This is a genomic window from Rothia amarae, assembly GCF_042677725.1.
GTDB classification, from domain to species: Bacteria; Actinomycetota; Actinomycetes; order Actinomycetales; family Micrococcaceae; genus Rothia; species Rothia amarae.
The window spans coordinates 133,875-191,545 of the sequence record NZ_JBHUCN010000005.1 but is presented as its reverse complement, the minus strand read 5'-3'; the positions used below and the strand labels follow the sequence as shown (position 1 = coordinate 191,545).

The following is a 57,671-nucleotide window of genomic DNA, read 5'->3' as shown; positions in this document are numbered from 1 at the left end:
CAGCTACTGCTCCAACGAGTGGAATCATCTGATCCACGGTGATGCTGAGAGTTGATTCGTGCCCTAACACGTTGGATCCGGCAGAATCGCCCACCAGAAGAATCTCGATTCCCGCACTATCAAAGATTTGAGCGGTGAGATAGTCATAGCTGGTCAGCATCGCAAACTTTTCGCCCTGTTTCTTTGCCGCAGCAAGATGTACGGTACGAATTTTGCGGACACCATCAAAGACACTGGCAGACTGTTTTTCTGGGTGCTCCGCCGGAGTAACTGGGTCAGGGGAGCTTTCGGAATACGGTGCGGTTTCCTCAGAACCGGCACCCAATGAATCATCTGAAGAAGTCATACCCACGACTTTACCCGCCTTGAGCTCAGAACCTTATAAAGTGAGAGAGAACAACTTTCTTCCCACGCTGGGAAGAAAACGACCATGTATTGAAGGAGCCCCGTGGATCGCCAACAAGAGTTCGTATTGCGCACCATTGAAGAACGAGACGTTCGCTTTGTGCGCATGTGGTTTACCGATGTGGTGGGCACCCTAAAATCGGTGGCGCTCGCTCCTGCAGAAGTTGAAGGTGCCTTTGCCGAGGGGCTGGGGTTTGATGGCTCTGCCATCGAAGGGCTCTCTCGCATCTATGAATCCGATATGCTGTTACAGCCTGATCCATCCACCTTCCAAATTCTTCCCTGGCGCGGGGACGAAGTCCCTACCTCTCGCATGTTCTGCGACATTCTCACACCCGATGGTGAGCCTAGTGCCGCGGATACTCGCGGAGTTCTCAAACGAACCTTAGAAAAGGCATCGGGTATGGGATTTACCTGCTACACCTCACCGGAGATTGAGTTCTACCTTCTCAAATCACGCGAACTCGGTGCCGACGGATTTCCCACTCCGGTCGATAGCGAATCCTACTTTGATCACACTCCCGGCGGTATCGTCCAAGATTTTCGACGACGCGCGGTAACCATGCTGGAAGAAGTCGGTATTTCGGTGGAATTCTCCCACCACGAGGCAGGTCCCGGTCAAAACGAGATTGATCTGCGCCATGCCGATGCGTTGCAAACAGCAGATAACATCATGACCTTCCGCACCATCATCAAAGAAGTGGCACTGTCACAGAACCTCTATGCGACATTCATGCCCAAGCCCTTCACCGACCACCCCGGCTCGGGTATGCACACTCATTTCTCCCTCTTTGAGGGGGACACCAATGCTTTCTTTGAAGCAGGGGCAGAGTTCCAGCTCTCCCGCACAGCCCGCCACTTTATTGCCGGCGTGCTCAAACACGCACCAGAATTTAGCGCTGTGACCAATCAGTTTGTGAACTCATATAAGCGACTGTGGGGTGGGGGAGAAGCACCCTCTTACGTGTCTTGGGGGCATAATAACCGTTCAGCACTGGTTCGTGTACCGCTGTACAAGCCCAATAAAATGCAATCAGCTCGCATCGAATATCGCGGTGTTGATTCGGCAGCGAATCCATACCTTGCCTACGCCGTTATCCTCGGAGCAGGGCTCAAAGGTATTGAAAACGAATACGAACTGGCGCCAGAAGTCACCGAAGACCTTCAAGCACTCAGCTCAGCAGAGCGCCGCGCCATGGGCTACCATTCGCTCCCTAGCTCCCTACACGATGCCATCCAGCGCACAGAAGATTCTGACTTCATGGCAGAAATCCTCGGCGAACAGGTTTTCGAACAGTTCCTGCGCAACAAACGTAATGATTGGGACGCCTACCGAGCCGAAGTCACCCCTTACGAGCTTAAACATAATCTCGGCATCCTCTAACCCCTGTCTTAACCTCGTTACACCTCACCGGAAGGAAGATCAGTGGCAGGAAATGAGCCCAATACTGACGCCATGAGTCTGGCAGAAATAGCCAAGCGCAACGAAAGCCGTATGCTCGCCGAAATGGTTAGCATCGGTTTCTTCGACGCTGCCAAAAGCGCCCGCTGGCTCAAATCTCCTGAGTTAGAGAGCATCGATCGCCAGAAGCTTTTTGCCGGGCTCCGGTATGCGCCCTCTCCTGACATCGCGTTGCCTGCAATCGTGCGCATGCTGGACAAAGATCCGACTCTTGCCCGCTATGTGGAACAGGGCGATCAGCAACTGCCTTTCTTCCGGTTACTGGGGTCATCAGAGGCTCTCGGAGACTTTTTGATGCGACGACCGGAGCATACCGACGTCTTCAACATTGATCCGACTGCACCGCAGGTCGACGAATTTCCCCGCACTCTGCTGCCCGAAATAGACCACGAGCACCTCACCCCCTTTGCGCCGCTTGACACCCAGTACCGCACACAGATGCTTCAAACGGTAGGGGCAGACCCTGCAGCGGCCAACCCGATTGCCACTATGGGCGGAAAAGATGCCTACGTTACCCTTCGCTCGCAATACCGCAGGTTCCTTTGTGAAATAGCTATTCGTGATACGTGCTCACCAGCACCCCACGAATTCATGCCCACCGTGGGGCGAAAGCTCTCCGATCTCGCTGCCGCCACACTCGACGCAGCGCTGGCGATATCCCGTCAAGAAGCCGGCGAAAAATTTGATGCAGCCGAAGTCGCACAGGTTGAAGTTGCCGTCATTGGTATGGGCAAATGCGGCGCCCGTGAACTCAACTACATCTCCGACGTCGACGTTGTCTACGCGGTGGACCGTGTGCCGCTTTCCGACCTGCCCGCCGATACCCAGCAGATAGATGAATCTACCGCATCCGCCATTGGTAGCGAGCTCGTGCAAGGTCTCGCCCGCGCCATCATGGGCCCAGCCCCAGAACCGATGCTGTGGGAAGTTGACGCAAACTTGCGCCCCGAAGGCAAAGACGGCGCGTTAGTGCGTACCGTAGATTCCTTCAAAACCTACTACAAACGCTGGGCAGAGAACTGGGAGTTCCAGGCGCTCCTCAAGGCCCGCCCGGTTGCTGGCAACGCTCAACTGAGCAAACGTTGGATGAGCGCCATGCACCCTCTCATCTGGGAATCAGCGGCGCGTGATGGTTTTGTGGAATCGGTTCAAGCAATGCGCGCTCGCGTGACTGACAACATTCCAAAAGCAGAAATTGACCGGCAGATTAAGCTCGGCCCGGGCGGTTTGCGGGACGTCGAATTTACCGTTCAGCTTCTGCAACTGGTGCACGGTCGAACCGACCCTACGGTGCGAACTCAAGCTACCGTTGACTCGCTGGGAGCACTCACTAACGCCAGCTACATTGGGCGAGCCGATGCCGCCCAATTCACCGATGACTATAAATATCTCCGCTTATTAGAACACCGCATCCAGCTTCTGCGCATGCGCCGAACCCATCTGATGCCCGATAAACCGGCAGATCAGAGGGTTCTTGCTCGTTCTATTGTTCCCACAGACGAAATCGGCAAGCTCAACGTTGATGAAATGATGAAGGCATGGAACCGGCTCAAACGCCATGTAAAATCGCTGCATCAGCAACTCTTCTTTAGGCCCTTGCTGGCAGCGGTTGCCAACCTGAGCAAAGACGAGCTTGCGTTGACTAAAGAAGCTGCACAGGATCGTCTTGCGGCCCTGGGCTATAAAGACCCCCGTGGAGCGATGCGCCATATTGAGGCGCTTACCAAGGGCATCCAACGCTCAGCAGAAATCCAGCGCACCATCATGCCGGTACTTCTAGGCTGGTTTGCCAAAGGCGTAGATCCCGATGCTGGTCTTCTGGGATTCCGCAGAATCTCAGAATCACTAGGTACCACCCCCTGGTATCTTCGAATGCTACGAGATTCACCGGCAGCAGCAGAGCGCCTGTGCCAGATTCTCGCCTCATCGCGTTTTATTGCAGATATTCTTGAAGACGTTCCCGAATCCATTGCCTGGCTCGACCGGGACGCCGAGCTCAAACCGCGTAGTTTTGATGATCTCAACACTCAAATACGTAATCAGCTCACTCGCCATCCCCAAACCGACAGCGCCATCCGAAATCTGCGCCTGATTCGCCGTCGGGAAATTCTCCGACTTGCCATGGGCGAATCGGCAAACCTGCTGGATATTGAAGATATTGCGATTGGCTTGTCCAACATAGACCAGGCGGCCATAGAAGGTGCGCTGATGATTGCCCAGCGCGAGCGTTACCTGGGCGAGGACTCAGACGACGTAATTGAGCCTCTCACCGACGTCGCCATTATCGCCATGGGTCGCCAAGGTGGTCGCGAGATTGGTTACGGTTCTGACGCCGATTTGATGTACGTTCACCAGCCCCGCCCCGAGGCGGACGAACGCGAAGCTCTCGCCGAGGCAAACGAGCTGATTCAGCGCACCGTTCACCTGCTCAAGCAGCCATGCAAGCCACCTATCCGCGCTGAAAAGCTTCTAGAGATCGACGCGGATTTGCGGCCCGAGGGTAAATCAGGGCCTATGGTGCGTTCGCTTGATTCCTACCGCGAATATTATGAGCGTTGGGCAGATACCTGGGAATTCCAGGCGTTACTGCGCGCCCGCCCTATTGCGGGTTCCTATGAGCTGGCGGCGGCTTTTGTCGATTTGATTAATCGCTACCGCTATCCCTCTCGTTTTGAGCAGAAACAAATCATTGAAATTCGCCGGATGAAAGCGCGGGTGGAGAATGAGCGGATGCCGCGTGGTGCCGACCGTACCCGGCAACTCAAACTGGGCAGAGGCGGGCTGAGCGATGTGGAGTGGATCGTTCAGCTTTTGCAACTGTGTTTTGCTCACGATTATCCGCAGCTTCAGGTCACCGGCACCATCTCCGCGCTCAACGCTGCTGCAGAGTTGGGTCTAGTAGAGGTAGAGGATGCCGGGACCCTCAAAGACGCCTGGAGACTCGCCACCAAAATCCGCGGATGCAATGTGCTGCGTACCGGGCGCGCCTCTGACGTGCTGACCTCCCAGCGTACAGATTTGGAAGCAATAGCCCGCTGGTGCGGCTATGCGCCCGGGCACGCACGCGATCTTGAAGAAGACTACCTGCGGCTTACCCGCCATTCGCGGCAGGTGTTTGAACGACTCTTCTTCGATACCGATTTACTGCGGCTTGAGCCTCGGTCCTAGTGTTTCTCCGCTTTTGAAATCTGCTCAGAAAGGTTATCGGGGGATAGATTTGCCTCAGAAAATGCCTCGGTAAGCGGCAATTGCAAGCGCAAATCGGTGCCTGGGCAGATTTCGACGTGGGCTCTTTTCAGCTTGAAATCGACCACGTGCCCACCGCGGGTGAGTGATGAATCAATGAAGTGTGCGTGACAGCCGGGAACGCCAATGCCCTGCTCATAAATGGGCGTTCGGAACGCCACAATGGTGCCCTCGACGTCGTCGAACTGCACAATCTCTTCGTTATTGGTGGCATCTACCATTTTGGGGTAGGGCTTACTCTGCTTGATGACCGTGCGGGTGCGTACCCAATCGAACTCGCCCCAGATTTTCAATGCATACATATAATTCTTGGAACCGGTGAAATGATCGAGGATTTCAGCGGCAGAATTGCGCAAAAGGTTCTCAGGCAATTCCCGCTGTAGTACCGGTTGAAAATGGGTGACGACGGCAAACGGGGTGCGTTGATTTAGTCCGGCTGGGGTAACGGTGCCGTCATGGCGCATCTGATAGCAAATCCCATCGAGAACGATCATCTCGCCGTCGAGCCCGTCAAAGGTACCCACGCCAAAATCGCCGTGGGTGAGCAACTCGCCGATGGTGAGCTCGCCGTCGTAAATTCCATCCAATAGCTGGGACATCAATCCGGTTTGGAACACCTCGTTCCTGCGCTGAATAGGCTGATGGGCGCTGGTTAAATTAGGGGTTTTCATGGTTTCCTCCATCATTCGTTGGACCAAAGCAAAGGGAGATTCCACAGATGGTGGAATCTCCCTTTCACAAAGTCACATCAGAATCAAAATATTAGACACCGAAGTACATCTGGAATTCAAGCGGGTGGGGGATGAGCTTGAGGGGTTCAAGTTCAACCTGACGCTTGTAAGAAATCCATGCTTCGATGAGGTCCTCGGTGAAGACATCACCCTGCAACAAGAAGTCATGATCTTCTTCGAGTGCTGCCAAAGCTTCTTCGAGGTTCTCCGGTGCCTTCTTGATATCTGCAGCTTCCTCGGCGGGGAGCTCGTAGAGATCCTTGTCGATAGGTGCTGGGGGTTCGATACGGTTGCGGATGCCGTCCAAACCAGCCATCAGCTGTGCGGCAAAAGCAAGGTAAGGGTTACAGGAGGGATCCGGCGCGCGGAATTCAAGACGCTTTGCCTTGGGGTTGGTGCCGGTAATCGGGATGCGGATACCTGCTGAGCGGTTGCCCTGCGAGTACACCATGTTGATGGGTGCTTCGTAGCCGGGTACCAGGCGCTTGTAAGAGTTCACCGTGGGGTTGGTGAACGCGAGAACAGCGGAGGAATGCTCAATCAGACCACCAATGTACCAGCGTGCGGTATCGGAAAGGTTAGCGTAGCCGCGCTCGTCGAAGAAGAGGGGCTCGCCGTCCTGCCACAGTGACTGGTGGCAGTGCATACCAGAACCGTTGTCGCCGAACACAGGCTTGGGCATGAATGTAACGGTCTTGCCATAGGCATCGGCAGTATTCTTGATGACGTATTTGAACTTCAGCAAATCATCTGCAGCCTGAGTCAAAGTGGAGAACTTGTAGTTAATTTCAGCCTGACCTGCTGCGCCAACTTCGTGGTGGGCGCGTTCAACTTCTAGTCCAACCTCGTCCATGACGACGCTCATGGCATCGCGCAAATCCGCCTGCTTGTCTACAGGAGAAACGGGGAAGTAGCCACCCTTGATGGGAGTTTTGTTACCCAGGTTGCCGCCCTCTTCCTTGCGAGCGGTGTTCCAGTAAGCCTCATCGGAATCAATCTTGAAACCGGTGGACTGGGGAGTGACTTCATAACGAACATCTTCGAAGACAAAGAATTCTGCTTCAGAGGCGAAAAACGCGGTATCAGCAATACCAGTGGACTTCAGGTAGTCTTCAGCACGCTCAGCCACGCCGCGAGGATCACGGTGGTAGGGATCGCCGGTGCGGGGATTCACGATGGAACCGGTGATGTTGAGGGTTTTCTCAACGCGGAAAGGATCGACGTAGGCGCTCTTGGGATCAGGAATCAGTTGCATGTCCGATTCAGCGATGCCCTGAAAGCCTCGGATGGAGGAGCCATCGAACATCTGTCCGGTCACGAAGAAGTCTTCGTCAATGGACTTTGCGGGCATGTTGAAGTGCTGCTGGACGCCGGGCATATCGCAGAATCGAATGTCGACGAACTTGATGCCGTTTTCTTCATCCCGGATAAAATCCAGAACTTCCTGTGAGCTTGTAAACATGGTCGGTTTTCTCCTTAGTCGAGTTTGAGGCGACCCGATTTTCTCTGAAGCGTTTTCTTCAGAGGTTGTCTCTACAGTCTATTGTTCCCTTTTTGCGGCTCGGTATCATCTTTGTTTCGTACTTGTAACAGTAAATTGAGAGATGAATCACCCAAAACCTAGTTTTCAAGGGAGGGTTTGCAGTAGTTTCCCCTCCTCGGACTGATTCGGTAGTCTTGTTGTTGTGATTGATCGCAACGACGTGGGCGGCTGGCTCGACGGCCCTCCCACTACCCAGAATTATCCCGGCGAGTATATGGGCAGACCGCAAAAAGGTCCTGGATCCCTGGCTCGCTTCGGACGGCGTATCCTCGCTTTTATCGTCGACTGGTATCTGTGCTGGGGAATTCTGGCACTTATCGGCTGGCCTCAGGGCAATGTCGCTCAATCCATAGCCCTTCTGATTTTCGTATGGCTGTATCAGAGCGTGTGCGTAGGATTTATGGGGCACACCTTAGGGCATCTTCTGTTGGGCATGCAGGTTCAGCGTTTGGACGGCACCCCAGCGGGGTGGGCAACCGGTTTTATCCGCTCTTCCCTGATTATGTTGGTAATTCCTGTCTTCTTGATGGATGCTGATCAGCGCGGTGCTCACGATCGTATTCGCAATACTGCGCTGGTTCGTATCCGCTAACAGCTCTTTTTAGAACTGATCGATTTCAATCTTTTTCATCGTGAATGTAAAGTCGTGGACGTCGCCGCCGTCTGAAATCATCATCCAGTCTCCTGCGATGCGAGCTTCGGAGAACATCACTTGCTGGTCTGATGCTGGAACCAAAATTGGAGTTTTTGCAGTGGAACCGGGGAAAAGGCGCAGAAGCATCTGGGTAAATTCTTGAGTGTGATGACCTCGCGTATACATCAGCGCTGGCATAATAAAGGGTCGGGGCTCATTCTCTGGCTGCGCAAGCATCAACTGCCAGCTCACCCCACAGCGGTCTTCGACCCAGGCATATAAGTCGCTAAAAGGGTAGGAACCTAACTCCATCAGTACCTGGGCGCCGTCGTCCGCTTATACCCGATAGGCTTCGCGCAAACTTTCTTGACCGTTATCATCCGTAGCGGGATTAAAATTTACTCTAAAACTCATCGATGGAGTGGGGCGAAAAGTCCCGTCTGCATTGATGATATTGATGCGATAGCCCTGAAAATTCAAATCTAAGGTGAACATTTCACCCGCCAAATCTTTCTGGAATTCGAGGGGATTCTCTGGATACCGCACTTCTTGGGTAATGGTTGCCCCGAATGCCCTTTCGTAGAGCTCTGCCATGTGATCTGCATCGTGGTCTGACCAGAGAGAAGGGACTATTTTCTACATGTTTACCTGCTAACTAAGAACGGGAGGGCACTGTTCCCTTCAGACAATAGCGCACAAAAATAGCTCCCCGGCGCACCAGGGAGCTATTTGTAGAGAAAAACGGAGTAACCATCACTTAGCGGCCGCGCATACCCTTACGGTCGGGGCGCATGCGAGTGGGGTCAATTCCCTTAGGCATGGGCATCAAGTTATTACCCAGCGACGAGAGTCGACCATTAATAGCGTGAACTTCCTGCTCGGTGAGAGTCTTGGGAAGTTTGCGCATTTCTTTAGTGATGTTCTTGACCGGAGTCTGACCTTCGCCATTTCCGGACTTAATCACATGCACAGGAACGTTGGGCGCAATACGCTTGAGACGCTTCTTCTCCTGGGCGATAAGTCCGCCCACACGCTGAGAATGACCCTCAGTGACCAAGACGACGCCGGGGCGACCGAGGGCACGGAACACCAAATCCTGAGTGCGGGGGTTCATTGCTACGGGGCGCTCTTCGACAATCCAACCGCGGCGCAATGAGCTCAAAGCGGCACCAGAGGCACCGGGCTGACCATCAATCTGATTGAAAGCAGCTCGTTCTGCGCGGCGCGAAAGAACCAAAACAGCAACCAAAATGGCAAAGGGAATACCGATGAGAGTCCAGGTAATCCAGTTACCCGTCAATACACCGATGAGGATGAAGAGCAACAGAACAGCAAGAGCACATGCCAACATAACCCAAACAACGTTAGGGTCTGACTTGCGGGTCATGGCGAAGACCTGCTTCATCTGGGCAAACATGCCCGGACCTTTATCTTTTTTCTTCTGTTCTTTTTCAGCGCGTGCATCTTCGCGTCTTGAAGCCACAATCTGTCCTTCGTCCAAAGGGTCTTGAATTATGCGGCGGGTCAGACCCACCGCTCTCGGTCTCATTCTAGCTGACCGTTGCAAATAGCCTCAACGATGCGCGGCGTATTCACGGCTTAGTAGCCTGCCGCCACCAGCGCCGAAGCTTCCTGCAGCGCTGCGCCGTCGTCATCGATGTGTGCCAATTCGGGAGGAATCGGGTAACCATTGTGTTTCATAGCGCGAGCCCAGAGACGGCCTGCACGGTAGGAGGAGCGAACCATCGGTCCCGCCATCACACCGGCAAATCCAATATCCTCAGCCATCTTGGCGTAGTTGAGGAATTCCTGAGGCTTCACCCATCGATCAATGGGGTGGAACAGGGGACCTGGGCGCAGGTACTGGGTGAGTGTAATGGTGTCGCACCCGTAGTCGTGCAAATCGCACAGGGCTTCATAAATTTCTTCGTCGGTCTCACCCATACCCAAGATGAGGTTTGACTTGGTAATCATGCCGTTTTCTTTACCCTGCTGGATAACTTCCAACGAGCGCTCATAGCGGAACGCGGGGCGAATCTTGCGGAAAATACGCGGAACGGTTTCTAGGTTGTGGGCAAAAACCTCGGGCTTAGCATCAATTACCTGCTGCAAATCTGATTCTTTACCCTTGAAGTCAGGAATCAGAATTTCGACGCCGGTACCGGGGGAGACCTTGTGAATCTGGCGGATTGTCTCGGCGTACAGCCACGCTCCGCCGTCCTCCAAATCATCGCGTGCAACACCGGTGACTGTAGTGTAGCGCAGGTTCATTTTTTTCACGTTCAAGGCAACCTTGACCGGCTCAGTCTTATCGAGAGCAACCGGCTTACCCGTAGCAATCGCACAGAAGTCACAGCGACGGGTGCATTCTGAACCACCGATGAGGTAGGTCGCTTCACGGTCTTCCCAGCACTCGTAGATGTTCGGGCAACCCGCTTCCTCACACACAGTATGCAAACCGGATCCTGTAGAGAGATCAATCATCTCTTTGTAGTTGGGGCCGACTTTAGCCTTGGTCTTAATCCAGTGAGGCTTCTTCTCAATAGGTACCTCGGCGTTGCGCGCTTCAACGCGAAGCAACTTACGTCCTTCGGCCGTTACACTCATTCTCTGCTCCTTTGTGGTGCTTCCCTCACGGGATAAAAATTCAAGTGGATATACCCCAGGCGGTTGTGTTGACTCCGACTCTTGCTAGATTTCCTAGGCGGAGTGGGGCTCAAACTGGGCCGCTAACTGATCTGCGTATGCAATCAGTTCTTTCTCTAATCTTTCAACAATTTCAACCGGCTCAAAATTCCTGCCGAGCTGCTCGGAAATACTCGTGACTCCGGCGTCAGAAATTCCGCAGGGAATGAACTGCCCGAACGGGTCTAAATCGTTAGAGCAGTTGATGGAGAATCCGTGCATTGTGGTGTTCTTGGCAACTCTGATTCCGATGGCGGCAATCTTCTTATCTTGCTCACCATTTTTACCGACCATCCACACACCGCTACGACCTTCGACCCGCTCGGCGTGAATATCTAGCGAAGCTAGCACATTGATCAAAATTTCTTCAATAATGCGAACGTATTTCACCACGTCAATTGGCTCGGGCAGGCGCACGATGGGGTAGCCCACGAGTTGTCCGGGACCATGCCAGGTGAGTTTACCGCCGCGGTCAATTTTGACGACGCGCGTGGAGGAATCCTGCGGGTACTCGTGGTCTTCGGTGCGTTTACCGGCTGTAATAACTGACTCATGTTCTAGCAAGAGAACGGTGTTTTGCTGTTCCTGGGCAGCCACCTTCGCATGTACTTTTTGCTGAAGTTCTAGCGCTTCAACATAATCTACAAAATCGGGTGCAAAACCAACCCGTTCAATGTTCACGGTCATGTATCTACCCTAACGCCATTGAGGAAAGGAGAGAAACCGCGGGGACTGTGAGATTGAACGAGCAAATAATCCGCACCCCACAGAAGGAATCTGCGTTACAAACCAATGTGACGCTTTAAGACGGTTTCGCTCTCAACTTCAAAGGGAAGGTGACAAGTACCGATACTGAAGCTGTGGATAACTCTGGGCGCGGATTGGCGCGGTGCGGTATTAGTATCCCTATGAAGAACGAAGAAACCGCACCAGAGAATCAAGCCGTATCGGCGCCGTCGAACCAGCTCATTGACCTGAGATTTTCGATGTACTCCGATGCTGAACGATCCATCTGGTCAGCTAGGTATCAACCTACTTCACAACAGGACATCTTAGGTATCCCTGCTGGGACTTACTGTATGGAAGAAATTCCCCACGGACCAGCTTCCGAAGCACTTCTGCGCCCTGCGGATCGCCTCTGCGCACTCACCCAGCACCAGCACGTTGCCACGGTATTTGCTCTTGCCAGCTCCGGAGCCAGGGACCAAATCTGGTACGAGCAGGTTGACGGCGGAACCCTTGCCCAAGCTATCTCCCAGCGCGGTAAACTTCCCGGTGAAGAAGTGGCGACCATTGCAGCCGGGCTTGTGTATGCCATGACGTGGTTTCATCAGCAACAAATGGCTTTTACAGAGTTCACCGCTCACCGCATATTTTTCACCTCTAACGGTACACTCAAGGTCTTGGCGCCCGATGTAGATTTGCGGGGCAAGAACTCTACGGTTGCCGAAGAATACTATCGAAAAGATATCGCAGCTGTTGCATCTATCCTGTGGGAATGTTTGACAGGTGAGGCACCCGGGGACGTTCTCCACCGTCCGCCGCTTAAACTCTTGCTTCCCGCCACCAAACCAGAGCTCGGCGTCACTCTTGAACACGCCATTGACCAAGATAAGCCGCAGCCAAGCCTTCAAGAAATCAACGCCATCATTCAGCATCATTTCTCTGCGCAGCCCGTTGACCTTTTTGCTAGCGCCCATCCCTCGGTCAGAGGGGAGCTACCCGCGCGTCGCCAACCCTCCAAGAAAAAGGCAACATCGCAGAAAGTACTGGGGAGTAAGGTCTCTCAACCAGCGCAGGGAATACAGCAGAAACTGAGACGTGCCGGCAGCGCATGTCTGATTTTGGCTATCATCGGTGCAGGCTCTTATGCACTTTTCGAACACCTCAACTCTCCTACAGCACCGGTTACTGCTGAGAGCCAGGAAACTTCCCCCCAGGCTTCTATGGCAACTACATCGCTGGAAGCATCACCCATGGCTGAACAGAACCCTGAGGAAATCATGACTCATCTGGTGGAGCAACGAAATTCTGTACTCGCCCAAGGACAGCGCACTCTCATTTCCTCCTATGCTCAATCTGGCTCCGACCTGGAAAAACAGGACGCTCAGTTACTCTCCCGGGATACGCACAGAACGCTGAAATCTATGCCCTTGAACATCGTTTCTATCGAAGATATGCAGACGGACGGCGGGGAGCTGAGCATGAGAGTAACTCTTTCCGCAGATAAACCAGATAACTTCACCCCTGAGAACGCCCAGAGCATGGGGCTCACCATACAAGGTAATACGCTCCAACAAGAGGTGACTTTCACGGTGCAGAAGAGCGATGAAGGGTGGCGTCTTCTCTCTGCGGAACCTCGTTCACCCTCAAAGACTTCCTCTTAAACTCAAAGTGCCTCCGCTCAACAGCGGAGGCACTTTTAAATCAACGGTGAACGAATTAGAGAAGAATCGTTGCGATGGCGATATTAATCAGACCCAAGCCGCCTACGGTGTGAGCCAAAGGAATATTGCGAGCGGCTTCCAGATTGCCAGTTGCGCGCGCCTTCTTATATTTCTTCTGTCCGAAGAAAGCAGCGATAGCCACGATAATGCCCAGAAGCATCTTGATGCCAACGTACATGTGGAACATGGTGTTCGATTCTGAACCCAGATTGCTCATCATAATGAAATACAGGGCAAAACCAGTCACAATCTGTAGCAGAGCCGCATGGAACTGCCCGGGCACTACAATGCCTTTTTTGAAGTTAGCAATCCAGATACCAACCACCATGGTTGCACCTAAAACGTGCAAGAAAACGAGAATACTTGTTGCGATAGCCATGACCTTAGTCTACTTAAGATAACCCACCTTTATCGACAGTCTGTGACTAAATATGTAGTGGAACAGAGCACCAAAAAGGGAGCCGCAGCAAAAACTGCGACTCCCTTCTTATCAACCCTTGAGGATCTCTACGGTTTAGAGACCTAGCTCAGCTTCAAATGCTGCTTCTTCAAGGCGCTGCTTGAGGAAGTTCAAGAAACGGCCAGCGTCTGCACCATCGACTACACGGTGATCGTAAGTCAAGGAGAAGTAAGCGAGGCTACGGATAGCGATTACATCGTTGCCATCAGCATCCTGGATTACAGCAGGGCGCTTGTTGGTCGAACCGATGCCCAAGATAGCTACGTTGGGCTGGTTGATGATCGGGGTGAAGAATACACCGCCGGTCTGACCGGTGCTGGAGATAGTGAAGGTTGAACCGGAGAGTTCCTCAGGACCAATCTTGCCATCGCGCGCACGACCTGCGACGTCGCCAATCTTCTTAGCCAAACCGGAGATGTTCAAATCGCCGGCGTCCTGAACTACAGGAACGAGCAGACCCTTGGGGGTATCTACTGCAAGACCAATGTTTTCAGAACCGTGGTAAGTGATTTCCTTGAGGTCTTCAGACATCGAAGCGTTGAACTGCGGGAACTGCTGCAGAGCCTCGGTCACTACCTTGGTGAAGAAGGGCAGGAAGGTGAGCTTAGCACCCTCGCGAGCTGCAAAGCCATCCTTAGCCTTGTTGCGCAAAGCAACCAGACGGGTCAAATCAATTTCCTGAACAGTGGTCAGCTGAGCTGAAGTCTGCAGGGATTCAACCATACGCTTAGCGATGGTCTGGCGGATGCGGGGAGCCTTTTCAGTGGTACCGCGCTTAGATGACGCCGCAGCCTTGGGAGCTGCCTGCTTCTGAGGAGCTGCGGGGGTAGCGGGAGCCACCGAAGGGGCAGATGTATCTGCTGCTGCGGATGACTCGGAAGATGCCTTCTTAGCCTCTGCTGCTGCCTGAACGTCCTGCTTGCGGATACGACCGCCAACGCCGGTGCCCTTGATGGTGGAAAGGTCAATGTTTTCCTGCTTCGCAAGCTTGCGAACCAAAGGAGTTACATAGACGTCGCCGGATTCAGAGGACTCTGAAGAATCGCTGGACTTAACGTCAGCCTGCTCAGCCTGAGCAGCTTCTTTTTCGTCCTTCGCAGGAGCTTCAGCTTCTTCTTTTTCTTCAGCAGGAGCGGGCTTCTGATCTTCCTTCTTCTCTTCAGCAGGAGCTTCAGACTTTGAAGAAGCAGCGGACGCATCGCCAACGATAGCCAGAACCTGGCCAACCTCAGCTTCTTCGTCTTCTTCAACGCGGATTTCCAGAAGGGTACCTGCAACGGGTGAAGGAACCTCGGTGTCTACCTTGTCGGTGGAAACTTCGAGAAGGGGCTCGTCAACCTCTACGGTCTCGCCAACTTCCTTCAACCAGCGGGTAACGGTACCTTCGGTCACGGACTCGCCCAGTGCGGGAAGAGTTACTTCCTGACCCTCGGAGGAACCGGAAGTAGACTTGGACTCGGTTGCAGGGGTTTCCTCTGCAGCGGTCTCTTCTGCCTGCTCTTCAGCTTCCTCTTCAAGGGGAGCTTCGTCTTCAGCCTTCTGAGCTGAGGAGTCGTCGGATGAAGCGGAGCCGTCGCCGATGATGACGAGCGCGCCACCAACCTCTACGTCTTCGTCTTCTTCAACCAGAATCTTCTCAACGGTACCTGCAACGGGTGAAGGAACCTCGGTGTCTACCTTGTCGGTGGAAACTTCGAGAAGGGGGTCGTCAACGGATACGGTGTCGCCAACTTCTACGAGCCAGCGGGTAACGGTACCTTCGGTAACGGATTCGCCCAGTGCGGGCAGTTCTACTGTGTGGGACATGCTCTTTCTCGTCTCTTTCGTGTAGATGCTTAGTCGTACAGTGCGAAGGCGGCGGTTTCGCAACCGCCACCTTCTCAGTCTTTATTAGCCGTGCAGGGGAGCGCCGGCAAGTGCCATGGCAGCTTCGCCCAGGGCTTCGTTCTGGGTGGGGTGCGCGTGGATGAACTGTGCAACGTCCTCTGGGAATGCCTCCCAGACAACCCACATCTGAGCCTCGCCGATCTGCTCACCCATGCGCTTGCCTACAGCGTGAACGCCAACGATGGGGCCGTCCTTTTCACGGACAATCTTTACTAGACCGCCGGTGCCAAGGATAGAGGACTTGCCGTTGCCCGCGAGGTTGTACTCAGCAACCTCAACGTTTTCCTTGCCGAATTTCTCTTCAGCCTTGGGCTGGGAGTAGCCGATCGAAGCGATTTCAGGGTTGCAGTAAGTTACCTTGGGGATGTAGAGATCCTCAACAACCTGAGGCTTCAAACCAGCGATCTCTTCAACGACGAAGCGACCCTGCTGGTAGCCGCGGTGAGCCAACTGCACGCCGGGAACGATGTCACCGATTGCGTAGATGTTGCCTACGCCGGTGTGCAGACGCTCGTTAGGGATGACGAAACCACGATCCATGGTGATGCCCTGTTCATCGTAGCCAAAGCCTTCGGTGTTGGGGCCGCGACCCACAGCAACGAGGCAGATGTCAGCTTCAAATTCGGTTCCATCTTCAAGTGTTACCTTGACGCCGTTTGAGTCCTGCTCAACAGTTTTGAACAGTTTGCCGGTGCTGAACTTAATTTTGCGCTTCTTGAATTCACGCTCCAGTACCTTAATGATTGAAGGATCTTCGTTAGGTACCAAGTGGGGCAGACCTTCGATGATGGTGACGTCCACGCCCATGGAGTTCCACATGGAAGCAAATTCGGAGCCGATGACGCCGCCGCCGAGCACGATAGCGCTCTTGGGGAGGTAGTCCATCTGCAGAGCTTCGGTGGAGGTGAGTACGCGATCCTTGATTTCCAGACCGAAAGTCTTGGAAACGGAACCGGTAGCAAGGATGATGTGCTTACCCTTGTATTCGGTGCCATCAACGGTGATGGTGTCTTTGCCGGTGAGTTTACCTTCACCTTCAATGATGGTGACCTTCTTCATTTTGAGAAGTCCGGTCAGACCTTTGAATTTGCCAGCAACGATGCCGTCTTTGTAATCGCGAACCTTAGCCATATCAATGGACTCAAAAGTAACGTTGACGCCGACTTTCTCTGATTCCTGTGATTCCTCAGCAACTTCTGCAGCATGCAGGTACGCCTTGGTGGGGATGCAACCGGTATGGAGGCAGGTACCACCCAGGTTGCCCTTTTCGACGAGGCCAACAGTGAAGCCAAGCTGCACTGCTCGCAGAGCAGCTGAGTAGCCTGCGCTACCGCCACCGAGGATGAGGATGTCGAATTCTTTTGCTGTTTCGGGCACTGTAACGCTCCCTTGCGTAGGTCTGGGTCGATATGACCCTTACTTTTTATCGTCGTTCTTAGTTTATTAGTCGAGGGTGAATATGACCTAAAATATTCGGTCTATTTCCGTTGAATGTGATAAACAATGAACTTTCTTCTAACGGTACAGTACCGCATCTCGAAGAAATGATAAGAAAGCTGTGTTTTCTATGGGATTTAGTCAATACCTGGTGATTAAACCAGGTTTTCGAGGAACTTCACCACGGTTACAAGAGATGCACCCGTTGCCTCTTTCGGTGTAAAACCGTGGGCTGAACCTTCGTTGAAGGAGGGACCCGCAATATCCAGATGCGCCCAGGGAATCTTCTTCCCATTTTTCTCCCCGACGAATTCTTCGAGAAAGAGACCGGCAATCAGCATGCCACCCATACGGGAGTCACCCATATTCTTCACATCAGCTACGGGGGACTTCAACTCTGAGCGCATGTGCTCAGGCAGGGGCATTGCCCAGAAATCTTCACCGGCTTCTAAGGATGCTTCCACAACTTTATTGCGGGTGGTCTCTTCACCCATGACTGCAGCGTAGCGGGTGCCGAGTGCGACCATCTGTGCGCCGGTCAGGGTTGCGACATCGAGAATAAAATCAGGGTTGGATTCTGAGGCATACGCTAGCCCATCTGCCATGACCAGGCGACCTTCGGCGTCGGTATTCAAAACTTCTACGGTTGTGCCGCCGCGCATCACTAAAACGTCCTCGGGTCGAATCGCCGATCCGCTGGGCATATTCTCGGCAATGCAGAGGTAGGCGGTAACTTCTACCGGTAATTCCAGTTCAGCAGCAGCTGCAACAGCGTTAAGGACGGTCGCTGCACCTGCCATATCTGACTTCATAGGAATCATGGAATTAGCAGGCTTCAGAGAGATACCGCCGGTATCAAAAGTGATGCCTTTGCCCACGAGTGCAACCGATTTTTTGGCCTTCTTGGGGGAGTACTTAACTTCTACCAGACGGGGCGGGCGAACTGAGCCCTGTCCTACTCCCAAAATGCCGCCAAAGCCCCCTTTGGCAAGTTTTTTCTCATCAAAGATTTTGACCGAAACGTCGGTTAGATCTGCGACTCGCTCCTGAGCTTTCTGAGCAAAGGAATCAGGGTAAAGGTGGCTGGGTGGAGTGTTGACGAGACGACGGGTGGAATCCACCGCCTGTCCCAAGATGAGCGCACGGGTGAGGGCAGGGGTAGCCTTTGAGATTTCCAGATCGCTAATAATAACGACGCTTTCAACCGGTGCTTTGACCTCTTCTAGATTCTTGGTGCGTAGCTGGGTGTCAACGAAAGCACCAAATGCTGCACCTTCAGCGATAGCTGCAACAGCTTCAACTGAATCTGCGCGAAAATCAATGGCAATTTCTGCGAAACCGGCGAGTTGTCGTACTGCCGAACCTGCTGCCAGTCGGAACGTATTGAGCTGATCTTGAGGGTTCTCGGTGGGAGCGCCTAGGCCGATAATTGCGACGACGTCGGTAGCAGTTCCCTCGAAACCGGGCAGGCGGGTCAGCTGATCGGCAGAACCGGTCACTCCCATATCTTTCAAGATGGCCTGGAGACCCTCAGCAGTCTTGGAATCTAGCGAATGTTCTGCCAACTGCGGACCCTGCTCGGTAGAGTAGGCACCGAGGACAAGAACCTGAGCTTCAAGCGCTTCTAAATCTGATGAGGCAACGGAAAACATGAGATCAGCTGATTCAGTCATCTCTCTCCTTATATATCTGGTGTACATTGAGGCGGAATAGAACTCCACCGCCTAGAGTTATAGAACCATGAAGGCTCAATATGACTTACTGTTTCAGCATAGTAGGTTATGTGCCACACTTTCACGTGGCAGTACATTCAATGTATTAAAGTAGTCTGAATCGTTGTAAAGAAAGAGGGGCTAGAATGCTAGATCCAGAAAGCCTGTACCTGGTGCAATCTGGCGCATTAGATAACGAGAGACTTCATCATTTGCCCCTGGTGATTTCGCTTCACCATCCTCAAGACGCAGGTGGGACGGCAGGTTTGTTGGGAGATGTTCTCCTCAAGGAACTCCAGCATGCCTCTATCGTAGAATTCGATGCTGATCGATTGCATGACTATCGCGCCCGTCGTCCGCGTATTAAATATGTGCAGGATCACTTTGAAGATCCTGTGATGCCTCAGCTTAAGCTTTACGCGGTAGAGGACAGACTTGAGAAGCCTTTTTTGCTGTTGACAGGTACCGAGCCTGATCTCCAATGGCAACGGTTTGTGCAGGGCGTTGTAGGAATTGCTGAACAGCTAGAAGTCTCAGTAGCACTGATTGTCAGCGGTTTTCCTATGCCCGTGCCGCATACCCGAGCTTTGCCGGTTACTGCGCATGGTTCCCGTAAAGATTTATTGCGGGGTATTTCTGGATGGAAGCCGGTTGCAGAAATGAGTGGCTCGGCTTCGAGCTTGTTGGAAGTAGCATTGACCGATGCTGGAATTGGTACTGCAGGGTTTGGTGTAAATGTGCCCCAATATCTAGCAGAAGCAGAACTGCCTCAAGCAGCTTTGCTGGCCATGGAGCACCTTTCAATGGCGGCCAAACTTTCGTTGCCCACCGATCAATTGATTGATGCTGCCGATGCCGCTCTGACTCAGATTAACGAGCAGGTTGAGGCTAACCCTGAGGTGGGGGCAATGATCAATCGTTTGGAAGAGAGTTACGACTTCAATATGAAGAACGTTGAATCTTCTATGCTCACGCTGGCAGAACGTGAGGAAGGTAAGTTGCCGGATCGTGATGAGCTGGGTGCTGTCATCGAAGATTATTTGGCTCGAATGGACGACGAAGGTGGTTCTGCCACCAGTCGTGAGCTTGATTCGTAGCTTAACTGCTAAATGTAACTTCCGTTGAAGCCATAGGATAATCGGGGATCCGATAGCACGAGAAAAATGTGGAAAACTCATGTGTGCTTGTCAGAGAATGACAGTGCCTATAAGTTTTCCACATTTTTTCATATGATCTCAAACTGCATTAAATGACATCAATAATCAAGTTTATGACTCCACTTGATGCTTTTTCCGATTTCAATACTCCTTCTCCGGTACGCGGGGTGAGCGACGTCGTTGCCTACACCATTCATAACCTCGGTTTTTGGCCCACACGTTCCGTCGTCTTGGTAGCTACCGGCGCCCGCCATATGGGTCCCGTATTAAGAGTTAACTTAGAAGATATCTCCGAAAATGAGGCTTCTGCACTGTTGGATTACCTCTTTGACATGATGCCCACCTCCTTGGCAGAGGGGGAACAGGTTGATCGTTTCTTCTTGCTGATCTTTGGCGAAGGCGGTGAAGTGCGCACACGTCAGCTCACAGCCTCGCTCAGACAGACTCCAACCCTCGAAGAAATTCAGAAGGACGCTGCTGAGGCAAAAATTTGCCAGGCGTGGATTAGAGCGGGAATGCACATTACAGATACTCGAGGAATCCTGTTTTGCGATTTACTTTTTATCGGGTCGGTCTCTCTCTGGGAAATGGAACCCGCTGAACCAGCGATGGTCTTCTCTGGGTTTATCGATGACATTCAAAAATGCCCGCTCTATCTTGACCTGATGTTGAAGGGGTCTTCAGTTCTCCCCACCGAAGAACAAGCGGTTCAAGCACAATCGTCGCCTCTCAATGCAACGAATAATCAGGCAGAATATCAGGCTTGGCTGGACGACGCTGAATACTGGTTTGCCCACTATCTGCAAGTCATCCATGGTGCAGACTCTGATTATTGCCGGGACTATCTCGGTCAAAAATATGCCGAAAATCTGCTGTGGGATGCCGCGATTCAAACTATTTCCAGGACGCGCAGGGAACGCTTCAGCGCAGAAGAGCGTCTTCATGAAGATGCACTCTATGCAGACCACCTCAGAGAAATACTGGCGCCCCAGCTTGCGGGGTATTTGCTAGCAACCCTCTCGTCGGTGACATCCGGGCAATTCATTCTTTATGCGGCTGCGACGTCCACCAACCTTCTCACCCAACTCTTTGCAGATTTACATCGAGAGCAAACTCATTTAACTGCCAGTGCTGAAAATATCCAGAATCCCTCTGTTCTTTTGGTTCCTGTCGATCACACCGGGCAGCCTTTCATCGATGACTGCATCCGAAAACTAGCTGACATCAAGAATTTTGCAGAAGTGGTAGAACAGAATGATGAACTATCATCGGGGGCAGAAAACTTCGCTGAAATGATGATGGGGAACAGTATCTTGGGCCCAGACTGGAAAAATATTGGTCTCCTGGAACAGGTCATCCTGCAAATGCAGGAAATAGCCGATGACGAGCGTAGCGCCTACCTTGCTGTCGTCCAGGCATGGATTGCATGGTTCAAGGGGTCGAGTTCAACCGCTTCTCGGCATCTCGCTCAGGCCCGCCAGACGTGGGAGATTTCGCTCCTGCCGCTCGATGCCCTGTTGGAAAATTCATTGTTACCTCGCTGGCTTCAAGAAGAATCCCAGTGTTTCAAAGAAAGTAAATGGACATAAGCGCTGTGTGCTGTCGCTCATTGGGGGACAAAATGCAAAAATTGAGCAACAGCACGTGGCGGCGCGCCCGTTCTGCACATGAATTAGCCCATCATCTGCCATACTTTAGTACTGACCCCGTTTAAGTCCGAAAACAGTAAATTGTCAAGAGAAATGGGAATATCTTTCTACGCCAAGCCGTTGAAAAGAATAGTTCCCGTCAGGCACTTACTGTTTTTACTGAATTTTTCAGTTCAGACTTGACAGGGTCTTAGGTGTTTTGACTGTTCTGGATTTTTTCCATCGGTCACGTATAAGGAAAGGTTCTCTGTGTCACCTGCTGCACAACAGAAGGCGTCTGATAGTACAAAGGCTAGTAAGACCACCACGGCTAAAAAGAAGCCTTCAACCCGCTCAAAGGCAACCACTAAAGCGGCAAAGGCAAATGAAGAAGCTGAAGAAGTAGAAGAAACCACGGCTACTTCCTCCACAAAAACTGCTAAAAAAACCACTGCCACGAAGGCAAAGAAGACAACTGCGAAGAAAACCTCGCAGGCTGTTGCCGACGACTTCGAAGAAGACGACGAGGTAGCGAGCACCGATCTTGATGAAGATGAGGTGTTAGATTCCGATGAAGACTCTGAAGAGGAAGATTCGGATGTAGATAACGAAGAGAAGACTGCAAAAGAAGAAGAAAAGAAGCAGTCTGAAAAGGTCGCTGCAAAGCGTAACGGCTTTGTGCTCACCGCCAACGATGACGACGATGCCCCCGCGCAGCGCGTGATTGCCCCCGGCGCTACTGCGGACCCCGTCAAGGACTACCTGAAGCAGATCGGTAAGGTTTCCCTGCTGAATGCTGAGCAGGAAGTCGACTTGGCTATGCGTATTGAAGCCGGTTTGTACGCTGAGCATAAGCTCAAGGACAACCCGGATATGGATGCGCAACTTAAGAAGGAACTTCGCTGGGTTATTCACGACGGACGTCGCGCGAAGAACCACCTGCTAGAAGCTAACCTTCGTCTCGTGGTGTCGCTTGCTAAGCGTTATACCGGCCGAGGAATGCTCTTCTTGGATCTCATTCAGGAAGGTAACCTCGGTTTGATCCGCGCGGTAGAGAAGTTTGACTACTCCAAGGGCTTCAAATTCTCCACCTACGCAACCTGGTGGATTCGCCAGGCTATTACCCGCGCTATGGCTGACCAGGCACGTACCATTCGTATTCCTGTTCACATGGTTGAGGTCATCAATAAGCTGGCGCGCGTACAGCGTCAGATGCTTCAGGACTTAGGCCGCGAACCCACCCCTGAGGAACTGGCAAAAGAGCTAGACATGACCCCTGAAAAGGTCATTGAAGTTCAGAAGTACGGCCGCGAGCCTATCTCCTTGCACACCCCCCTGGGTGAAGACGGAGATTCGGAATTCGGTGACTTGATTGAAGACTCCGAAGCTGTAGTACCCGCCGACGCTGTGTCCTTCACTCTGTTGCAGGAACAGCTTCACTCGGTACTCGATACGCTTTCAGAGCGCGAAGCTGGCGTTGTCGCCATGCGCTTTGGCATGACCGACGGGCAGCCCAAGACCTTGGACGAAATCGGCAAGGTATATGGCGTCACTCGCGAACGTATCCGTCAGATTGAGTCCAAGACGATGTCTAAACTGCGCCATCCTTCCCGCTCACAGGTTCTGCGCGATTATCTTGACTAAGAAAATCTGAAGAATCTGGGCATAAAAATAGTCGGTGCTTCTCTCTAACACCTGGAGAGGCACCGACTATTTTTTATCGCCAAAAGTTTATGCTAAGCGGTCAGTCTGATCATCCCATTCAGCAGTCACCTGCTGCAGTCCGCTTTCATTCTCGCGTGCGTGATGGCCGCAGAAGTAGAGCTCGTTGCCTGAATTGAGGACGACGCGCACGTACGCTTGCGCTCCACATGCATCGCAACGGTCGGCAGTAGTGAGTTCACGGCTTTGAAGTGTTGCAGTCATGATCTTGTCCTTTCATAGATGATGAGGTTGTATCCATATAACCATGCAGTACTGGTTCTCATTCCTGCTTTCGCTTTCAGAATAGGGCGCAGGTCTGATTGTGCAGTGGAAATCCGTGGGCGTCTCAGCTCACGGCGCACGGTGCACCAGATGAGTGCGTCTGTTGCAAAAACAACATAAAATATCTAGGTACCCGAGCAGAGAATGGAGAGCCCCTCTTGGCAGCTTCGAACTATACCGCGCAAAACCTTTCCGTACTGGAGGGGCTGGAGGCGGTTCGTAAACGGCCTGGTATGTACATCGGCTCTACCGACTCTCGCGGGTTGATGCACTGCCTGTGGGAAATCATCGATAACTCGGTGGATGAGGCGCTCGCCGGGTATGGCCAGTCCATAGAAATCATTCTCTATAAAGATGGTTCGGTTGAGGTGCGCGATGACGGTCGTGGTGTTCCGACTGATATTGAACCGCGCACCGGGCTCACCGGCGTCGAAGTGGTGTACACCAAACTTCATGCCGGCGGTAAGTTTGGCGGTGGATCTTATTCAGCGTCGGGTGGTTTGCACGGCGTGGGCGCATCGGTAGTGAACGCGCTTTCAAGCCGCTTGGATGTTCAGGTGGATCGTGGTGGCAAGACGTATCAAATGAGTTTCCGCCACGGAATCCCAGGGCAGTTCGAAAAGAGCCGTACCCCCAAACCAGAGGCAGAATTTACACCCTCACAGAAGCCCAATGACGCGCTCATTGTAGTGGGAAAAGCTAAACGAGGTGTAACAGGTACTCGTGTGCGTTACTGGGCTGATCCGCAGATTTTTACTCCCGATGCCAAATTCAGTTATGACAATTTGGCACAGCGTGCTCGTCAGACGTCGTTCCTCATCCCCGGATTGCGTATTGCTATTCGCGACGAGCGGCGCTTAGCAGGCACTCCCGGTGAGTTTGAAACCCACGAGGAAGTTTTCCAGCACGATGGGGGAATTTCCGAATTTTGTGATTATCTGGCGACCGATTCTTCAGTGACTGATATCTGGCGTTTCCAAGGACAGGAAACGTTCAAAGAAACCGTGCCGGTACTCGATGAGAACGGGCATTCTCAGCTCACCGAAGTGGAGCGCGAGTGCGAAGTCGATATCGCCCTGCGCTGGGGTATCGGCTATGAAACCAATATCCGCTCGTTCGTCAATATTATTGCAACTCCCAAAGGAGGCACCCACCTCACTGGCTTTGAGCAGGGATTGTTGAAGACTTTCCGTAAGCACCTGGGCGATAACGCACGCAAATTTAAGGTCGGCGCAAACGAGAAGATTGAAAAAGACGACGTCTTAGCCGGTCTGACCGCGGTTCTGACAGTGCGCCTGGCTGAACCTCAATTTGAAGGACAGACCAAAGAGATTCTTGGTACGCCTGCGGTGCGGCAGATTGTGTCCAAAGTGGTCTCCAAGGAACTAGCCACCAAGTTGAAAGCAACTGCCCGCGCAGACAAACAGCAGGCAAGTTCTTTGAGCGAAAAAGTTGTAGCGGAAATGAAATCACGAATCTCCGCGCGCGTTCATAAAGAAACCCAACGGCGCAAAACCGCCCTGGAAACTTCTTCAATGCCGGCAAAACTGGTGGATTGCCGGTCCGATAACGTCGAGCAGTCTGAGCTGTTCATCGTAGAGGGCGACTCGGCGCTGGGTACCGCGCGTCTGGCTCGTTCGTCGAGCTATCAGGCGTTGTTGCCTATCCGAGGCAAAATCCTCAACGTTCAAAAGGCATCACTCACCGATATGCTGGCGAATGCCGAGTGCGCTGCCATCATCCAGGTGATTGGGGCAGGTTCTGGCCGTACTTTTGATTTAGAGGGAGTGCGTTACGGCAAGATCATCATGATGACCGACGCCGACGTCGATGGCGCTCACATCCGAACCTTGCTACTCACTCTGTTCTACCGCTATATGCGACCTCTGGTTGAAGCCGGTCATGTCTATGCTGCTGTGCCACCGCTGCACCGCATTGAGGTGATTCACCGCGGCAAGCCCAATGAGATGGTCTACACCTACTCGGAAAAGGAACTGGGCGATTATCTTGCCCAGTTGCAGGCTCAGGGGAAGAACTTCAAAGAGCCAATTCAGCGGTACAAGGGTTTGGGTGAAATGGACGCCGATCAGCTGGCGGAGACCACGATGGATCCGCGCCACCGTTTGCTTCGCCGGGTGCGTATTGAGGACGCGGAAGCGGCCGAGAGAGCTTTTTCGCTCCTGATGGGGTCTGAGGTCGCTCCACGTAAGGAATTTATTATCAATGGGGCGCATCAGCTCGATGAAAGCCAAATTGATATGTAGCCCGGTGTGCACTGCTAGGTAAAAGATCTTTTTATTTTGGTGGAGTCGCACCCCAAAATGTGATTTGAACCACTAAAATAATAAGTATGGTTCATCATAATGCACAGAAACCCGCCGTCGTTGTTACTCTCACCGGCGCTGCCGGTCAAATTGGCTATGCCACGCTTTTCCGAATTGCCTCCGGTGCCATGCTGGGGGCCAATACCCGCATCCGTCTTAATCTTTTGGAAATACCTCAGGCGCTTGGCGCTTTAGAAGGTACTGCCATGGAACTCACCGATTGTTCTTTCGACCTGCTTGATGGGGTCAATATTTTCAGCGATCCCCGCCGAGCATTCGAAGGGTGTGACGTCGCGTTACTCGTGGGCGCTAAACCGCGTTCCAAAGGGATGGAGCGAGCCGATCTGCTCGAAGCAAATGGCGCAATTTTCTCTGAACAAGGGCGCGCTCTCAATGAGGGCGCTAGCTCCGATATACGTGTAACGGTGGTGGGTAATCCTGCCAACACCAATGCTCTGATTACAGCTTCGCACGCACCGGATATCCCGCTTGAACGATTCACCGCACTCACCCGCCTGGACCACAACCGCGCGGTGGCTCAGTTGGCGAAAGCAACCGGGGTGCATCCCCGAGATATCGAAGGAGTGGCTATTTGGGGCAACCATTCGGCGAGCCAATTTCCCTCGCTAGAACATGCAACCATCGCAGGTCGAGCCGCTCTAGAAGTTCTTGCCGAGAAGAATCTAGGGGAGCAGTGGCTTTCTAAAGAATTCATTCCGCGCGTAGCCAACCGCGGCGCCGAAATCATTCAGGTACGTGGGGGATCATCGGTGGGGTCAGCGGCAAATGCAGCTCTGGAACATGTCAACCTATGGAACACATCCAATTCTGTGAAAGGGCCGCAGATTACCTCCATGGCAGTACCCAGCACAGGGGAGTACGGCGTTGAAGAGGGGCTAATTTGTTCGTTCCCCGTTACCTGTGGAGGTGGCGAATACCGTGTGCAAGAAGGGCTGAAGCTATCAGAGGCAGGACGTCGCCGATTTGAAAAATCAGTTGAAGAACTCCGCCAGGAAAAAGCGGCGGTTGAAAGCCTAGGTTTGCTGGGTAATCGATAGGATGAGACCAGCCGATAGGGTAAAGAATACTTTATGAGAATCATCATAAGAATGAGGGTTATATCAGCTCCTCCATTTTCAGGATAATTTGAAACTCGTAGCGAAAATCCCCGAAAGTTTTCCCAGGAATAATTCGGGGATTTTTGCGCTTAAATGGAGGAAGGAAGAGGTTGCTGTGGGGGACGTGGGGAAACATCCACAAGGGGAACACAAGATAACGAAAAAGCCTACTTCCACCAGGCAGTTGAGGTTTTCAGAACCTTAATTCGTGCGTCAAGAGGGGCACTGATTCACTGCAGAGAAGCGCACTGTTTTACCGGGGAACACTCAGAATAGCGGGGGTATGGTAAGGGGAAACTTTTTGGTTACATCACAACACCTGACTTCTCACGAAAGAGGAAGGCATGGATCCGCTCACCATCGCTCGCTGGCAGTTCGGTATAACCACCGTCTACCACTTCTTTATGGTGCCACTGACCCTAGGTTTGGGACCTCTGGTCGCGTTTTTTCACTGGCGCTACGTTCGTACCGGCGCAGAACGGTATAAAAGACTCACAAAATTCTGGGGCAAACTCTTTATCATCAACTTTGCCATGGGCGTTGCCACAGGGCTCGTGCAAGAATTTCAATTCGGCATGGCATGGAGCGAATATTCGCGCTTCGTAGGAGATGTATTTGGGGCACCGCTTGCGCTGGAAGGTTTGCTTGCCTTCTTCTTCGAATCAACCTTCATCGGACTGTGGATTTTCGGCTGGGGCAAACTCAAACCAGCAATTCACGCCACCACCATCACCATTGCGGTCGCTGGTTCGTGGGCATCTGCTTACTTCATCCTGGTGGCTAATTCGTGGATGCAGCACCCTGTAGGTGTTGAGATGAAAGAGGGACGCCCGGTCATGACCGACGTTTGGGCAGTGCTCACCAACAGCACAGCCCTGGTAACCGTTCCCCACGTCCTCGCCGGTGCCCTTTTGGTAGGCGGCGCTTTCCTAGTCGGTCTTTCCTGGTGGCATCTGTGGCGACGTCGTCAACTGGGCATCGACACGGTAGTGGATGGCAAAGTTGTTATTGGCGAGCGCAATGAAGGTGCTCGCGATACAGAAGATTTCCATGCTTGGCGTTACGCGCTTCGTTTTGGTGCCGTCATCGCGATAGCGGGCTTCTTGGGCACAGCCTTTACCGGTCACGCTCAGGCACAGTTGATGATTCAGCAACAGCCCATGAAGATGGCTGCGGCAGAGGCCGCGTGTGAAGACGGTACGTCCTTCTCTGTGTTCTCCTATTCGATAGATCCGTCGTCGCAGAGTTGTGATCATCTGATCACGCCCCTCAAAATTCCAGGTTTGCTCTCGTTTTTGGCGTATGAGAATTTCTCTGAACCGGTTCCCGGAGTGGAGACTCTGCTGAAGCAATATCAAGATGAATTGGGCACCCATTATCCTGATGATCCTGAGCGCTTTGGCCAGATGGCGGGGCAAGAGATTACCTATACCCCGATTTTTGAGATTACCTATTACGGATTCCGGGGGATGTTTACTTTTGGCGGGATGAGCGCAGTTGTGGCAATCTATGCGCTGTGGATTACTCGCAAGAAGGGTATGGGAACTGTTCCTGATTCTCGGTGGTTGAAGAATTTCCACTTAATTGCTCTCTGGTTCCCTTTTATTGGAAACACTGCCGGTTGGGTTTTCACCGAGATGGGGCGGCAGCCCTTTGTCGTGGCGCCTAATTTTCAGGAGGATACGTCGGTCATGCTGTTTACCGCTGCCGGTGTATCGCCGGAGGTCAGTGGTGGGACCATTCTGTTCTCGCTCATCGCGCTCGGTTCTCTGTACGCCATTTTGGCTGTGGTGGAGATTTATTTGCTCACGCGGTATGTGCGGGCTGGGATTCCAGCCGCCATGCCGGAGCTGGTGGAGCAGCATGAGGATTCGGATGAGAACAGCAATAATCGCGACGTTTTGGCGTTTGCCTACTAGGGGATAGACATGTTTGAAATTTTTGCTGATCAACCGTTGTTGCCTACCATCTGGTTTATCGTCATCGGGATACTCTTTTGCGGGTATTTAGTGCTTGATGGCTTCGATTTAGGAGTGGGGATGCTCATGAGCAGACCCTTTTCCAAGACTGAAAAAGAACGTCGTCTCTTGCTGAATACGATTGGCCCAGTTTGGGACGGTAACGAAGTATGGCTTATTACCGCAGGGGCAGGAATGTTCGCTTCCTTCCCCTTCTGGTACGCCTCGCTCTTCTCCGCCCTCTACATTCCATTGACTCTCCTGCTGGTATTTCTTATTCTGCGCGTAGTAGCTATCGACTACCGCGGGAAACAGAATAATCCCCGATGGATTAGTACCTGGAACACGCTATTGAGCCTCTCTAGCTTCGGTATCGCATTTTTAATCGGAGCGCTTCTTGCACTCACCACCACTGGGCTTCCTCTCAACGAGCGTGGAAATTCCATTGATATTTTCGCCTGGGCCACCTCTCCTTTCACCTACTTGGGCGGTATCGCCGTCGTCTGTTTTTCGCTCATTCAGGGGTTAGCGTTTATTGCTCTCAAAACGGATGGTCCTATTCGTTATAGGGCGAGAGCTGTTCAGCGTCCCCTCATGCTGGTGGGCTCCGCGCCGCTGCTAATCTGGGCTCTGCTACTGCAGTGGAAGGGAGAAAGTGCCGGGATGCTGAGTTATATCCTGTGCCTGGTGGGTGTCCTTGGGCTAATCCTGGGATATATCAGTGCGCTTCAAGGACGCGAGGGACGCAGTTTCGTAGGAAATTCCCTGTTTGTGTGCGGTTCAATGCTGGGTATTTTTCTGGCAATTTACCCCACCGTTCTCCCCTCAACTCTGAACCCGGCACACAGCTTGACAGTTACCAATGCATCCAGCTCGCCCTACACCCTGACCGTCATGTCGTGGGTAGTGGGAATCATGCTGCCACTCATCATTGGCTACCAATGCTGGAGCTACTATCAGTTCCGCCAGCGCATGAAAGTAGAACATATTCCAGATGCTCATGACCCCACAGAACTAGGGGAGAGCAACCAAGCTGTGACGCACAGTTCTCGCCAAAAAGAGCCGGCTAATTCACCAAAATGCTGACCCTCGTTAGACTGAAAGAATCTACTCGCTCCGATTCAAAGGATTCGCACCATCAATGGATCAACGTCCACCGCTGGGGCCTTCAGCCCGCAAGCACCTGAGTGTCTTTGCTCTATTTACGATTCTGCGAACACTGTGTTCCATCATGTTCGCTGCGGTCATAGGAACCGCCCTCGCCTATCTAGCACGGCTCTCCTACGTTGCCGTTAACTCCGGGGTGGAATACCCCTCAGCACAGGCCGCACAGCGAGCAATATTTGAGGGAAATGCTCAAGCGCGGGTGGAGGGACTCTGGTGGGCAAACTTCGGGCACGAGCCTACTGTCCTCTTGTTAGTGAGCGTGGGGGCGCTCGCCGCACTAGGGCGGGCGCTGGCTGACTGGGCTTTAAGCTATAGCGCGCAAAGAGCTGCTACCGGCGTGAAATCTCAGGTACGGGCAAACTTGATTCAGCGAGTGCTGGCCACCGGCGGCGTCGATACCCCGGACGGTACAGGCGGCACCGCCGTCCTTCTGTCACGTGGGCTCAACGCTGTGGATAGTTACTACGCAAAAACTTTGACGGCAATGGTTAGCTCCTTCATTACACCCCTTATTTTGTTGGTTGTTATTGCGTTCTACGACTGGATTTCAGCTCTCATCCTGGTTCTTACTCTTCCGCTCATTCCACTTTTCATGGTTCTGATTGGTAAGACAACCCGGCAAGACACCGCGGTGGCTCAACGCGAGCTACTTCGGCTATCCGACCATATTGTCGAGTTGGTGAAAGGTCTGCCTGTCCTCGTAGGGTTGGGACGTGCACGGAGTCAAGCTGCGGCAATGGGTGACCTGGGTGAACGTTACCGCAAAACCACCATGCAAACCCTGCGTTCGGCATTCCTCTCTTCATTCTGGCTCGAACTGATGACCACGATATCGGTGGCGGTTGTAGCAGTTGTTATCGGCATTCGCTTGGTGCATGGGCAAATGGGGCTAGACGTCGCCCTGTTCGCGCTTCTTCTCGCACCCGAGTGCTTCCAGCCTTTGCGCAACCTCGGCTCTGCCTACCACCAATCTGAAGAAGGAATAGCGGCTCTTCGTACTGCCCAGCAAATGATTGACCGCCCCCTACCCGGGAACATCGTTTCCTTCGAAGGTGATGAACTGCGCGTTTCCAACGTTTCGGTCAGCTACCCCGGCAGACCCCAAATCCTCGACCGAGTCAGTTTTTCATTCCCCCACGGATCAACCACGGCTATCACCGGGTATTCGGGTTGCGGAAAATCCACCTTGTTGGGTGTCATCAGCGGCTCGGTGGCACCGGGACTCATACCTACCGGTAACTCCCAACCCATGAGCGTCAGCGGGGAAGTCTCTGGTACCGGATCGGTCGTGTGGGTGAGTCAATCACCGTCATTCATCGCCACCACTGTCCTCAACGAAGTGGCTCTCTACGGATTCCCGGTCGAAGTGCACTCCATCGAAGACCTCACCGCCGCCCAATCGCTGATCACCCAGGAGAGCCCGCTGGCGCTCTCGCCCAGCGGTCGCACCCGCTACATGAACTATCTCAGTATTGTAGGTTTGCAAGAGTATGCAGACCTTTCCCCAGAAGCGCTCAGCGCCGGGCAGATGCGCCGTCTGGCCATTGCCCGTACGCTGGCGCGCGTCGATGCTTTGGAAGAGCTGGGGGAGCGCGTGACTGTACTGGTCGATGAGCCCACCGCCCATTTGGACACCGCAGCAGCCCTGAGGGTGAATGCTTCATTAGCGGCGCTCGCGAAGACGGGCGCGACCTTACTGATCGTGACGCACGACCAATCCCTGACCCGCCGCACCGACTACCATTTACATGCAGTCTCAGGAGCAAGCGGTACAAGGTGGGAGCTCGAACCTTCCAAATCCATTGGCTGGGATTTTGCAGCGTTTAAACGCGCAGTGAACCAACAAAATGACACACAGGTAGCCAAACCAGTTCGAAAGAAATCTCAGGCTGAACCCGTGAAAGCGGGAGGCGTTCTGCAGACCCTTAGCGACGTAAGGGACCTCAGCGGATTAACCATAGCCCAATCGATAGTTCCCATCGTTCTATCGGTACTTTCTGTCTGCTGCGCGGTCGCGCTAACGGCACTCTCGGGTTGGCTGATTGTGCGTGCCGCAGAACAACCAGCGATGATGTACTTGCTCATTGCTGTAGTGGGCGTGCGGTTCTTTGGGCTGGGGCGCGCTACTTTGCGCTACGCTGAACGGCTGAAAACTCACGATGCGATTTTGCGAGCAGCAAATAGTCTGCGCGTTCGCGCCTGGAAATCAGCCGGCCATACAGTGCTCTCTATCCGCTCGCTTCTGAGGGGCGACCATATTCTTGACCGACTCATCGGAGACATCGATGAACTGCGGGATGCCCTGCCTCGAGTTATTCTGCCGGTAGCCTCCCACCTCGTTGTAATGGTGTTGGTGCTCGGAGTGACGGCTCTGACAGTCCCATCTGTTCTTCCGCTCATGGCCATTGCCGTGGCAGTTGCTACCTTTGTGATTCCCGCAGTAGCCCTCTACCTGGATTACCAGGCAGATTCCATAGCGCGCGAGGCAACCTCTGAAATGCTCCGACTCGGTGTATCTACCATGGACTCGGCAGAAGAACTGCGTGCAAACGGTCTGACCTACCTGGCGGTTAAGACCTTTGAGAATAAGGATCGGAAAAACGTTGAAGCTACCCAAGCAACTGCGGGTGCCAGCGGATTCGGTCAGGCCCTCACCGTCCTGTGCTGGTGGGGAGCAGCTTTGGGCGTGGTAGCTTTCTCCTGGAATGACGTGCGCGGAGGAGAAATTGCTGCTCCTTTGGTAGCGGTAGTGGTCCTGATGTGTACCGCCCTTTTTGAAACCACCATTGCCCATCTTGAAGCGGTTCGTTCGTGGCCGGCATTCGCCCACCTAGTTGCCCGGATGCGCCCGCTCATTTCTTTACGAACAGAAGAACAAGAAGCAGCGCAAACACCAGCCGATCTGCTGCGGCAGAAAACTACTGGCGCTTCCATCAACCTGATGCTGGATAATGTTTCCACGCGCTGGCCCGGGATGAAAGAACCTGTTTTTAGCGGGTTGTCTGCCGATATTTGGTCAGGGCAGTGGCTGGGCATCACTGGTCCATCGGGTTCAGGTAAGACGACGGCGCTAGCAGCCTTACTCGGCTTCTTACCTCTGGAATCAGGTGCTATCAGCATCAATGGCAAAGAACTTTTCCAGGAAGATCTGAGGGGATACGCTGCGTGGTGCCCCCAGTCCGCCTACATCTTCGAATCGACCATCGCTAATAATCTTGCGTTGGCTACCGATGGCTCCCAGCGACCCACCGATGAGCAGATGCTCCAAGTGCTCGATCGTGTAGGGCTGGGTAACTTCGTCCGGTCCCTGCCCCAGGGGTTGCAGACGCCGGTGGGCGCGGGTGGCTCCTACGTTTCAGGTGGACAACGCCAGCGTATTGCAATCGCCCGTACACTGTTGACTGCTTCACCGCTACTGCTCATGGATGAACCCACCGCCCATCTCGATGCTCCTGCAGCTCAAGCTCTGATTAAGGAAGTTGCCGAAGGCACCAAAGGCACCTCCCGACGTCGTAACGGAGTAACGCACCCGGCAGTTATCCTCGTCTCGCACCGAGCAGAAGATATTGCCGCATGCGATCGCACGGTCAAATTAGGATAGAGCCGAGAGAGCAGAACAACGAAAGAAGACCCCGCGCAATAGCGCGGGGTCTTCTTTGCCACAGCTGAATTGCTCTTAGAAGAGCGGGTCCATAGACTCAACTACCGCAGTTGACTCAGCCTCTGGCTGGTCGGAAGTTTCCACCGGGGCACCAGGAGACTTTACTTTTTCTTGACGGGATCCCAATGCACCTAGCAAGTAGCGAGTTTCTTCAAAACTGGGGCCGATCAAAGCAATCGATTGGTTCAGTGAAACTCCTGAGCCGTCTCGCACCCCAAACTCGGTGGGCAATGAACGAGCAACCCCGGCGGCAGTGGTGGCGCGAGCAGGACCAACTCCCACAAAGGCTACAGAAAGTTTTGATTCCCCCGCTAAGAACCGATGCGCTCGTACACCACCGGTAGCGCGTCCCTTGGCAGGGAATTCGCTGAGTTCGGTTACCTTCGCGGAGGCAGCAGCGCCGTCCTCTGCCGAACCATCCGTTATGGTCACCACCTGAGCGGGAGCACCGGGGGCTGTAACGCCTAAGGCAATGACTCGGTCGTTCTCTGCCAACTTAATGCCCGCAATGCCTCCTCCCAATCTGCCCTGGGGTCGGACCTTGGCGGCATCGAAAGTCAGCAACTTCGCCTGCTCGGTGACCAGGGTGAGATTCAAAACGTTAGAAGCGCACTGATGCACCGCTACCACACGATCTCGGGGCTTGAGCTTGATAATTTCCCACTCATCGGCGTTGAGCGGGTATTCGGGATTCACTCTCTTAATGAGACCGTGCTCGGTTGCTAGAGCAATAATCTGATTCAGCGGAGCAATCCCCACCAGCGTTTCACCTCGCGCTAGTGTAATTGCCTCTGTTGCTTTCACTCCGGAATTCAGCAGGGGAGCGCCATTGCTCTCTTCCAGCACCACCAAATCCATAACATTCACACGAATCATGCGTCCGGTAGAAGTAACTGCACCAATTTCTCCACGAGCGGTGGTCGGTACAAGAGAGAGGAGCGCGTCATGCTTCACTCGCTTAGCGGGATCGGGCAAGGCCTGTAATTGAGTTCGGATTGAGTTGGTGCGCCCCATCATGCCTGATGCAGAGAGCACCGCCCAGCACGGATCGTCAGCGATTTCGAGCGCCAAACCCAACTTCTTACTCTTCGGCGCATCGGGAGCCGCTGCCAAAACGGCTTTCTCCAAATCATCTCGCTGCGTTAGCTTGGTCCGTCGATCGGTGCCATACAAATCGGCCACCTGCTGCAATTCGTCTGAAACCAACCGGTGCAATTTAGATTCCTGCGCCAGAATTGACTCTAACTCGGAAATCTCCGCTTGAAGTTCTTCTTGCTCTTTCTCTAACTCAATTCGCGAATACTTGGTGAGCTGGCGGAGGCGAAGCTCCAGAATATGGTTCGCCTGAACCTCGGTCAGATCGTAGATAGTCATCAAGCGTTCGCGAGCCTGAGCAGTCTCGTCCGAGGAGCGAATGATTTGGATAACCTCGTCAATATCTACAATCGCAACTAACAGACCCTCCACCAGATGCAAACGGTCCTGGCGTTTTTTCAGGCGGAAAGCGGTACGACGGCGTACAACCTCAACGCGGTGGTTGACGTAGACCCGCAGCAAATCCAGCAGACCGAGAGTGTGAGGCTGCCCATTAACGAGTGCCACATTGTTGATACCGAATGAGTCTTCAAGCGGGGTGAACTTATAGAGCGATGCAAGAACAGCTTGCGGGTTGAACCCGTTTTTGAGTTCAATTACCATGCGCAAACCGTGTTTGCGGTCCGTCAAATCAGTAACGTCTGAGATGCCTACCAGCTTCTTCTTGTTGACGCCATCCTTTATTTTTTCGATGACCTTTTCCGGACCCACCATGTAAGGTAGCTCGGTAATTACTATGCCCTGTTTTCGCGCTGAAACCTGCTCAATGGACGCTGTGGCACGAGTTTTGAAAATACCCCGACCATTTTCGTAGGCATCTTTGATACCCTGCAAACCTACGATTGTACCTCCGGAGGGTAAATCGGGGCCGGGGATGAACTTCATGATGTCTTTGAGAGATGCATCGGGATTCGCAAGCAGGTGTTGAGCACCGGCGATAACCTCCCGTAAATTGTGCGGCGGCATATTGGTCGCCATACCCACAGCGATACCTGAGGACCCATTCACCAAAAGGTTGGGGAAGGCTGCGGGAAGAACCGCAGGTTGCATGAATTGATTGTCATAGTTAGGTACAAAATCGACGACGTCCTCGTCGAGATCCGCCGTCAAGGCAAGAGCTGCGGGATCCATCCGAGCTTCAGTGTAGCGAGACGCCGCCGGACCGTCATCGAGAGACCCGAAATTGCCATGCCCATCTACCAGGGGCATGCGCATAGCAAAGGGTTGAGCAAGGCGCACCATCGCATCGTAAATCGCTGAATCGCCATGGGGGTGGAGTTTACCCATGACTTCACCGACCACGCGGGCAGATTTCACATGCCCCTTGTCAGGGCGTAAACCCATTTGCTGCATCATATAGAGGATGCGGCGTTGAACCGGTTTCAGACCATCACGGGCATCGGGCAACGCGCGAGAGTAAATCACTGAGTATGAGTACTCCAGGAAGCTGGTTTCCATTTCAGAAGAAACATCGATATCTACGATATTTTCGACGACATCGGTGGGGTAATCATCCTGAAATGTCTTGGAGCGGCGCGCCATCTATACCTCTTCAGCTGTGGGTTCTTGTTTCTCTCTAGTTTACCGCCTGGATGAACAGGGAGAGGAACTCTCAAATGAGGGTTTGCCTAGAGAGTATTACTCCAGGTCAGCGGTGCCAAGGTGCTTAATTTTCTTTTATTGAGGAGAGTTTAATTTCTCTTAAAAGATAAGGAATTAATTATTAAAAAGGATAAAGAATCGACAAAAAGAATGGAATATTGTTAACCAAAAGGCTGGATAAAAATAATATGTTAGGGGACATTTGTATTAGATGTGCCCAGGTTCTCACTCTATGGTGGATGGGGTTGGTAGGCTTCAATCAAGCGATAATTCGAGGATGAAATATTGCCCACCGGGGATGCCAATGACGGACAACATATCGTAAATTGGCGGTACATCTAATAATAATTATCTGTTTCTTAGATTTACCAATTCCCTTGAATTGAAATAACAATGCTGAAAACAACACACATTTAAATTTAGCAGCGGTTCTTAACTTAGGGCAAAATATGCGCAAGCACGTCGCAGCTATCGCAGCTGCCACACTTACCATCGGCGCAATGGCAGTAGGATCAGTTTCTGCAGCTCAGGCCGGCGAAATTAACAACGCCATCGTTAACATCAATACCCAGGGTGAAGCCAAGGTAGGCGACGTCCTCACTCTTAACGCCGCATGGCAGGTTCCTGATTACTCACAGCCAGGTGATACTTTCACCCTTGCCCTGCCCCAGGAACTCATTCCTTTGACCAATAATTTCCCCATCTTGGATGAGAATGGGAGCGTAGTGGCACAGGCTGTGGCTCAAAACGGTGCTGTAGTGGTGACCCTTACTGATTTTGTGGCAACCCACCCGATCAATGTCCATGGAAACCTTACGTTCTCAGTAAAGATTTCCAATAGCGCAGTACCCGGTCAGCCTATTAACGTGAATTGGGGTGGGACTTCCACCGCCATTACACCCGCCGGTTCTGGTGTAGTTCCTGGACAGCTGACTGAGCCAGTGAAATATGGCTGGGCACGTGAGGGCGGCAATGCCGGCTGGGCAATCGATGTGCCCGGTCAGCTCAGTAACGTCACCGTTACCGATACTCCCAGCAACGTCACCGTTACCGATACTCCCAGCAACGTAAATCTTCAGTGTGACACCCTAGCTGTCTACCAGGGCGACCAGTCGCAGGGGTATCCCACCTTTTTGCAGCGCGTTGATTCCACTGCCTACACCGTTGACTGCGCAGCGGACGGTTTCACTCTGAAAATGGATCAGATTGCGGCAAATCAGTTGATCCACATCCTTGTTTCTTCCACTCCGACCACTGATTGCGAAACTGCTCCTGAGGTAGCACCTTCAGAAGAGTCTTCGGCACCCGCTACAGTAGCTACTAATCCTTAGGCGCAGCCTTCGATCGTAGAAGAAGCACAGCAGAATAACCCAGTAGTGGACTCTTCTCAGGAAATTGCTCCTGCTGAAGGAACCGCAACGGCTGAGACCCCTAGCCTAGGTCAGCGTCTAGCACACACCGGTTTCTCCGGCGTGCAACTAGCTATCGGTGCTGTAGCTCTGCTCGCTTTGGGCGGTGCAGCGATTGTGGCTTCCCGCCGCCGTCAAGCCTAAGCAATAATCTCTCCGTAGATTCTGCGCTTGCAGTTTGCGAGATGTAAATGGTGCCCTCGTTCTTCATATATGAAGAACGAGGGCACCGTTTTTGTGTTATCCACACCATATTCGATATAGGCTAGTTGCTAAGAGTTATTGAAAGAATACCCCAGATTTCTTTTGATAAATCTTTCTCTCAGAAGTACTGTGCCAACCGGGTAGGGGTTAACAAAAATGTCTGAACAACCGCGCGCAACCGAATCACATCAAATAGGTTCGCGGGAACCATTAATTAAGGGCGCGCCAACCACCGCTGAAATCCCCTTTATTTACCCCGCCCATTGGGAAGCAGACGTGGTACTTCGCGACGGCGCAACAGCTCACCTGCGCCCCGTTATTCCTACCGATCGTAACGCTCTCCAGCAGATGTATGCGGGGCAGAGCGAACGAACGATTTACCTCCGCTTCTTTGCGCCCAAACCTCAGTTGAGTGACAAGGAGCTCACTCGGTTTACGACAGTGGACCATAAAGACAGAGTTGCATTTGTGCTGATGCTGGGCGACGAAATGATAGGTATCGGTCGTTTTGACCGCACCGACGACCCCACTGAGGCAGAAGTCGCATTCATGATTTCAGACCGCCACCAAGGGCGGGGTATTGGTTCTATTCTTCTCGAACATTTGGCAGCGGCCGCCAAAGAACTAGGAATCAATAAGTTCGCCGCTGAAGTTCTCCCTCAGAACCGTGCGATGCTCAACGTTTTTGCAGATACCGGCTACGACGTCTCACGGGCGTTTGATGATGGGCTCGTGATGGTGCGTTTTGATATTGACCCTACCGATCGGTCCCGTCAGGTCATGGAATCGCGTGAGCACCGTGCAGAAGCCAAATCGATTAGTGAGCTTCTCAATCCTGCGTCGATTGCTGTGGTGGGTAGTTCCTCTACATGGTCTGATCAGGCGCAGCCCATGATTGAGACTATTCGCCAGGGAGGGTTTCAAGGCAAGATTTGGGGAGTTTGCCTGGACGGCGGAGCGATCTCTGACAGTACAGGTGAGTCTCACAACATCGTTACTTCCGTAAATCAAACGGAAGGCGTTGAACTTGCACTCATCACGGTTCCCATTGAACAGGTGGAGAGGGTGGTTGAATCCTGCGGTCGGGCGGGCATCCGAGGCGCTTTAATTCTCACACGAGGATATGCAGAGGACGGCACGCGAGGGCAGGTTCGCCAAAAAGCTTTGGTTCGCACAGCGCGTTCTTTCGGCATGCGAATTATCGGACCGGCGTCTTTTGGTATTCTCAACAATTCTCCCGAAATCAACCTAGATGCCACGGTGAATCAGCACGATCCCCAAGCCGGAACTCTTGGCGTTTTTACCCAGTCTGCAGTGATGGGCGAGATGTTTTCTAATATGGCTGTTCGCCGGAGAATCGGTGTTTCATCCTTGGTCTCTGCGGGCAACCGCGCCGATGTCTCCGGTAACGATTTGATGCAGTATTGGGAAGATGATCCGGAGACCTCGGTATGTGCTCTCTACCTTGAATCTATTGGAAATCCCCGAAAATTTAGTCGAATTGCGCGCAGATTATCTCGTAACAAACCGGTTATTGTAGCTAAGAATGCCGTCACTGGAATGCAGTTGCCTCCGGGGCATACCGGTAGGACGTCTATTGCACCGGCGACCGCTTTGGAATCTCTGTTTAAACAATCGGGTGTCATTAGCGCCGATTCCAGCGAACAGGTCTTGGATATTGCACAGTTATTAGTCTCGATGCCACTTCCTTCTGGTCGCCGCCTGGCTGTAGTCTCTAATGCCACCGCACTGGCTCAGATGGTAGCTGATCGGGCTAATACCCAAGAACTAGAGGTTAAGCTGGCAGATGCTGCTCTGGATCTCGAGCATGAGGACAGTGCGTTTGTTCAGCAAATGCTTCGTACCGCTGCGGAAAGCTCGGACGTCGACGCCCTCATTGTGGTCTTTATGCACGAGGACGCGCAGGTCTGCCGGGAAATCGCTTCACTTGCCCAGCGTGTAGCAGAGGAAATCACTAAACCCATACTTGCTGTCTTTCCGGGGATCATTGAAAATGCCGCTTCGATGGTGGGGCTGGTACAAGATTCGACCATTGAGCATCCAGGGTTGCCCTGCTACGCATCGCCTATGGGGGCGGTCGATTCTTTGGCTGCCGTGATGAATTATGTGGAATGGCGTGAAAAAGAAGGCGGAACTTACGCTACCCCTTCAGGAGTGAGCCCCGATACCGCGGCTCATCTGATTGCTGATTTTATGTCCCGAGTTCAAGGAGAAAATCTTCTTCCTCTCGCTCAAGAGGACGTGGCGTCCTTACTTGATGCTTACGGTATTGAGTTGCTACCGTCCACCACTGTTGACTCACCACAAGAAGCGGTAGATAGGGTGGAAGAACTAGGTAGCTACCCAGTGGTTCTCAAGTCCACCGACGAGGCGCTCAGCAAGCGACTTGATTTGGGCGGTGTGCGCCTGGGCATTGAAAATGCAGAGCAGTTGCGCGCTGAATTTGAGACCATGAAAAAGCGGTTGGCTCGTTATGGCAAGCAGGAAATTGAGCTACAAAAGCAGGCAGAGGCCGGGCAATCTGCAGTAATGGAAGCTATTGAAGACCCCCTGTTGGGACCCGTAATCTCATTCGGTATGAGCGGCGATACCACGGCTCTCCTAGAAGATTGGGCCTATAGAATTCCTCCGCTGACTAAACGTGATGTAGAAAAACTCATTCGCTCGCCCAAAGCTGCCGCCAAACTCTTTGGGGATGATGATTTGCCCGAAGTGCGTGTGGATCTTCTTGAGGATTTAGCGACCAGAGTGGCGCTGATGAAAGATAACCACCCAGAAATAGCCTCACTTCAGCTGAGTCCCGTTATCGTTTCCGAGACCACTTTGACCGTAGCTCGAGCCAAAATTACCTTGGGTAATCCCCGTCAACGAACAGATTCCGCGCGTCGTTCTTTGAGCGCCTAGGCGTTCACAGAAATGGCAGAAGCGACGGATTCTAAAGCTGGTTTATAGGATGAGAAGCAGAAACTATTAGACTGGTTAACCTCAGTATTTTTTGGCGAAAGCGAGTGAACAGTGGCGAATACGGTGATGCAGGATTTAGAAGAATCTATTTCCAGATTGGGTTTTTATCCGGAACTCGTCAAGAGCGCCGTCAATGATGGGCTGCTGGGACTAGAACCCTCGGCACATTTGGTGCATTTGGAAACGCATATCGATAATGCCGAAATCCACCGCCACATCACCGTTTTGGCTATCGCCGAAGAATTGCTGATGGTCGCTCATCTGGATGATCAGCAGTTAGATGACGAAGGGGAGTCGGTGATGGCCCACGTCAACGTGGAATCTGTGCAAATCTCTGCCCTCCGTTCTGTGGGTATGAGCTATTCCTACCCACAGCCCCAGCAATTTGAACAGACCACTGATCCGTCGGAAATTTCGCTAACCATTTCGTGGACGGGCGGGCAGCGTCTCGATGTGCAACCGGCACAGTGTCCTGATCCAACCTGTACCGCCGATCACGGATATACCGGGGTCGCACCGAGTGAGGACGTAGTGCTGAGAGTGAGCGGCCCGGCAGATGGTATAGAAGCCGTGCACCGTGCTCGTGATTTTGCGAAAGAACTTCGACGCCGCCAGCTAGGACTCTAAACGATGACATTGCAGGATTATTGCGGCGTTGAGCTGCCAGAACCACCGCGTTACTTTGAAAATAATGTGGCAGATCTCTTTGAATCTGCAGGCACGCTGGTTGCCGGGCAATCGCTGACGCCTGATCCCCACCCCTGGTTAGGGCAGGGGCGGCATGACGTACTGAACTTGGAAGAGCGACTTACGCACGCGGGATATGATTCGAAAAAATATCGTAGCGTGTGCGTAGTGATGGTTGATGGGCTAGGAGAGCACCTCCTCAACCGCTATGGCTCCTACGCTCCCTACCTTAAAAAGACAAGTTCGCTGGGTCCGCTCCACTCCGCTTACCCCTCCACCACGGCGGCATCATTGACGAGCTTTGGCACCGCTCTACCTCCCGGGTATCACGGCGTTGCAGGATATGAGGTCTATAACCCCGGCACCGAATCGGTGATGAATCAGCTCTCTGGCTGGGACAAAAGAGTAGACCCCAAAGAATGGCAACCCTATCCCACGGTCTTCGAGCGCTTTGAGAACCACTGCGATGTTGCTACGGTATCCCTGAATAAGTATGAGAAAAGTGGGCTTAGCCTATCTGGTCTTCGCGGTGGACGGTTTATCCACGCTCAATCGACTACAGCTCGGATCACTATGGCAAGCAGTATTCTCTCTGCTCGTAAGCCCTCGCTGGTTTACATGTACTGGGGTGAAATTGACCAGGCAGGGCACCGCTATGGTGTTCAATCGCAAGAATGGATTGAACAGCTCGAAGAACTGAACCTCGCCATGCGACGGCTAGCAGAACGCGTGCCCCCGCATGTACTCATTCTGCTGACCGCTGACCACGGCATGGTTGATATTGCCGTTGAAAACCGAATCGATTATTCAGAAGATGCCGAGTTGCTTGAGAATGTGGCTCATACAGCGGGTGAGCCTCGGATGGTGCAATTACTCCTCAAAGATTCCAGTGCGCCCGCCAAAATGGAGACCATGCGGCGTTGGGCAGAGCGATGGGGGTCAAAAGCCTGGATTCTAGACAGCGAAGAATTGTTTGAGCAGGGTTATTTTGGGCCTCATCTCAACAAGCAGGCACGGGATCGTATTGGTGATGTGCTCATCAGCTGCCGTGAACCCATTGCACTGTATGACATGCGTCATTTCAAGCCGCATGCGCTAAACATGGTGGGGCAACACGGATCGCTCACATGTGAGGAAACCGCTGTTCCCCTGCGTGTACTTAACGCTAGGTAGATAATCACGCTACCTCTACCACTTTGTAGATCGCTCGGGGGCTCCCCCGTTAGTGAGTGGGTGCCGGCATCTGTTGTATATTTGCCGCGCTTGTTTGCTGTAGAGCACCGGTTTGTCCCTTGGGCGATGCCGGAGCCACTGTAGGAACTGGGGCAACAGTTTGAGGAGCAGCGGACGGTGCCGGTGCTTGGGTTGCTGGGGGTTGCGTAGCTGGAGTCGTAGGAGCAGCAGAAGTGGGATCTTCGGTCGTCGGTTCCACCGAAGGCTGTTCGGCGGTCGCTGCCGATGGTGCTGCGGTAACTGGAGGAGCAACAGGTGCCACTGGAGTCTGGACGGGTGCAGGAACTGACGGTTCGGTAGCCTGTGTTGCCGGATCTTCTACATAATCCACCTGACCCGGTGCAACGGGAACAGTAGTTTGCTCTACGTATTTGACTTCAGGGGCAGCAACTGTCTGCGTGGCGGAGGGCTTTGCCGAACTCGGAGTTGCGGAGGTAGAAGATGCCGCGGAGCTAGAAGATTCGGCAGGCACAGCCATGGGTTGCGGGTCGTTGTTCATGCTTCCCAACGCCAATAGAGAACCTCCACCTAGTAGAACGAGAAAAGCAGAGGCGCCAAGCACCCAAAGCCCACGGTGAGAGCGCTTTTCTTCTTCAGAGGCCACGGAACTTACGACACCTTCGTCAGTTCGTGAGGCACGCACTGCGGCGATACCAGCAGCGATTTTCGCTGCCTGCTCTTGCCGTTCCCGTTCTTCTTTTTCAGCGCGTTGCTGCGCTTGCGACTCTTTACGATCTTGAAGGCGGTCTGCTAGGGACCGTTTTTCTACTACTGTTCCATTGAGAAATAGCTGATGAGAGAGCGAGTCATCTTCTTCGACGGGAGATCCGGTGGTAGTACCATCGGGGTGCACATATTCATAGCCCTCTGCCAGTTCATCGGTGGAGTACTGTTCAGTTGAATCCTCTTGGATAGGCAGATTTTCTGTGGGGGAGTCAGCAGAGGAAAAGTCCTCGAACTCTGAGGATGTGTCCTGATGGGGTTTCGTCATGAAATGATTCCCTAGTTATTGCGGTGTGATGCGAACTTCAGACCTGGATTGCGAGTGATTTATTCAAGCCTGACAATATATAGTACGCCTGATGGGGGAATATCAAAGGGTACTTCTTCTCACAGTATCTTACCCATCTAAAGTTTGCAGATACGAGTAAAACGCTGCCTGGTTTCATGAAGAACTCCAGACAGAGCGGACAGCTCAGGGCGATGCAATCAACTTACTTGCGTTGGTTTCCAAAAATAATGTCGTCCCAGCTCGGCACTGACGCCCTTTTGGGGCGGGTAGGCTTGGCTGGATGCTGTTCTTCAGAAGCCTTCTGCTCATACTCGGGGGCGCTGGGCGCAGATGCAGTAGCGGATGTATCTTCTCCAGGCTGCTCCTGCTGATTTTCCCGGGGTGAATACTGCTGATAACCGCTGATGACGTTTGTATCTACAACTACCGGAACAGTGAATTCAGTTTGATCCCCATTGGATTTTGAATCTTGTTCAGTAGAAGATTCTTTAACTGGAGCCGATTTCTCCTCCGACTGAGAGACTTCGGCGGAGCAACTAGGCGGCATTTCCTGAGGAACTTCAGGAGAAGGCATCGGTGCAACGGGCTCTGCAGTTGTCTGAGATGCGACAGTCGAATCGGACTTTTCCAGTGATGCTCGGCGTGCACGTTCCAGCAAATCAGCTAGCTTGCGCTCACGAGCGGAGTGAATGTTACGAGTGCCACTTTGACCGATGTTTTCCGCGGACTTTTCTGCCCGTCGTACAGATTCCATCTGTTCAGCGGTAAGTGCAGGCGCCAAAGCGCCCACCGATCGAGCCGGTTTTTGTACTGCAGGCGTTGATTCTGGTTCCTCTGCGTGAGTCTCGTGGTGCCCGATTCCTGGGAGCGGCCCGTCGGAAGAATCATCACGCCCCATCAAGAAGTAGGCACTTTCGTTAGAAGCATAGATCCCCTGATTTGCAGGGTTATAGTTCCACCGTGCGGGAAAGACGACGCCGCGAGGCAAGTCATTTGCTACAGCATCGGGCAAATTGAAGTCCACAGAGATGGTCCAAGAGCCAGACTCTTGCTGGAAAGTATTCCAGTCGGCAGAGTTTTCATCGAAGCCAAATTTTTGAGCCTGACGAGCAATATGCTCATCGAGGTTGGCAGCTTTGCCCTCGCCATTGCGCGCGGAATCAATGGAGGAGATTAAGACGGATCGAGCTGCAGTAATAATATGCGCGCGTTCAGCAATAATAGGCCATTCGTAGCGGCGTACACGCTCGGCGTCCCACCCTGATTCTTCAACGATTTCTTCTACTGTTGCGCCTTGGCGGAATCGTGCCTGAATGTCGCGGGGACCAAACGCGCCTGAGCCACTGCGCGAACGAGCTGGCTGAAGGCGTCGAGCTTTAGCGACGCTGGTGCGCAGATTTTGGTCAATGGGCAACGTGAATTCGGTGCCGTCTGACGATTTAAGAACAAGATGTTCACCATCGTCATGAATTTTGACCAGTCGTAGCTCAATGGCGTGCGAATCGGACATACTTCTCCTCAACTCAAACAGGGATTCATGAAAAGACTACCTGTTTACCGATAACTATGGGAAAAATAAACCGATTTTGAGAGGAAAACTCACTCATCTTCGAGAGAGAACAGCAAAAAAGACCCTTGTAGGATCCAAAAAAAATTACTTCGCAAGGCAGAGTATGAAGTTGATTTATCTGCCTGAACTAGACATATGAGAATTAATAGTGGAAAATGCTACGCGTTACCGAACGAAAAAAGAACATCGCAGATGATCCCTCGTGGCGCTGACAACGAATTTTTTGACCTAGGCTGGGCATCATACAAGAGACCCCACCGCTGACAAACGGAGCGTGAGAGCTAACTTTGGCTACCGATTACGATGCACCTCGCAAGCAAGATGAAGACAATAACAACCAGTCCATTGAGGAACTCAACGGACACCGTTCTGAAATGCAGTCCGGTGCAGTAGATGAGGATGAAAACGCTGCTGCTGAAAGTTTCGAGCTTCCCGGTGCAGACCTCTCTAATGAAGAACTCAACGTTGTTGTTCTACCTGCACAGGAAGACGAATTTACCTGCGCCTCCTGCTTCTTGGTTCGCCACCGTTCACAGATTGCGCGCGAAGAGGGCAATCTCAAGTTCTGTGTAGAGTGCGAAGGCTAAATTTCAGCTGAACTGAACCTGGCTCCAGCAGTATAAGAGGGAGGATGAATCATTTGATTCATCCTCCCTTTTTATATCAGTGAACGAGGCGAAGCCCTTAGCTCACTGTCTCAGCTGGGGGGCCCAGCTCTTTTCCTGCGTTGAGAATTTCTTCAATTTTTTCTGGATGCCGAGTCGAAGCTAGCCAATAGGGAGTAGGGTCTGCTGGGTCGGTGATGTCGATGCGGATTTTGGGATCAATCCAACCGCGAAAACACATGAACGCACGCCCGTCGAGCTGCGGCCCCGCTGCAATTCGTGCAGCTTCCCCTCTGAACCCTTCGGCAAGACCTACATATTCACGTTCAATTTGTGCCCGTCCTACTCGAACAAATTCGGGAGTGATTTCGATGACGGGGGAGCTCAGGTAGAGAATGAGTCCTAGAAGAATGGTGACTACAATGGCGGCAATAACACCTACGGTGATTGAAATGGGCGCACCCACGAAAAACGATGCCACACCTGCGCAGACAATCAATATCCACGTTCCAAAGCCCGGGGAAAGTCTTTCCTGATACTGCATGCGGCACCTTTCTGAATTTTCATTTCTCTTGGAGAGCGTCGGATTCCTCTTTGAGATAACAATCTTTTACCATCCTAGTCTGTTTTCCCAGGGAAGTGCTCAGAGAGTTCTAGTACAGTAACAGCTGTGATGAAACCGATTGATGTGCAGATTCAGATACTTGATACTGAGCTAGAAATTCCTCGTTACGCCAAGGACGGCGACGCCGGAGTGGACCTTCGTTCCACAGAGAAGCTGGTCTTGGAGCCGGGGCAGCGAGCACTCGTGAAAACCGGAATCGCGATTGCTCTGCCTGCCGGGTATGTGGGCCTGGTTCACCCCCGGTCTGGACTGGCGGTCAAACACGGGATCACCGTAGTGAACGCGCCGGGTACGATCGATTCTGGTTACCGGGGCGAAATTATGGTGTGCCTTCTCAACACCGACCGCTCAGAATCATTTTCTATCGAGCGTGGGGATCGTATTGCCCAACTCATTATTCAGAAGTATGAACACGCTAATTTCCGCCAGGTAGAAGAGTTGGAAATATCGGCGCGTGGTTCCACCGGCTTTGGTTCAAGCGGCGTTCGCTAGAGCTCCCTTAAGAATTCAAGAGTACGCGTGACTAAAATAAAATAGATATCGAGTCATGTGAAATAGATGAAGACCCCAGAATGAGAAGGATTCGCTGTGTTTGGTTTGGGTAAAAAGAAAAAAGCTAAGGCGGAGGAAACTTCCGTAGCTGCTACGACCGCACCAGATGATTCTGCGGTGCCAGAGTCACAGAGCGCTTCGAAGCAAGAACAAGAGGTGTCCCGTCCGGGCGCGCCGTCGTCCGAAGATAATCTCGTTTCTTTCGAATTTGACCGCTCTAATGGTCCTTGGGATAGCTCCGAGCAAGATACAGACAAGGGTTACCTAGACTTTGGTTCCATGAAGGTCAAGATGAGCGATGGTCTCAGTATGCGCTTGGACGTGGAGCAGAAGAGTCAGCAGATGGTTGCTGTCACACTCACCAAGGGTAAAGGTAATCTGCAGGTTCAAGCTTTTGCTGCCCCGAAGTCAAGCGGCATCTGGGAGGGTATCTCCCGAGAAATTGCTGACTCTGTGCGCCAGCAGGGCGGAACGGTGGAGTACTCCAATGGTCCATTGGGACGCCAGCTCATTTCAAAGCTTCCCGCAAAGACTGCTGATGGACGCCAAGGCTTCCGCGTCGCTCGCTTTGTGGGTGTAGATGGTCCCCGCTGGTTCTTGCGAGGTGTTCTCTCCGGCGAAGCGGCGGTGAAGCCCGAATCAGCGGCAGAGATGGAAGAAATTTTCCGCTCTATCGTGGTAGTACGTGGCGATGATCCTCGCCCTCCGCGAGATCTTCTACCCATGACCGTTCCTGAATCGGTGGTTGAAGCTCAGCAAAACAATCAGCAAAACCAGCAAACGGAATCTGCCGCGGAGTCTTCTAAGAGCCGTCAGGTACCCCGCCGCGGCCCTGAAATCACTGAAATCGGCTAATGGTAGAGCAAGCGCCTAAGCGACTAACCGAGTATCCTTCGCGATTTCGTGCGAGACTTGCCGGGAGAGTTATTCAGGTGACTCTTCCGGCGTCAGGTGCTAATCCGCGGTATGAGGCAGTGGTTGAAGTTGAAAAATCTCGACCCCTTCCGCCGTCGAGCTCCCATCAGTTGACGGGTATTCCTATCGTTGAAGTTCTTGATGATGATGTGGAGCCTGTCGATATCAGTGCAGGTAGCGACGACGATGACGACGAGGATCAGGATTCTGCAGGAAACGACGAGGAGCAGGACGCTTCTGTAGCGTTTCCCCAATATCGTGTGTACACGCCGCGTCCGAAATCTTCACCGCCGTTGTATCCCACCTATCCGCCCCTGAATCCAGGGGAGCGAGTCACTCTCATCTGGCACGGCCAAAAAGATGTACCCGGCATCGTGGCGGGTACCTACATTCGGTGTAGCGGTATGCTTACCGTTTCACCAATGCCGGCTCGAATCTATAATCCGCGCTACGAAATTGTTCCTTTGCGCCTCATCCGCCATCGCGGCCACCAAAAATTTCAGAAATCACAAGGTCTCTAATGCCAACAGAAAAGCCCCAGCGCCCGATCGACACCGAATCATCAGCTGACCCCAATCTTTCTTCTGCACTATCTCAAGCAGGCACGCGTTTTAAGCGCGGCGAGAATGGGGAAGTTGATGTGATGGATGCCGTCGGCGGGGTTCGCGGTATGGTCGAGGCGTTGCTTCCGGGATTTCTTTTTCTCTGCGTTTTTATTGCTACAGCTAATCTTTACGTTGCGCTGGCGGCAGCAGGTTCTGTGGCGCTGGTCTTTAGCCTTGTACGTCTGGCGCAGCGAGGTTCGCTGGTGCAATCGCTTTCAGGTTTTGTGGGAGTACTCATTTGTGCGTGGTCATCACTGCGCACCGGCGATGCCGCTGACTTCTATCTACCCGGTCTGCTCTTGAACGGTCTGTATGCACTGCTGGTTTTGGTTTCCATCGTGTTCCGCTGGCCGGTGCTGGGATTTTTCTATTCTTTCCTCCGCAACGAATCAGAGACCTGGCGCGCTGAACCGGCGAGACTGAAAGCCTATACCGTGGCTACTTGGGTTATCTTTGCCATGTTTGTCGCACGATTGGCAGTTCAGGTTCCGCTCTACTTCGCAGATAATGTGCCCTTGCTCGGCATCGCTCGCCTCTTCATGGGCATGCCGCTTTATATTGCGCTGTTGTGGTTGACCTGGATGATGACGAGAAAACCCGCTGACGTGGCATCGACCGACCTCAGCTAGGGATCTTTCGCTGATTTAGCTAAACTTCGCTGAATTAACTAAATAGCGCGCGGATGTCTTCTTCGCCCTCGGCGGTGGTGATGAAAAAGAGTTCGTCTTCACCGACGATGGGTTCATCTCCGGTGGGAACGATAGGCTGGGCGTCACGCAAAATAGCGGTGAGAGTTGTAGCTTCTGGCCACTGAATGTTGCTGACGGTATGGCCAATAATGGGGTGGCCCGCAGGAACTGTGTATTCCACCAGCATCGCTCCGCCGGTCTGCAAATCCAACAGGCGCACGACGTCGCCCACTTCCACTGCTTCTTCAACCAGAGAGGTCATCAGGCGCGGTGTTGAAACAGCGACGTCGACACCCCAAGAGTCATCAAAAAGCCATTCGTTTTTAGGGTTATTGACGCGAGCTACCGTGCGGGGTACGCCGAATTCGCTACGGGCGAGCAGGGAAACCACTAGGTTGGATTTGTCGTCGCCGGTAGCGGCAACAATGACATCGCACAGCTCTGGCTTTGCGCGGCGTAGTACGGATAGCTCGCAGGCATCTCCGATGACCCACTGAACTCCGGTTATTTCGGTGCGGCCGATTGTTTCTGGTTTTTCATCCAAGATGGTGACCTGGTGTCCGTGGGAGACGAGCTCGCGGGCGATAGATGAACCGACCGAGCCTGCGCCAACGATAAGGACGATCATGGTTAGTTCTCCTGCTCTTCTCGTTCTTCCTCAGTCAGCGGAGGGCTGGCAAGTACGCTTGAAATCTCATTAATATCTTCAATACGCATCATCGCGTGAACCACGTCCCCCTGTTGGTAGGAGCTCTGTGCCGAGGGGAGGATGCCCTCGCCAAAACGGGTGACGTAGGCAATACGGACGCCGGCGGCTTCTTCAATGTCGGTCAGAGCGTGCCCAGCCCATTCATCGTTGAGTTGAAGCTCTGCCAGGATAAGCCGACCAGAAGCTTCACGGAAGTCGCCTGCCATAGCTTGCTCGGGCAGAATACGGCGTAGAACCTGGTCAGTGGACCAGCGCACTGCTGCCACGGTGGGAATACCCAATCGCTGGTAGAATTCTGCACGATTAGGGTCATTAATGCGGGCTACCACATGTGCAACGCGAAAGGTTTCTCGTGCCACACGGGAGGAAATGATGTTCGAGTTATCTCCTGAGGAAACGGCGGCAAACGCATAGGCATCTTCAATTCCGGCACGTTTGAGCGTTTCGCGGTCAAAGCCTACACCGGTGATTTTTTTGCCGCTAAAGTCTTTACGCAGCCTGCGAAAGGCTTGCTCGTTTTGGTCAATGACCGCAACGGTGTGACCAGAATCTTCTAGCGTGTGGGCAAGCATGACGCCGACTCGTCCGGCACCCATAATCACGAAATGTGGCACTGATTTTTCCTCACTTGCAGCGTCAACAACAATGTCGATTCTAGACTACGCGTCTGCAGACGGCGGGAATGGTGTGTTCTCTGTGATTATTGCAGTGTTTGCTAGTTGCGCGCTGTTGTTTATCTTCACAAATGACTACTCTTAGTGGCTGTGAGTAAATTTTGGAGCAGTGTGGCAAACTCGGTGTGGGGAACCCCTGCACACCGTGCAAATATTGAGAGCCTGGGGCTCTCAAAAAGGCGTGCCCTGCCACTTTTGGGCGCAGACGGTATTTCCTCTGTTGCCTATGCTCCCGATGAAATTGTGCTCATGCTTTCTTTTGCTGGCACTGCCGGCTTGGTGTTTTCCCCCTGGGTTGCTTTTGGCATTTCACTCACGCTTCTGATTGTGGTGGGAACTTACCGCTATAACATCTCGCAGATTTCTGAGCGTGGTGATTATATGCTGGTACACAACCGTTTAGGGCCTGTACCTGCGATGATCCAGGGGGCATCTTCAATGGTGGATTATCTGCTGACGGTGGCTGTTTCTATCGCATCGGGCACCACCTACATCATTTCTGTTTTTCCCCAGCTTCAGCCCTATAACCGGGGGATAGCCCTGGGATTGCTCCTGCTCATCACCATATTTTGTCTGCGCGGGTTGCGGTCAATGGGAAGAATCGCCCCTATTCCAACCTATTCCTTCCTCGTCCTCCTTGGACTGACGATTACCGCGGGAATTATCCAGCATGCTTTGGGTACTCTGCACAGTGCTACCAGTAGCCACTATCAGGTGATTCCTCAAGGCCATGTGCAGAATTTGGTGACTGGCGTGGGTCTGGCCATGCTGCTTTCCCGAGCGTTCTCCTCGGGTGCAGTCGCAATTACCGGTATCTCAACGGTCAATAACTCAATGCGGTTCTTTGCCTCTCCCAAGAAGCACAACGCCGCCCGTACTCTCATGTATTTGGGTCTGATTTCAGCTGTATTGATGGTAGGAATTACCTATCTGGTGAAGAAGACCGGTGCTGTGGTGGTGCAAGACCCCCAGCGATTCCTCCTGGTCGACGGGCAAAAGGTGGGTGCAGATTTCCACCAAATACCGTTGCTCTTTCAAATTACCGACGCCGTGTTCCGCGGTGGGTGGATGACAGAGCTGGTTTCTCTGGCAACCGTGGGGATCCTGATGATAGCTGCGGTCACTGCGTTCATTGGATTTCCTCTCCTCACCTCAACTATTGCTGAGCACCAGTACCTCCCCGTTCAACTCAGCGCCCGGTACTCGCGCCGTCTCTTCTCCAACGCCGTCATCATGCTGTCGGTCAGTGCTGCCGTGCTGCTACTGATTTTTGGAACCGACGTGAACGCACTCATCCAGCTGTATATTGTCGGTGCTTTTACCTCGATGTCATTGACTCAGTGCGCTGTTGCCTGGCACCGTTTCCGCACGCTACGCATTACCCTCGATCAGATGGAGCGGCGCAAGCTGTTTCGTGACCTAGCTGTAACGGTTCTTGGGCTGATGGTCACCGTGGCTGCGCTGATCGTCGTTTTGTTCACCAAGCTCACCCAGGGAGCCTGGATTACTCTCATACTTATTGCTGCCACCGTAGGACTGATGCTGATGACCCGCAAACACTATGAAACGGTTGATGAAGACCTCAAACTGGGCTCAGACGATGATTCCCTTGCCCGAGCAAGAGTTCTTCCCGCTCGAGTCCACGCTCTTATTTATGTACCGCGGGTGCGTAAGCCCGTTGCGTTAGCAGTTGCCTACGCCCGCGCGTCCCGCCCGTCGAGCATTGAAGCGATTGCAGTCAACGTGGTGGAAGAGCGGACAAAAGCCATGACCACGAAATGGGAGCAGTTGGCTGTTCCCGTACCCCTAACAATTCTTGATTCTCCCTATCGAGACCAGGTCAAGCCTGTGCGGGAGTATGTGCGCCGCCGCGCCGAAACTTCACCTGGAGATGTTACGGTGGTTTATCTGCCCGAGTACGTGGTGAGCCACTGGTGGGAATCGCTGATTCACCGCCGCACCGTTCATCGGATTGCCCATCAGCTACGTCGAGAAAACGGAGTAGTTATTGCTTCGGTTCCCTGGAATATTGGGCGTAGTCATCCGGTGGAAAAGCCTCAGGCATCACCTTCATCCCTAGCTCAGGAACTGTCTCAACAGCCAGATGAGCGTAGAAAGTAGTTTTTAATGAATCATCAGTCCGAAGATCAAATTAACTTTTCCATCGGCGATATTGTGGAGCTTAACCCCGAAAAAGTTGCCCACGGTGGGTCTTTCGTGGCACGAGCCAACGGCAGAGTTTTCTTCGTGCGTCACAGCTTGCCCGGCGAAACAGTCCGAGCTGTGATTACGGGCAGCGGACCGAAAAACCGATTCTTTTTTGCAGATACAGTAGAGGTTCTCTCTGCTTCTGCAAACCGACGGCAGCACCCTTGGGCACCTGCCGATGCTCTCCTGGCAGCTCAAGAGAACCGGTTGCCAGTCGGTGGCATGGAATTTGGGCATATTACCCCGTCGGTTCAGCAGGAGCTGAAAGCCGTCGTGATAGCAGAGCAACTCCAACGTTTGGGCGGTATTGCTGCTGACCACCCGCTTCTGGAGCAGTTGACCGTGAAACCCGTGAGTGAAAAAGAGCTAGGTCAGCGCACACGTGTTCATTTTGGTGTAGACGCTCAGAGACATATTGCTATGTATCCGCACCAGTCGAATGAGCCTCAGACTGTGGATGGCTTCCCCCTGGCAGCAGCAGCGCTAGAGAACCTGCACCTGGAACAATTGGAACTTTCTGGTATTTCCCGAGTGAATGCCGCCGTGTCTTCTACCGGGCAGCGTTTTGTGCAATTTACTGTAGGCGCGGAAAATAAACCCGCAGTGGTTGCCGAGAACCTCAAACCTCAGCTTGAACAACTCTGGGGAGATTTCCAAGAACGGCGTATTGCGGTTCGCTTCACGGCGGAACGTATTTCCGGTCGCGGTCGCGGCGTCAGAGCAGCGGATGTTCTCTGGGGTGACCCCGTCTTACAAGAGAACGTTTCGTTCGAAGGCGCGAAATTGAACTTTGAGGTGGACGGTGCGGGGTTCTGGCAAAATCATGCGGTAGCGCCTGCAACCCTCAGTGCATTAGTGCGTGAATTTGCTGATTTGAAGAGCGGAGAAACCGCATTCGATCTCTACGCTGGCGCAGGTCTTCTCACTGGCGTTCTCGCGGATGCAGTGGGGGAGAAGGGGCACGTTCTCTCTGTTGAAGGTTCACCGGTGACCAGCTCAAACGCTGAAAAGAACTTTGCCCGCCAGGGAATCTCCCGCACCGAGCGCTCTTCCAAAACCGTAATCAAAGTGGTGCGTGGCGATGTAGCTAAAGTTCTGCGCAACGTTTCCACTAAACCTGAATACCGTGCATTCGCTCGTCCCGACGTCGTCGTGCTTGATCCTTCTCGTGAAGGTGCCGGGCGTCAAGTTATGGAACAGATTGACCAGCTAGACCCTCGTGCTATCGTCTACGTTGCCTGTGATCCAGCGGCACTGGGGCGCGATACCGGTTACTTGCGAGAGCTGGGCTGGTCTTTGGCTAAGGTTCAGGGGTTGGACATGTATCCCTGTACTCACCACGTTGAAACTATTGCCCGCTTTGAACGCCGCTAAGCCACTTCTGAAAAAAGACGTTGTATTTAGTCAGTGTTTTGTTGCGAAAATAGGAATGAGGTATAAGCAGGTACACTGGTGTCTAATAGAGCTTAGTGTCAAACTGTCTCTAACTTCGCCGTTTGCGTCATTGGCTGGCGCAAACGGCGCAAAGTGAGCGGTTTGAAAGAGCTTTACCCCAAAGACCAGTGTCGAGAGGAGTTCACATGACTACTGTGAACAGCTTCGGTTCCAAGGACGTTTTGAACGTCAAAGGCACCGAGTATGAAATTTTCCGCCTGAATGCGGTCAAGGGATCTGAGAAGCTCCCTTACTCCCTAAAGGTTCTTCTAGAAAACCTGTTGCGCACCGAAGATGGCGCGAACATCACCAAAGATCACATTGAAGCTTTGGCTAACTGGGATCCTCACGCTGAACCCAACACCGAAATTCAGTTCACCCCCGCACGCGTGATTATGCAGGACTTCACCGGTGTTCCCTGCATCGTGGACCTTGCTACCATGCGTGAAGCTGTGAAGGACTTGGGTGGCGATCCCTCCAAGATTAATCCTTTGGCACCTGCTGAACTCGTCATCGACCACTCGGTTCAGATTGATAAGTTCGGCACTGCAGATGCAATTACCCGCAATATGGACATCGAATACGAGCGCAACGGCGAGCGTTACAAGTTCCTTCGCTGGGGTCAGGGCGCCTTTGATGACTTCAAGGTAGTGCCCCCGGGAATGGGTATCGTTCACCAGGTCAATATCGAATACCTGGCTCGCACCGTCATGTCCCGTGAAGTTGACGGAGTCATGCGCGCATACCCCGATACCCTCGTGGGCACCGACTCCCACACCACCATGGTGAACGGTCTCGGCGTTCTCGGCTGGGGCGTTGGCGGTATTGAAGCAGAAGCAGCTATGCTCGGCCAGCCCGTGTCCATGCTGATTCCTCGCGTTGTTGGTTTTAAGCTCACCGGCTCCATTCCTTCGGGCGCTACGGCAACCGACGTCGTTCTCACCATCACCGAAATGCTCCGTAAGCAGGGCGTAGTCGGCAAGTTCGTTGAATTCTACGGCGAGGGCGTCACCCAGGTTCCTCTGGCAAACCGTGCGACCATCGGTAACATGAGCCCCGAATTTGGTTCGACTGCTGCAATCTTCCCGATTGACGACGTCACACTGGACTACCTGCGCCTCACCGGTCGCTCAGAAGAACAGATTGCTCTGGTTGAGCAGTACACCAAGGAACAGGGCCTGTGGCATGATCCTTCAGTTGAGGTTGAATACTCTGAGTACCTCGAACTTGATCTTTCCACCGTGGTGCCTTCTATCGCTGGTCCCAAGCGTCCTCAGGATCGCATTGAGTTGGATTCAGCGAAGAAGCAGTTCCGCAAGGATCTTCCCAATTACGTCGAGCAAACCGATTTAGATTCTGACATCGAAGAGTCCTTCCCTGCATCTGACGCTGTGGGTGGTCCCGGTGCTGAAAGCAATGAAGAGAAGGTAGGGGAGTTCGACAACAACGCCCCCAAGAAGCTCCTCGGCCGCGCGTCCAAGAAGGTCGACGTCAAGATGGAAGACGGCCGCGAGTTCCAGCTCGATCACGGCGCTGTATCCATCGCATCGATTACTTCCTGCACCAACACCTCGAACCCCTCAGTCATGCTTGCCGCAGGTATCCTTGCGCGCAACGCAGCGGCTAAGGGACTCACCGCGCAGCCTTGGGTCAAGACCTCCATTGCTCCCGGTTCTAAGGTAGTTACTGACTACTACGAGAAGGCTGGCTTGCTCCCTGAACTCGAAAAGCTTGGTTTCTATGTAGTGGGCTATGGTTGTGCAACCTGCATCGGTAACTCCGGCCCGCTGGAGCCTGAGATTTCTGAGGCTATCAACGAAAATGACCTGTCAGTAACTGCAGTTCTCTCAGGTAACCGTAACTTTGAGGGTCGAATTTCACCTGACGTTAAGATGAACTACTTGGCTTCACCTCCTCTGGTTATCGCTTATGCGCTGGCTGGCACCATGGACTTCGATTTTGAGAAGGACGCACTGGGCAAGGATCAGGACGGCAACGATGTCTACCTCAAGGACATCTGGCCCGACCCCGCCGAGGTGGAGAAAATCATTGCTTCGGCAGTGGATACCGAGATGTACAACAACGAATACGGAACCATCTTCGATGGCGACGATCGCTGGAAGTCCCTCGATACTCCCACCGGCAATACCTTCGCCTGGGATGCCGATTCCACCTACGTGCGCAAGCCCCCATACTTTGAGGGCATGACCATGGATATCACCCCTGTGGAAGATATCGAAGGCGCTCGCGTTCTGCTCAAGCTGGGCGATTCGGTCACCACCGACCACATTTCACCGGCTGGTTCATTCAAATCTGAAACCCCTGCGGGTCAGTACCTGATTGAACATGGCGTAGAACGTAAGGACTTCAACTCCTACGGTTCACGCCGTGGTAACCACGAGGTCATGATTCGTGGTACCTTCGCGAACATCCGCATTAAGAACCAGTTGCTGGACGGCGTCGAGGGTGGTTTCACCCGCGACTTCACCCGCGATGGTGAACAGTCCACTGTCTACGATGCTTCTCAGAACTACCAGGCTGCTGGTATTCCTCTGGTTGTATTGGGCGGTAAGGAATACGGCACCGGATCATCTCGTGACTGGGCTGCTAAGGGCACCACCTTGCTGGGCGTCAAGGCAGTTATTGCTGAGTCCTTCGAGCGCATCCACCGTTCAAACCTGATTGGCATGGGCGTTGTGCCTCTGCAGTTCCCCGAGGGCGAGTCTCACGAGTCATTGGGTCTGACCGGTACCGAGACTTACTCCATCACCGGCCTGACCGAGCTGAATGAGGGCAAGACTCCTAAGACCGTAAAGGTTACTGCAACCGCTGAAGATGGCTCCACCACCGAATTCGATGCTGTAGTACGCATCGATACCCCAGGTGAAGCTGACTACTACCGCAACGGCGGTATTCTCCAGTACGTTTTGCGTAACCTGGTTCGTGATTCCAAGTAATTCTATAAACTCCCGCCTGAATGTCTGATAATTCAGCAAAAAATGAGGTCTCCCTATACGGGGGACCTCATTTTTTTGAATGAAGACTACAGTTCCTCATGGGTAAGTCAGTTCACATTACTAAAGTATATGTGCTACAGTTCACAAAAAGTAATTTGTTCAACAATGACGTCAGCGCCTAAGCGCACGATATTTCTCTTAATGAGGTAGCACATGGCTTCTGCGATTGATTGGGTCAACGGCATTATTTGGT

At 52.9% G+C, this 57,671-nt stretch carries 45 protein-coding genes (2 of these 45 cut by a window edge); 26 read left to right on the top strand and 19 right to left on the bottom strand.

What is annotated here, in order from left to right:
• Nucleotides 1-346 carry the 5' portion of a 3-methyl-2-oxobutanoate hydroxymethyltransferase gene (panB, locus tag ACFR81_RS02235; protein WP_190616707.1) on the bottom strand. 581 nt of this gene lie to the left of the window's left edge, so only the first 346 of its 927 coding nucleotides appear in the window; its start codon is at nucleotides 344-346; the stop codon falls past the left edge of the window.
• A 102-nt stretch (nucleotides 347-448) separates the two neighbouring features.
• Between panB and glnA (ACFR81_RS02230) the strand changes: the two genes are divergently transcribed.
• Both glnA (ACFR81_RS02230) and ACFR81_RS02225 read left to right on the top strand, forming a co-directional pair.
• Complete coding sequence (glnA, locus tag ACFR81_RS02230) at nucleotides 449-1,789, top strand: type I glutamate--ammonia ligase (protein WP_068173198.1); 1,341 nt, start codon at nucleotides 449-451, stop codon at nucleotides 1,787-1,789.
• Nucleotides 1,790-1,861: 72 nt separating this feature from the next.
• Nucleotides 1,862-5,035, top strand: coding sequence for a bifunctional [glutamine synthetase] adenylyltransferase/[glutamine synthetase]-adenylyl-L-tyrosine phosphorylase (locus tag ACFR81_RS02225; RefSeq protein WP_145174694.1), 3,174 nt, complete (start codon nucleotides 1,862-1,864; stop codon nucleotides 5,033-5,035).
• Here the strand turns inward: ACFR81_RS02225 and budA are convergent.
• Nucleotides 5,032-5,784 carry an acetolactate decarboxylase gene (gene budA, locus ACFR81_RS02220; protein WP_343873962.1) on the bottom strand — a complete coding sequence of 251 codons (753 nt, stop codon included), beginning with the start codon at nucleotides 5,782-5,784 and terminating at the stop codon, nucleotides 5,032-5,034. The genes ACFR81_RS02225 and budA overlap by 4 nt on opposite strands.
• A 91-nt stretch (nucleotides 5,785-5,875) precedes the next feature.
• Nucleotides 5,876-7,306: a type I glutamate--ammonia ligase gene (gene glnA, locus ACFR81_RS02215; protein ID WP_068173187.1), complete on the bottom strand. Its 1,431-nt coding sequence runs from the start codon at nucleotides 7,304-7,306 to the stop codon at nucleotides 5,876-5,878.
• 223 nt (nucleotides 7,307-7,529) lie between these two features.
• Between glnA (ACFR81_RS02215) and ACFR81_RS02210 the strand changes: the two genes are divergently transcribed.
• A complete protein-coding gene (locus ACFR81_RS02210; RefSeq protein ID WP_151146765.1) occupies nucleotides 7,530-7,979 on the top strand; it encodes an RDD family protein in 450 nt (149 codons plus the stop codon).
• Nucleotides 7,980-7,988: 9 nt separating this feature from the next.
• On the opposite strand, the gene ACFR81_RS02205 is transcribed toward ACFR81_RS02210, so the two are convergent.
• The 5 genes from ACFR81_RS02205 to lipB all read right to left on the bottom strand — a co-directional run bounded on the left by ACFR81_RS02205 (nucleotide 7,989) and on the right by lipB (nucleotide 11,393).
• Nucleotides 7,989-8,333 carry a VOC family protein gene (locus ACFR81_RS02205; RefSeq protein ID WP_343873954.1) on the bottom strand — a complete coding sequence of 115 codons (345 nt, stop codon included), beginning with the start codon at nucleotides 8,331-8,333 and terminating at the stop codon, nucleotides 7,989-7,991.
• Between the two features lie 24 nt (nucleotides 8,334-8,357).
• Nucleotides 8,358-8,654, bottom strand: coding sequence for a VOC family protein (locus ACFR81_RS02200; RefSeq protein ID WP_343874308.1), 297 nt, complete (start codon nucleotides 8,652-8,654; stop codon nucleotides 8,358-8,360).
• A 124-nt stretch (nucleotides 8,655-8,778) separates the two neighbouring features.
• Nucleotides 8,779-9,504 carry a DUF4191 domain-containing protein gene (locus ACFR81_RS02195; RefSeq protein WP_233126074.1) on the bottom strand — a complete coding sequence of 242 codons (726 nt, stop codon included), beginning with the start codon at nucleotides 9,502-9,504 and terminating at the stop codon, nucleotides 8,779-8,781.
• A gap of 116 nt (nucleotides 9,505-9,620) precedes the next feature.
• Nucleotides 9,621-10,628: a lipoyl synthase gene (gene lipA, locus ACFR81_RS02190; protein WP_068173179.1), complete on the bottom strand. Its 1,008-nt coding sequence runs from the start codon at nucleotides 10,626-10,628 to the stop codon at nucleotides 9,621-9,623.
• A 93-nt stretch (nucleotides 10,629-10,721) separates the two neighbouring features.
• Nucleotides 10,722-11,393 carry a lipoyl(octanoyl) transferase LipB gene (gene lipB / locus ACFR81_RS02185; RefSeq protein WP_145174339.1) on the bottom strand — a complete coding sequence of 224 codons (672 nt, stop codon included), beginning with the start codon at nucleotides 11,391-11,393 and terminating at the stop codon, nucleotides 10,722-10,724.
• 149 nt (nucleotides 11,394-11,542) lie between these two features.
• On the opposite strand from lipB, the gene ACFR81_RS02180 reads away from it, so the two are divergent.
• The gene (locus tag ACFR81_RS02180) at nucleotides 11,543-13,093 is read left to right on the top strand and encodes a serine/threonine-protein kinase (protein WP_343873947.1); all 1,551 of its coding nucleotides are present in this window, start codon (nucleotides 11,543-11,545) and stop codon (nucleotides 13,091-13,093) included.
• Nucleotides 13,094-13,148: 55 nt separating this feature from the next.
• Here the strand turns inward: ACFR81_RS02180 and ACFR81_RS02175 are convergent, their stop codons facing one another.
• The 4 genes from ACFR81_RS02175 to ACFR81_RS02160 all read right to left on the bottom strand — a co-directional run bounded on the left by ACFR81_RS02175 (nucleotide 13,149) and on the right by ACFR81_RS02160 (nucleotide 18,610).
• Entirely contained in the window at nucleotides 13,149-13,532 is a 384-nt protein-coding gene (locus ACFR81_RS02175; RefSeq protein ID WP_145174345.1) for a hypothetical protein, read from the bottom strand.
• A gap of 135 nt (nucleotides 13,533-13,667) precedes the next feature.
• On the bottom strand, nucleotides 13,668-15,419 hold the full coding sequence (sucB, locus tag ACFR81_RS02170) for a 2-oxoglutarate dehydrogenase, E2 component, dihydrolipoamide succinyltransferase (protein ID WP_343873944.1): 1,752 nt from the start codon (nucleotides 15,417-15,419) through the stop codon (nucleotides 13,668-13,670).
• 84 nt (nucleotides 15,420-15,503) lie between these two features.
• The gene (gene lpdA, locus ACFR81_RS02165) at nucleotides 15,504-16,877 is read right to left on the bottom strand and encodes a dihydrolipoyl dehydrogenase (protein WP_343873942.1); all 1,374 of its coding nucleotides are present in this window, start codon (nucleotides 16,875-16,877) and stop codon (nucleotides 15,504-15,506) included.
• Between the two features lie 215 nt (nucleotides 16,878-17,092).
• Nucleotides 17,093-18,610 carry a leucyl aminopeptidase gene (locus ACFR81_RS02160; protein WP_343873940.1) on the bottom strand — a complete coding sequence of 506 codons (1,518 nt, stop codon included), beginning with the start codon at nucleotides 18,608-18,610 and terminating at the stop codon, nucleotides 17,093-17,095.
• Between the two features lie 185 nt (nucleotides 18,611-18,795).
• Between ACFR81_RS02160 and ACFR81_RS02155 the strand changes: the two genes are divergently transcribed.
• The 3 genes from ACFR81_RS02155 (at nucleotide 18,796) to ACFR81_RS02145 (ending at nucleotide 23,078) form a co-directional block, all read left to right on the top strand.
• Entirely contained in the window at nucleotides 18,796-19,746 is a 951-nt protein-coding gene (locus ACFR81_RS02155; protein WP_145174351.1) for a PAC2 family protein, read from the top strand.
• A gap of 173 nt (nucleotides 19,747-19,919) precedes the next feature.
• On the top strand, nucleotides 19,920-21,395 hold the full coding sequence (locus ACFR81_RS02150) for a DUF4192 family protein (protein WP_343873937.1): 1,476 nt from the start codon (nucleotides 19,920-19,922) through the stop codon (nucleotides 21,393-21,395).
• Nucleotides 21,396-21,704: 309 nt separating this feature from the next.
• The gene (locus tag ACFR81_RS02145; RefSeq protein ID WP_145174357.1) at nucleotides 21,705-23,078 is read left to right on the top strand and encodes an RNA polymerase sigma factor; all 1,374 of its coding nucleotides are present in this window, start codon (nucleotides 21,705-21,707) and stop codon (nucleotides 23,076-23,078) included.
• Nucleotides 23,079-23,165: 87 nt separating this feature from the next.
• Here ACFR81_RS02145 and ACFR81_RS02140 read toward each other — a convergent pair whose 3' ends face one another.
• On the bottom strand, nucleotides 23,166-23,360 hold the full coding sequence (locus tag ACFR81_RS02140) for a DUF7455 domain-containing protein (RefSeq protein WP_343873934.1): 195 nt from the start codon (nucleotides 23,358-23,360) through the stop codon (nucleotides 23,166-23,168).
• A gap of 218 nt (nucleotides 23,361-23,578) precedes the next feature.
• Here ACFR81_RS02140 and ACFR81_RS02135 point away from each other — a divergent pair, with 218 nt between their 5' ends.
• The 5 genes from ACFR81_RS02135 to cydC all read left to right on the top strand — a co-directional run bounded on the left by ACFR81_RS02135 (nucleotide 23,579) and on the right by cydC (nucleotide 33,588).
• On the top strand, nucleotides 23,579-25,684 hold the full coding sequence (locus tag ACFR81_RS02135) for a DNA gyrase/topoisomerase IV subunit B (protein WP_068173150.1): 2,106 nt from the start codon (nucleotides 23,579-23,581) through the stop codon (nucleotides 25,682-25,684).
• A gap of 86 nt (nucleotides 25,685-25,770) precedes the next feature.
• Nucleotides 25,771-26,802: a malate dehydrogenase gene (locus ACFR81_RS02130; RefSeq protein ID WP_343873931.1), complete on the top strand. Its 1,032-nt coding sequence runs from the start codon at nucleotides 25,771-25,773 to the stop codon at nucleotides 26,800-26,802.
• A gap of 404 nt (nucleotides 26,803-27,206) precedes the next feature.
• A complete protein-coding gene (locus tag ACFR81_RS02125; protein WP_343873929.1) occupies nucleotides 27,207-28,781 on the top strand; it encodes a cytochrome ubiquinol oxidase subunit I in 1,575 nt (524 codons plus the stop codon).
• Nucleotides 28,782-28,790: 9 nt separating this feature from the next.
• Complete coding sequence (cydB, locus tag ACFR81_RS02120) at nucleotides 28,791-29,906, top strand: cytochrome d ubiquinol oxidase subunit II (RefSeq protein ID WP_068173102.1); 1,116 nt, start codon at nucleotides 28,791-28,793, stop codon at nucleotides 29,904-29,906.
• 55 nt (nucleotides 29,907-29,961) lie between these two features.
• Entirely contained in the window at nucleotides 29,962-33,588 is a 3,627-nt protein-coding gene (gene cydC, locus ACFR81_RS02115) for a thiol reductant ABC exporter subunit CydC (protein ID WP_343873926.1), read from the top strand.
• 75 nt (nucleotides 33,589-33,663) lie between these two features.
• Here the strand turns inward: cydC and ACFR81_RS02110 are convergent, their stop codons facing one another.
• Nucleotides 33,664-36,285, bottom strand: a complete 2,622-nt coding sequence (locus tag ACFR81_RS02110) for a DNA gyrase/topoisomerase IV subunit A (protein WP_343873924.1) — start codon at nucleotides 36,283-36,285, stop codon at nucleotides 33,664-33,666.
• 509 nt (nucleotides 36,286-36,794) lie between these two features.
• Between ACFR81_RS02110 and ACFR81_RS02105 the strand changes: the two genes are divergently transcribed.
• From ACFR81_RS02105 to ACFR81_RS02085, 5 genes are all read left to right on the top strand, one after another.
• Nucleotides 36,795-37,676 (top strand): Ig-like domain-containing protein, encoded by an 882-nt coding sequence (locus ACFR81_RS02105; protein ID WP_343873922.1) that lies wholly within the window; start codon nucleotides 36,795-36,797, stop codon nucleotides 37,674-37,676.
• Nucleotides 37,677-37,721: 45 nt separating this feature from the next.
• Nucleotides 37,722-37,898, top strand: coding sequence for an NPXTG-anchored protein (locus tag ACFR81_RS02100; RefSeq protein ID WP_343873920.1), 177 nt, complete (start codon nucleotides 37,722-37,724; stop codon nucleotides 37,896-37,898).
• 216 nt (nucleotides 37,899-38,114) lie between these two features.
• Nucleotides 38,115-40,883 (top strand): bifunctional acetate--CoA ligase family protein/GNAT family N-acetyltransferase, encoded by a 2,769-nt coding sequence (locus ACFR81_RS02095; protein ID WP_343873918.1) that lies wholly within the window; start codon nucleotides 38,115-38,117, stop codon nucleotides 40,881-40,883.
• A gap of 111 nt (nucleotides 40,884-40,994) precedes the next feature.
• Nucleotides 40,995-41,570, top strand: coding sequence for a DUF5998 family protein (locus tag ACFR81_RS02090; protein ID WP_068173094.1), 576 nt, complete (start codon nucleotides 40,995-40,997; stop codon nucleotides 41,568-41,570).
• 3 nt (nucleotides 41,571-41,573) lie between these two features.
• Nucleotides 41,574-42,803, top strand: coding sequence for an alkaline phosphatase family protein (locus tag ACFR81_RS02085; RefSeq protein WP_343873915.1), 1,230 nt, complete (start codon nucleotides 41,574-41,576; stop codon nucleotides 42,801-42,803).
• Between the two features lie 49 nt (nucleotides 42,804-42,852).
• Here the strand turns inward: ACFR81_RS02085 and ACFR81_RS02080 are convergent, their stop codons facing one another.
• Entirely contained in the window at nucleotides 42,853-43,854 is a 1,002-nt protein-coding gene (locus ACFR81_RS02080) for a hypothetical protein (RefSeq protein ID WP_343873913.1), read from the bottom strand.
• Between the two features lie 223 nt (nucleotides 43,855-44,077).
• Nucleotides 44,078-45,385, bottom strand: coding sequence for a septation protein SepH (gene sepH, locus ACFR81_RS02075; protein WP_343873911.1), 1,308 nt, complete (start codon nucleotides 45,383-45,385; stop codon nucleotides 44,078-44,080).
• 347 nt (nucleotides 45,386-45,732) lie between these two features.
• Here sepH and ACFR81_RS02070 point away from each other — a divergent pair, with 347 nt between their 5' ends.
• On the top strand, nucleotides 45,733-46,032 hold the full coding sequence (locus ACFR81_RS02070) for a DUF4193 domain-containing protein (protein WP_068173084.1): 300 nt from the start codon (nucleotides 45,733-45,735) through the stop codon (nucleotides 46,030-46,032).
• Between the two features lie 97 nt (nucleotides 46,033-46,129).
• On the opposite strand, the gene ACFR81_RS02065 is transcribed toward ACFR81_RS02070, so the two are convergent.
• Nucleotides 46,130-46,594, bottom strand: a complete 465-nt coding sequence (locus ACFR81_RS02065) for a DUF3093 domain-containing protein (RefSeq protein WP_343873909.1) — start codon at nucleotides 46,592-46,594, stop codon at nucleotides 46,130-46,132.
• A gap of 129 nt (nucleotides 46,595-46,723) precedes the next feature.
• Here ACFR81_RS02065 and dut point away from each other — a divergent pair, with 129 nt between their 5' ends.
• The 4 genes from dut to ACFR81_RS02045 all read left to right on the top strand — a co-directional run bounded on the left by dut (nucleotide 46,724) and on the right by ACFR81_RS02045 (nucleotide 49,376).
• Complete coding sequence (gene dut / locus ACFR81_RS02060; protein ID WP_145174697.1) at nucleotides 46,724-47,167, top strand: dUTP diphosphatase; 444 nt, start codon at nucleotides 46,724-46,726, stop codon at nucleotides 47,165-47,167.
• A 96-nt stretch (nucleotides 47,168-47,263) separates the two neighbouring features.
• Nucleotides 47,264-48,082: a DUF3710 domain-containing protein gene (locus tag ACFR81_RS02055; RefSeq protein ID WP_343873907.1), complete on the top strand. Its 819-nt coding sequence runs from the start codon at nucleotides 47,264-47,266 to the stop codon at nucleotides 48,080-48,082.
• Between the two features lie 77 nt (nucleotides 48,083-48,159).
• Nucleotides 48,160-48,663 carry an asparaginase gene (locus ACFR81_RS02050; protein ID WP_343873905.1) on the top strand — a complete coding sequence of 168 codons (504 nt, stop codon included), beginning with the start codon at nucleotides 48,160-48,162 and terminating at the stop codon, nucleotides 48,661-48,663.
• The gene (locus ACFR81_RS02045) at nucleotides 48,663-49,376 is read left to right on the top strand and encodes a DUF3159 domain-containing protein (RefSeq protein WP_145174399.1); all 714 of its coding nucleotides are present in this window, start codon (nucleotides 48,663-48,665) and stop codon (nucleotides 49,374-49,376) included. Before ACFR81_RS02050 ends, ACFR81_RS02045 begins: the two co-directional genes overlap by 1 nt.
• Nucleotides 49,377-49,410: 34 nt before the next feature.
• Here the strand turns inward: ACFR81_RS02045 and ACFR81_RS02040 are convergent, their stop codons facing one another.
• Nucleotides 49,411-50,064, bottom strand: a complete 654-nt coding sequence (locus tag ACFR81_RS02040; RefSeq protein ID WP_068173074.1) for a potassium channel family protein — start codon at nucleotides 50,062-50,064, stop codon at nucleotides 49,411-49,413.
• A gap of 2 nt (nucleotides 50,065-50,066) precedes the next feature.
• Nucleotides 50,067-50,759, bottom strand: coding sequence for a potassium channel family protein (locus tag ACFR81_RS02035; RefSeq protein WP_068173070.1), 693 nt, complete (start codon nucleotides 50,757-50,759; stop codon nucleotides 50,067-50,069).
• A 171-nt stretch (nucleotides 50,760-50,930) separates the two neighbouring features.
• Here ACFR81_RS02035 and ACFR81_RS02030 point away from each other — a divergent pair, with 171 nt between their 5' ends.
• From ACFR81_RS02030 to ACFR81_RS02015, 4 genes are all read left to right on the top strand, one after another.
• Nucleotides 50,931-52,940 carry an APC family permease gene (locus ACFR81_RS02030; RefSeq protein ID WP_190616660.1) on the top strand — a complete coding sequence of 670 codons (2,010 nt, stop codon included), beginning with the start codon at nucleotides 50,931-50,933 and terminating at the stop codon, nucleotides 52,938-52,940.
• Between the two features lie 6 nt (nucleotides 52,941-52,946).
• Entirely contained in the window at nucleotides 52,947-54,401 is a 1,455-nt protein-coding gene (locus tag ACFR81_RS02025; protein ID WP_343873901.1) for a class I SAM-dependent RNA methyltransferase, read from the top strand.
• 206 nt (nucleotides 54,402-54,607) lie between these two features.
• Nucleotides 54,608-57,418, top strand: coding sequence for an aconitate hydratase (locus tag ACFR81_RS02020; protein WP_343873899.1), 2,811 nt, complete (start codon nucleotides 54,608-54,610; stop codon nucleotides 57,416-57,418).
• 213 nt (nucleotides 57,419-57,631) lie between these two features.
• A protein-coding gene (locus ACFR81_RS02015) for an amino acid carrier protein (RefSeq protein WP_151146710.1) crosses the window boundary here: on the top strand, nucleotides 57,632-57,671 show its start. The gene runs 1,487 nt beyond the window's last position; only the first 40 of its 1,527 coding nucleotides appear in the window; the start codon lies at nucleotides 57,632-57,634; the stop codon falls past the right edge of the window.

Coding starts and splice junctions, on each gene's coding strand:
- ACFR81_RS02225 (WP_145174694.1), top strand. CDS start 1,862: ATGAGTCTGGCAGAAATAGCCAAGCGCAACGAAAGCCGTATGCTCGCC.
- budA (WP_343873962.1), bottom strand. CDS start 5,784: ATGAAAACCCCTAATTTAACCAGCGCCCATCAGCCTATTCAGCGCAGG.
- glnA (WP_068173187.1), bottom strand. CDS start 7,306: ATGTTTACAAGCTCACAGGAAGTTCTGGATTTTATCCGGGATGAAGAA.
- ACFR81_RS02205 (WP_343873954.1), bottom strand. CDS start 8,333: ATGGAGTTAGGTTCCTACCCTTTTAGCGACTTATATGCCTGGGTCGAA.
- lipA (WP_068173179.1), bottom strand. CDS start 10,628: ATGAGTGTAACGGCCGAAGGACGTAAGTTGCTTCGCGTTGAAGCGCGC.
- lipB (WP_145174339.1), bottom strand. CDS start 11,393: ATGACCGTGAACATTGAACGGGTTGGTTTTGCACCCGATTTTGTAGAT.
- ACFR81_RS02175 (WP_145174345.1), bottom strand. CDS start 13,532: ATGGCTATCGCAACAAGTATTCTCGTTTTCTTGCACGTTTTAGGTGCA.
- sucB (WP_343873944.1), bottom strand. CDS start 15,419: ATGTCCCACACAGTAGAACTGCCCGCACTGGGCGAATCCGTTACCGAA.
- ACFR81_RS02160 (WP_343873940.1), bottom strand. CDS start 18,610: ATGACTGAATCAGCTGATCTCATGTTTTCCGTTGCCTCATCAGATTTA.
- ACFR81_RS02155 (WP_145174351.1), top strand. CDS start 18,796: ATGCTAGATCCAGAAAGCCTGTACCTGGTGCAATCTGGCGCATTAGAT.
- ACFR81_RS02150 (WP_343873937.1), top strand. CDS start 19,920: ATGACTCCACTTGATGCTTTTTCCGATTTCAATACTCCTTCTCCGGTA.
- ACFR81_RS02140 (WP_343873934.1), bottom strand. CDS start 23,360: ATGACTGCAACACTTCAAAGCCGTGAACTCACTACTGCCGACCGTTGC.
- ACFR81_RS02130 (WP_343873931.1), top strand. CDS start 25,771: ATGGTTCATCATAATGCACAGAAACCCGCCGTCGTTGTTACTCTCACC.
- ACFR81_RS02125 (WP_343873929.1), top strand. CDS start 27,207: ATGGATCCGCTCACCATCGCTCGCTGGCAGTTCGGTATAACCACCGTC.
- cydB (WP_068173102.1), top strand. CDS start 28,791: ATGTTTGAAATTTTTGCTGATCAACCGTTGTTGCCTACCATCTGGTTT.
- cydC (WP_343873926.1), top strand. CDS start 29,962: ATGGATCAACGTCCACCGCTGGGGCCTTCAGCCCGCAAGCACCTGAGT.
- ACFR81_RS02110 (WP_343873924.1), bottom strand. CDS start 36,285: ATGGCGCGCCGCTCCAAGACATTTCAGGATGATTACCCCACCGATGTC.
- ACFR81_RS02105 (WP_343873922.1), top strand. CDS start 36,795: ATGCGCAAGCACGTCGCAGCTATCGCAGCTGCCACACTTACCATCGGC.
- ACFR81_RS02095 (WP_343873918.1), top strand. CDS start 38,115: ATGTCTGAACAACCGCGCGCAACCGAATCACATCAAATAGGTTCGCGG.
- ACFR81_RS02085 (WP_343873915.1), top strand. CDS start 41,574: ATGACATTGCAGGATTATTGCGGCGTTGAGCTGCCAGAACCACCGCGT.
- ACFR81_RS02080 (WP_343873913.1), bottom strand. CDS start 43,854: ATGACGAAACCCCATCAGGACACATCCTCAGAGTTCGAGGACTTTTCC.
- sepH (WP_343873911.1), bottom strand. CDS start 45,385: ATGTCCGATTCGCACGCCATTGAGCTACGACTGGTCAAAATTCATGAC.
- ACFR81_RS02065 (WP_343873909.1), bottom strand. CDS start 46,594: ATGCAGTATCAGGAAAGACTTTCCCCGGGCTTTGGAACGTGGATATTG.
- dut (WP_145174697.1), top strand. CDS start 46,724: ATGAAACCGATTGATGTGCAGATTCAGATACTTGATACTGAGCTAGAA.
- ACFR81_RS02045 (WP_145174399.1), top strand. CDS start 48,663: ATGCCAACAGAAAAGCCCCAGCGCCCGATCGACACCGAATCATCAGCT.
- ACFR81_RS02040 (WP_068173074.1), bottom strand. CDS start 50,064: ATGATCGTCCTTATCGTTGGCGCAGGCTCGGTCGGTTCATCTATCGCC.
- ACFR81_RS02025 (WP_343873901.1), top strand. CDS start 52,947: ATGAATCATCAGTCCGAAGATCAAATTAACTTTTCCATCGGCGATATT.
- ACFR81_RS02020 (WP_343873899.1), top strand. CDS start 54,608: ATGACTACTGTGAACAGCTTCGGTTCCAAGGACGTTTTGAACGTCAAA.